Genomic DNA, 54823 nt, shown 5'->3' with positions numbered 1-54823 from the left:
ACGATCTTGCGGGCCAGCGGCTCGATACCGGCGGAGCCCTCGGCCCAGTGCTTGCACAGAATCGCCTCCGCACCGAGGGTCGCGACAAAATCCTTCACCGCCTGGATTTCAAGCTCCGTATCGGACGTAAAATGGTTGATGGCCACGACGACGGGCATGCCGAACTTCTTGACGTTCTGCACATGCCGGCCGAGATTGGCGCAGCCCTTCTTCACAGCTTCGACATTCTCCTTCCCGAGTTCGTCCTTCTTGACACCGCCATTCATCTTCATGGCACGCACGGTGGCGACGATCACGGCCGCATCCGGCTTCAGCCCCGCCTTGCGGCACTTGATGTCGAAGAACTTTTCCGCGCCGAGATCTGCCCCGAAGCCGGCCTCCGTCACCACGTAATCGGCGAGCTTCAGCGCCGTCGTGGTGGCGATGACGGAATTGCAGCCATGGGCGATGTTGGCGAAGGGGCCGCCATGCACGAAGGCTGGATTGTTCTCCAGCGTCTGCACGAGGTTCGGCTGCATGGCGTCTTTCAGCAGAACGGTCATCGCGCCATCGGCCTTGATATCGCGGGCAAAGACCGGAGACTTATCGCGGCGATAGCCGATGATGATGTTGCCGAGGCGCTTTTCGAGATCCTTGAGATCGGTGGAAAGGCAGAGGATCGCCATCACCTCCGAGGCGACCGTGATATCGAAACCCGTCTCGCGCGGATATCCGTTGGCGACGCCGCCGAGAGAGGCGACGATGTGGCGAAGCGCCCGGTCGTTCATGTCCATGACGCGCCGCCAGGCGATGCGCCTGATATCGATGTTCTGCTCGTTGCCCCAGTAGATGTGATTGTCGATCAGCGCCGACAGCAGGTTATGCGCCGAGGTGATGGCGTGGAAATCGCCGGTGAAATGGAGGTTCATGTCCTCCATCGGCACGACCTGCGCATAACCGCCGCCGGCCGCCCCGCCCTTCACGCCGAAGCACGGACCGAGCGACGCCTCGCGGATGCAGGTGATCGCCTTCTTGCCGATGCGGTTGAGGCCGTCACCAAGGCCGACCGTCGTGGTCGTCTTGCCCTCGCCCGCCGGCGTCGGGTTGATCGCGGTGACGAGGATCAGCTTGCCGTTCTTCTTGCCCTTCTGTTCGGCGATGAACTCTGCACTGATCTTCGCCTTGTCATGGCCGTAGGGCAGCAGGTGTTCGGCGGGAATGCCAAGTTTGGCGCCGATTTCCAGGATCGGCTTCTTCTTGGCGGCGCGGGCGATTTCGATATCGGATTTTACGTCGGCCATGCGGTGTTTCCTCCCAAAAACAGCGAATAGCGAATGGCAAATAGCGAACGGGATTTTTCCTATTCGCTATTCGCAACTCCCTCTTATTTACCGCGCCAGCACGTCCCTCATCTCCACCAGGTTCGACCGCACGCGCAGGATATAGAAGCCCATCGTGGCCAGATGCGTCGGCATGATCCAGCCGTCCTCGCGACCGTTCGAGATGATCGCCGGCTGTATTTTCAGCGCCGAGCGCAGCTGCTTGATGCTTTCCGTCCAGAGCGGCTCGATGCCGCGCGCCTTGATGACGGCGTCGAAATCGGCACCGGCAGCGGACAGGATGCCGTAATAGCCGTAGAGCTGGCCATAGGCGAACCAGAAGCGGTCATCCGCGCGCGTATCGAACCAGCCGCCGTTGTGGAACTCCGAGCGCTCACGGATGATGGCGGAGGTGGAGCCGATGTCGTTGGAGATGCGGTCGAGGAATTCGATCAGGTTGTCCGAGCGGCCGTCGAAGATCGCCTCACAGGATTCGAGCGCGGTGTTGAACTTGCGCAGGTCCGCCATCGCCGTGCGATAGTAGTTCGGCGTCGGGGTCTTGGGCAGCAGCGAATCCGAGCCGAAATACCAGGTCTCCTCGTCGAACTGCATGTTGCCACGCGCGCGCTGCAGGTCCGAATTGATGCCGGACGTGCCGCGCACACGGCCGAGCGCGTCCACGAGTTCCACGGCGGTGCGGCGGATCGTCTGGTTCACGCCGCGCTGGAAGGCGGCCTTGTTGTCCATCCAGGGCGTGTCTTCCCAGTCCAGCCCGAAAAGGCCGAGCTTGTAGAGCAGCATGGAGGAGATCCAGGCATTCTGGTTCACGTTGAAATCGATGAGATCGGCCGTGACATCGACGATCGCCGAGCGCACGCAGGTTTTTGGCTCCGGCTCGGCCACTTCACCCGTTACAGGCGTAGTGGCGGCCCCGCCGGATGTGGTGACGCCGGCATCCTGCTTGCGCTGGGCGAGATTGTAGCTGTTGATGTAATCCGGGTTGAAACCGCTCCAGACCTGCGTCTGCCAGATGAAGTAGGCATAGAAGGCGAAGAGCAGGACAAGGCCGATGCCGATCGGCCCCTTAATGATCCAGCTGCGCGCCTTGTACCAGTTCGCAGCCGTGATGAACGGCCAGAGGATCCAGGCGATCACGAGGCCGATGCCCCGGCCGATGGCCGCGAAGATGCGTTGGAAAAACGCGACGATCGGGTCAAGCATTGGCGTCGTCCTCTCTGATGCCGAACAGTTTCCTGCGGAAAGCAGCCTTGTCTTGCAGATAGGTCCGCGTCAACGTCGCCACAACATATTCGCGGAACTTTTCGCTGTAGTGCTCGTAGGCCGCGTAAAACCCCTGCTTGTCGAAGACGAAGCGGGACACGAAGTCATAGGGAACCATCTGTGAAATCAGGCGGTTGACCAGCCATTGATCCGGATGATCGGGGGCCGCGCGCACCAACTGGAAGCGCCGGTCGGGGGCGACCTCCCCCACCTTGATCTCGCCGGTCGACGCCACGGTGCGGATCGCCTCCTGCAGGAAGGGATAGGTGCCGTCGCGGGCGACGAGATCGGCATTGCGATGCATCCAGGTCTGCAGCCAGATGCGGTCGGCCTTTTCGATATCCGTGGTCGGGTCGCTCTGGTTGACGAGATTGACCACCGTCATCTCGGCACGGTGCTGGAAGAGGCCCGACGGCTCGACCCAGGAGGCGCGCGGCAGTTCCAGCCGCTTGGTCGAGGCGAGGAAATCGAAGATGCGCTTGGGATCGTCGAGCGCGATATAGCTCACCTGCCAGGGGCGCGAGCGGCGGAAGCCCGGCACGCTCGGATCGCAGATGACGGTCGTCGTCTTGTCGTCGAGAAAGACATAGACGCCGCCGAAATGGTTTGCCCAAAAGGCCTCGTGGCGGAAGACCAGCTGATCCGGCACCAGCGCGTTCTGGCGGATGTCGCCGGTCTGCTTGGCGAGATCCACCATGCGGTTCAGCATCGCGTCGTCGGACCAGGCATTCGGCACCGTCTTCAGCCGGTCGACCAGCCCGCGCAGCTCCGCCGCCTTGCCGAGCATGTCCTCGGCCGACAGCACCTTGAAACGCACCTCGTTGATCGAGAGCAGGTCGTCGATATCGTTGACGATGGAGACCGAGTCCTCGATCTCGCCATAGAGCGCATCGCGGATGGTGATCGCGTTGATCGCCCGCGCATTGGCCGAGAAGAACTCGTGCATCAGCGCGGCGGTGTTGGAAAAGCTCGTATGCACCACCGGCAGGTTCACCTGCTCCGGCGTCATGATGATGAAACGGCGGTTGACGCGGTTCGGATCGAGATAGTCCCGGTCGCCCAGTTCGTCGGCGATTTCAGGTGAAAAGCCGGTCATGTCGATGCGGAAGCTGGTGAGCGCCGTGCGCCTGATGCCAAACCCGTCGAGCGCCTTGTTGTAACGCTCGACCAGATGCGGCTCTTCCACCGGCAACAGCCGGCCATAGATCAGTTCAGCTTCGAGGAGGAGTTTCATGGGTAAGAGATGCCATCCGAACGTTATCTGTAGACTTCGCGGCGATGCCCGATCTCAACGACGAGGACGATAAGCTCGCCGTCTCGCAACTGGCAGAGAATGCGGTAGTCACCCACCCTGTAGCGCCATAGATGTCCAAACTCGCTTCCTTTCAAGGCCCCGCCGAGCAGACGGGGATTGTCAAGAACCGCCACCCTCTCGTGGAGGTATTCACGAATGCGTTTCGCGTTGGGGCGGCCCATCTTTTGAAGCTGGCGGATCGCATCGTCCGTGAGTTCAATCGTCCAGGCCAAGTTTCCGCGAAACCTCCTCGAGCGTATAGGTTCTCGTCTCGCCGCGCTTCAGCCTTTCAAGCGCACGTTCCGCGAGATAGACGTCCTCTAGGTCATCAAGGTGCTGTTCTATAGCTTCCCGGATGTAATAGGTCGCCGTCCTGCCCGTCCTTTGAGCAAGCGTCTGCAATCTTTCGTACGTTTCATCGGGAAGACGGATCGCGGTCTGCCGGGTCATTGGAAACCTTTCCGGTGTATATGTATCCCACTTCTATCACGCACAGCATAGGATTTCCATGCCTACGCCCCTTACCACCGCCCCTCCGCCTTCATCGTCTCGATCTCCCGCACCGCCTTCTCGCGCTGGCGTTCGCGGCGGATGATGTCGGAGACGGCGGCGTCGTCGGATTTGTCGGTGTAGCGGAATTCCGAGTCGGCGTAGCGGTTGATCTCCTGCAACACCATCTCCATCGAGATCGGGCCGCGCAGCTCCTCGACCATCGCCTTCTTCTCGTCGTAGCTCTTGTGCATGAAGGCGCCGGCATTGGCGAACCAGTCGTCCGGGAGCTCCACATCCATGGCGCGCATCTTGATCGCATCCGTGATGTTCTTGATGGCGCGGCCGGTGAAGCGCGGTTCGGCGAGCTTGATGCGGTGCAGATAGGCGCCGACATCGGTGAGCGACCGGATCGCGCCGTGCTCCTTCTCCTGGCGCTCCCAGACGGCGAGCAGGCCATCCTCCTGCGGCCTAGCGTGCTGCTCGTAGGAGGTCGAGACGGCGCGCTTGATCTCCTGGCCCGCAAACAGCCTGTGATCGCCGAGCGGGATTGCATGGTTCTTGCCGACAAGCATGGCGAAGATGTCGATGTAATCATCCTCGGTCTGCGGCCCGTCCACCAGCCAGCGGGCGCCGGCGCGCTGGCGAAGCGCATCGTCGACATTTTCCGGGTAGTTGGAGAACATGCCGAAGGTGCAATTGCCGCGCACGACTGTCGAGGCGCCGGCGAAGCTTTCCATCAGCACCGCCGTCACCTCGTGCTGGCCGGCCGAGGCGCGATCGTCGGAGCGCTTGGCGGCGACCTGGTCGACATCGTCGATCGTTCCGAAGCCGATCGCCTTGGGATTGATGACGTTGTTGATGAATTCCTTGCAGTTCTGGCCGGATTTGCCCTGGTAGGAGGAAATCTGGTCGACGCCGAAATTCTCGTAGTGGAAGGCGTAGCCGGCGACCCGGCAGTAATCGTTGACGAGGCCGGCGAGCATCTGGATGAGGATCGTCTTGCCCGTGCCGGGCATGCCGTCGCCGATAAAGGTGAAGAGGAAGCCGCCGAGCTCGACGAAAGGATTGAGCTGCCGCTCGAAATCATAGGCGACCAGCATCTTGGCGAGCTTCATCGCCTGGTATTTGGCGATGTGATTGCCGATGATCTCTTCCGGCTTCTTGAAGGTCATGACCAGCGGCTTGCGCTTCTGGCCGGGTGCAACGTCAAAGCCGGAGAGCGTGAAATCATCCTGCTCGATGCGGATATGCGCGTTCTCGAAACCGGCAAGGCCGGTGAACCGCGCACGGCGGGAAATCAGCCCCTCGATGGCGACGCGCGAGAAGGCGCGGGCGCGGCTGACCAGCGCCGCATCGTCGGGCGCACCGGCCAACGTGCGGTCCAGGCCGGAGACCACGCTTTTCAGCGCGTCCTGCGGCGTGTCGAACAGGTAGTCCGGCTCGCCGCCGTCCTCCACCGGCTCGCCCTCGCCCGGCAGCGTCGCGCCGAGATAGGCGGCGAAAGTGAAGGCGGCGATATAGGCGGAGGCCGAGAGCAGCGCCTTGAACTGGTTGGCCTCGTCACCGGCCAGCGGCGACGCGAGATTGCGCGCCTGAAGACCCTCCAGATTGGTCTGGCGGGAAAACACGTCGGAGACCGCCAGCGCCACCTGCAACCCGCGGCGCGAGCGGAACAGCACGGCATGCTGCTGCGGCGTCAGAAGCGGATCGGCCGCGTGCACGGACTGGATGGTCTTCGCCAGTTCCACCTCGCGTGTGCGCCGCGTGCCGGCGGTCGAAACGGTCGAGACGAAGCGCCTGTTGGTGCCCGCCAGCGCCGTGCCGCTCTTGCCGTCGTCGCTTTCGAGGATGACGAGCTTCGTGACGAGGCTCTGTGCCGCTGCCTGATGCTTGGCGATATCGTCTTCGTGGATCGTCGTCAGTCCGGCATTGAGGCTCATGGGAGAGTCCTTTTGAATTCGATGGCGAAGGGCCGCTCACCCCTCGCTGATGACCTGGTTTCCCGAGATGACATGCACCTTGTAAGCGCCGAAAATGCCCTGCGTCTCGCCGGCGGCGTAGAGCGCCTGATAGGCATCGTGCGGCACGAGCGCATGTTTCTCATAGGCGCTGACGCCCATGCGGGTGGCTTCGAGATCGTCGGTCTCGATGTGGAATTCTTCCTGCGCGGGCGTCGAGCTCCAAAAGCCCTTTTGCGCCGGGCGCTCGGCCTTGGAGAAGACCTCCTGCACCGTCCAGGTCAGCAGCCAGGCGTTTTCCGGCTTGCGCACCTTGGAAAGGATGTCGTTGACCCGCTCGTTGTTCTCCGTGATGCCGGCCGAATAGAACGGGCCGAGCACGATGCGGCGCAGCTGCTTGGGGTGTAGTGTCGGAAAATCCTTGTCGAGATTGGTGGCGATGGTCACCGGCGTCAGCGAATAGGCGCTGTTCTTCAGCGTGAAATCGTCGAAGCGGCTGGCGAGTTCCGGATTGAGCAGGCCACCGACCGGCAGCGGAATATTGACCTCGGGATTGAGCTTGCCGTCCTGCCCCACCAGCATCTTCATGACATTGTCGCTCGAATCCTCGATGGTCGCCATGTAGATCATCGGCAAGGTCGCGGTGCCGTCGAAGGCGCCCCAGCAGACGATGTAATAGGGCCGCATGGTCTTCGGATTGACCGCGACGCGGATCGTCTCCGGCAGCACGAAGGGCGAGAAGATATCGCCCTTGCCGATCTGCTCGAGATAGAGCCGCTCGGCCATGCGAGCCTGGAGATCGCCCGGAAAGGCCTTCTGACGGAGGATGAAATCCGCCATTTCGCCGCGCAACTGTTCGGCATTGGGCATGGCGGCGAGACGCTTTTCGGCGCTCTGCCGATCGTTTTCCAGCTCCAGCACGTTTTGGAAGATCGGAAAGCCGCTTTCGGCGCGCGAGACGCGGAACTGCTGGACGAAGCCGATGCGATTCTCCCAGCAGGCGAAGGACGCCTTCAGCCGGGCGAGATAGGGCATAACGACCTCGCCCACCACGGAATTGCGGTAGAGCGGGGAATTGCGGTCGCCGAGAAAGATTTCAAGACCACCCAGCGCGGCGCGGATGGTCGAGAAATATTGCGCAACGGCGCTGTCGGCGGGGATGTTCATGGCAATTTCTCACAAGACGCGCAGTGCAGCCCCTCATCCGGCCTGCCGGCCACCTTCTCCCCGCAGGCGGGGAGAAGGGAAAATGCCGAACCGCCTTGCCAAATCTCCAACGCAACGTGGGGCAAGTTCCCTCTCCCCGCCTGCGGGGAGTGGGTTAAGGTGAGGGGCAACAGCAGGCCTGCAACCATCACTGCTTCACGTAGTTCGCGGTATTGTGCTTGTCCATCACGGCCTGGAAGCGGCGGGCGAAGGCGTCGTCGGCAAGCTTCTTGCGGCGCTGGATGTCCTGCGTCGACAGCATGTTCTTCTCGTGCATTTCGAGAAGGTCGCCGATATGGCGCTGGGCTGCCGAACCGATGCCCGCCATGGTCTCTTCCGCCGCCGTATCGACCTGCGAACCGAGCGTGTTGATCTTGTGCGCCACGTCCTGCTGGGCAGCCGTCTTCAACGAGTCTTCCAGCGCCTTGTAAAGCACGATGCGCTGCTCGGTATCGATAGTCAGCTTGTTGATCAGCGTGTTCTGCGCGGCGATCTGGTTGTTGAGCGAATCCACGAAGGTCTGGAACATCGAGGTGTAACGCTCGAGCGTCTGGCTTTCGGCCAGAAGCTCCTGCTCCTTCGCCTGCATCATGTTGTATTCGGTCGCCAGCGCCGAGCGCTCGCCTTCGAGCTCCGTGCGGCTCTTCTGGTCCGTCGAGGCGGCGATGCGGTTTTCCAGATCCATCAGCAGCGGGTTCAGTTCCTCGATACGCTTCTGGGTCGCTTCCAGATTGGTCATCGTGCCCTTGCGGCGCTCGATCACCTGAATGAGGCTCGCTTCCGAGGTCTTGTAGCGCTGATCGAGGATCGACTTCTGTTCCTTCAGGATGCCGACGATCGTGTCGGATTTGGAAAGCAGTTCCTGAAGATTGCCGGCCAGCGACATGTTGCGCACGCGATCGGTGCGCATGCGCTGCATCTTCTGCTTGGAGAAGATGCCGATGAACTTTTCATAGCCCGTATAGCTCTTCATGCTCTCGAATTCGGTGCCGAAGATGTTCGTCGCGTCCTCCAGCCCGATGATGAGATCGGCGATATTGCCTTCCATCACCTTCTGCTGGTTGATGACGTCGGAGATTCGGGCGTTCTCGATATCGAAATTGACGTCGCCGAGCTTTGTGTCCGCCTTGGCGAACTGGTCGAGCACGGTGCTCGACTGCTCCATCTTGCTGCGCATCTGATTGACGACGCTGCGGGTCTTTTCGATTTCCGCGTCGAAGTTCTGAAGTGTGGCCATGCCTTGTCCCCTTACGTTCTCCACGGCAGACGTCTTCGTCGCCCGATTTATTCCATCGCGGCAACACTATACGAATTCAGACAGATAGGAACCTGCCCCGCGTGAACATGTGGGACACGGCGGGCGCACCGCAAGATGGCGGCGCCAAATTTTCTGCCGAGCGTCAGTAGCCCGTCGGTGCCTTGAGATAGGCGATGAGGTTGGCGATATCCTCCATCTTCTTCAGGCCGGCAAAGGTCATCCGCGTACCCGGCACCATCGCCTTGGGCGACATCAGATATTCGGCGATCTGCGCCTCGCTCCACACCTTGCCGTCCTCGCCGAAGGTCCGCATGGCCGGGGAATAGTTGTAGTCTTCTATGATGGCGACCGGCCGCCCGATGATGCCAGACAGCGTCGGCCCGACGCGATTGACCTTCTCCACCGAATGGCAGGGTGCGCATTTCTTGAACACCGCGTTGCCGGCCACCGCATCGCCCTCGGCAAAAGCCGGGGCGGCAAGACAGAGGAAGATGGCAAATGTCGAAAGCGGTTTCATCCTGCGTCCCCTTGGCCGCCTCGTCTCACTCGGCACTCATGATGTCGTCCCAATGACGGCGGCAGTAGGAAACGTACTTGTCATTGCCACCGATTTCCACCTGCGCACCGGATTTTGCAACCTTGCCGTCGGCGCCGAGGCGCACGACCATCGTCGCCTTGCGGCCGCAATGGCAGATGGTGCGCACCTCGCGCATTTCGTCGGCGATGGCGAGCAGCGCCTTCGAGCCGGGAAACAGCTTGCCCTGGAAATCCGTGCGCAGGCCATAGGCCATGACGGGAATGGAGAGGCGGTCGGCGACGCGGGCGAGCTGCCACACCTGCTCCTCGGAGAGGAACTGCGCCTCGTCGACGAAGACGCAGGCGATCTCGCCGCCACCATCGGCCATCAGCGCTTCGATATGGCGGTAGAGGTCGTCCGTATGATCGAAGGCGATGGCCTCCGATGTCAGTCCGATGCGCGAGGAGATGCGCCCCTGCCCGGCGCGGTCGTCGAACGAGGCGATGAAGATCGCCGTGCGCATGCCGCGTTCCTGATAATTGTAGGACGCCTGCAGGAGCAGCGTCGACTTGCCCGCGTTCATCGTCGCGTAACTGAAATAGAGCTTGGCCATAGTTTTCTCCGTCCCCGCGTCATGGCCCGGCAAAGCGCGATTTTCCAGCCAAAAGGGCCGAAAACCACAGAAATCCATGCGGCCCGTCCTTTGCGACATCCATGTGCGAAATTGCGAACAAGCGCGAAATTAATTGGACGATTCAGGGTGTTCCGGCTACGCCAAGGTGCTTGAAAGCATATCGTTTTGATGATTGGCTAAACCACCAGTTATAAGGGGAGCAAAAATATGAAGACTGCATCACCATTGAAGACCCTGTTTGCCGCCGCCGTTTCCGTGCTCGCGCTGGGTGTCGCCGGTGCATCGGCCGCGGAAGCCGAAAGCTGCGGCAAGGTTCGGTTCTCGGATGTCGGCTGGACGGACGTGACCTCCACGACCGCCACCGCAAGCGTCATCCTCAAGGGCCTCGGCTACGAGACGGAAGTCACCGTTCTCTCGGTTCCGGTCACCTATACCTCGCTCAGCAACAAGGATATCGACGTCTTCCTCGGCAATTGGATGCCGACCCAGGAAGCCGACATCAAGCCGTTCCGCGAAGACGGCTCGGTCGAGACCGTGCGCGAAAACCTCGAGGGCGCGAAGTACACGCTTGCGACCAACGCCAAGGGCGCCGAACTCGGCATCAAGGATTTCGCCGACATTGCCAAGCAGAAGGACGCGCTCGGCTCCAAGATCTACGGCATCGAGCCCGGCAATGACGGCAACCGCCTGATCATCGACATGGTGTCGGCCAACAAGTTCGATCTCACCGGCTTCGAAGTGGTCGAATCCTCCGAACAGGGCATGCTGGCGGAAGTCGCGCGCGCTGAAGGCGACGGCTCGCCGATCGTCTTCCTCGGCTGGGAACCCCACCCGATGAACGCCAACTTCAAGCTGACCTACCTGACCGGCGGCGACGAAATCTTCGGACCCAACTTCGGCGGCGCAACGGTCTATACCAACGTGCGCAAGGGCTACGTCACCGAGTGCCCGAACGTCGGTAAATTCCTGCAGAACCTCAAGTTCTCGCTGGAAATGGAAAACCAGGTGATGGGCAAGATCCTGAACGACGGTCAGGACCCGGAAGCCGCAGCGACCGACTGGATCAAGGCGAACCCGGCCGCCATCGAGCCGTGGCTCGCAGGCGTCACCACCAAGGACGGCAGCGGTGAAGCGCTGCCGGCGGTCAAAACCGCGCTTGGTCTCTAACAGGCAAGAATAGGGCGGGGAGGAAACTTTCCCGCCCTTCTTCTCTCCGGATAGTGCACCTCCAGCAAAACTGCCGGACGGCTTGATGTCCGGAATTGCGAAACGCCTGTTGCATATCGTCGTCAACCTCCAGACTGGGGCTCGCTGCCGTGGATTGGCTCACCGTCTCTAAAATTCCGATCGGTCCGATCGCCAAGGAAGCCGTCAACTGGCTGACGACCAATGGCAAGGGCCTGTTCGATTTCCTGAAAGTCTTTTTGCAGGCGGGCATCGATGCTGTGCTCTTCCTGCTGCAAGGCCCCTTCTCGTCCGCCGGCGGCAAGTTCGGTTACGCCATCGCCCTCATCGTGCTCGTCACGGGCGCCAGCTGGTATTTCCGCCGCTCCATCGGCGTCGCGGTCTTCACCTTTCTCGGCCTGCTGCTCATCGTGAACCAGGGCTACTGGAAGGAGACGACGGAAACGCTGGCGCTCGTGCTTGCGGCAACCGGCGTCAGCATGGTCGTCGGCATCCCGCTCGGCATCGCCGCCGCCCGCCGTCCGTGGTTCTACTCGATCCTCCGGCCCGCGCTCGACTTGATGCAGACGATCCCGACCTTCGTCTACCTGATCCCGGCGCTCATCCTCTTCGGCCTCGGCATGGTGCCGGGCCTGATCGCGACCGTGATCTTCGCGATCCCCGCGCCGATCCGCCTCACCCGCCTCGGCATCATCTCGACGCCGCCGTCGCTCGTCGAAGCCGCCCAGGCGTTTGGCGCGACGCCGAGCCAGGTGCTGCGCAAGGTCGAACTGCCCTTCGCCACGCCGCAGATCATGGCGGGTCTCACCCAGACCATCATGCTCTCGCTGTCGATGGTGGTCATCGCCGCCCTCGTCGGCGCCAAGGGTCTCGGCGTTCCCGTGGTGCGCGCCCTCAACACCGTGAACATCTCCATGGGCTTCGAGGCCGGCCTCTGTATCGTCATCCTGGCGATCATCCTCGACCGCCTCTTCCGCTCTTCCGATGATGGAGACGCATGATGACCGAATCCGTCGTCTTCAAGAACGTTTCCATCATTTTCGGCGACAATCCGCAAAGGGCGCTGGCACTCGCCGATGCCGGCAAATCGCGCGACGAGATCGGTGCGGAGACTGGTCTCGTGCTCGGCGTCGCCGATGCGACGCTGTCGATCACCGAGGGCGAGATCCTCGTGCTGATGGGCCTGTCGGGCTCCGGCAAGTCGACGCTGCTGCGCGCCGTCAACGGGCTTGCCCCTGTTGTCCGCGGCGAGGTGCAGGTCAAAGCCGGCGGCAACTTCGTCAACCCTTATGCCACGACGCCGAAGGCATTGCGCGACTTCCGCATGCACACCGTCTCCATGGTGTTCCAGCAGTTCGCGCTCCTGCCCTGGCGCACCGTCGCCGACAATGTCGGCTTCGGCCTCGAGCTTGCCAATGTGCCGGAGGCCGAGCGCAAGGCGCGCGTCGCCGAACAGCTCGAACTGGTCAACCTGACCAAGTGGGCGAACCGCAAGGTCAACGAACTCTCCGGCGGCATGCAGCAGCGCGTCGGGCTTGCCCGCGCCTTTGCCACAGGCGCGCCGATCCTGCTGATGGACGAACCGTTCTCGGCGCTCGACCCGCTGATCCGTACCCGTCTTCAGGACGAACTCCTGGAGTTCCAGCGCCGGCTGAAGAAGACGATCATCTTCGTCAGCCACGATCTCGACGAGGCGTTCCGCATCGGCAACCGCATCGCCATCATGGAAGGTGGGCGCATCATCCAGTGCGGCACGCCGCAGGAGATCGTGAAGAACCCGGCCAACCAGTATGTCGCGGATTTCGTGCAGAACATGAACCCGATCAACATGCTGACCGCCGCCGACGTCATGCAGCACGGCGCCTCCAGCAATGGCGGCGTGACGGCGACGGCGACTGCCCAGACCCCGCTCGTCGACATCCTCGACGCCATGTCGCGCACGCCGGGCAATGTCGGCGTGGTCGATAACGGCACGGTCATCGGCACGATCAACGCGCAGGATATCGTGAACGGATTGACGCGGCACCGTCGCCGCGGCTGACAGCCCGCTTTGATCGGATTAGATAAGGCAGCGCTTCGAAACGGGCGCTGCCTTTTTCATTGCGGATGACCGGGAGAACGAGATGACCGAGAAGGACAAGCCGAGCGTGCTGCGCGAAACGGACGACGAGGCCCGCCGCCTTGCCCGCATCCTGCTGCGCTCCGCCCGCAGCTGCGCGCTCGCGGTCCTCGAACCGGAAACCGGCACGCCCTTCGCCAGCCGCACGCTGACCGGCACCGATACGGACGGCACGCCCGTCATCCTCGTCTCGGCGCTCTCCGTCCACACCCAGGCGCTGCGCGCCGACCCGCGCGCCTCGCTGCTCGCGGGTGAACCCGGCAAGGGCGACCCACTCGCCCATCCGCGCCTCACGGTCATCTGCGAAGCCCAGGAAGTTGCCCGCGACAGCGATGCACACGCGGCGCTGCGCGAACGCTTCGTGCGCCGCCATCCCAAGGCAAAGCTCTATGTCGATTTTCCCGACTTCGCCTTCTTCCGCCTCGTGCCGCTGCGCGCCCATCTCAACGGCGGCTTCGGCAAGGCATTCGTGCTGACGGCCGAGGACCTCCTGATTCGCTCCGCCGCCCGCGGCGCGCTCGCCGAAATGGAAACCGGCGCCGTCGAGCACATGAACAGCGACCACGCCGAAGCCGCCGGCATCTATGCCCGCCATTATTGCGGCGCCAAGGACGGCGACTGGACCATCGTCGGCCTCGATGCGGCGGGAATTGACCTTTCAAGCGGCGACAAACTGAAGCGTCTGGAATATTCACGCGAACTTGATCAGGCCTCGGAACTGCGCGGCGAGCTTGCGCGTTTGCTTCGCGAAGCAAGGGGAGTCGACTGATAGATCAGGCGTTTGCGTATCCGTCCAACTGGACGCTTTCAGTGACGAAAGTAGCTCCTCTATCGCTATGCGTGCGCCCTACCCCCATTTCTTGCTCTTGATGGGGGAGGTTTTGTTTATATGCTAACAAGCGCATTCACATAAAATCACATGATTTGAAGCGGAAACGCCCAAAGGAGTTTCAGATGGACAAGATTTCAGACGCAGAGCATGCGCAGGCCGAAGTTGCATCCGACTTTCTTTCCGCCATGGCGAACCCCAAACGCCTCCTGATTCTGAAAGTTCTTGTCGAGGGCGAGATCGCCGTCGGCGCACTCGCCGGCCAGGTCGGCCTCAGCCAGTCGGCACTCTCGCAGCACCTGTCGAAGCTGCGTGCGCAGAATCTGGTAACCACCCGCCGTGACGCCCAGACGATCTACTATTCCAGCAAATCGGATGCCGTGTTGACCGTGCTCGCCGCGCTCGACCGCATCTACAAGGCCCCCGGCAACGGCGCTTCGGAAAAGAAGCTTCGCATCGCCTGAACGACCGCGCCTACCGATTGACAACGCCCTGGATCGCCTCCGGGGCGTTTTGTTTTGATCCGCTGGAAACGCCGCGTTGCACGCCCTTCTGAAAGAGCGCTAAGACACCTCACCGTGCCGACCGGCTGCACCCAACCGTTGGAGCAAGACTTTGCGCAAATCCCGCAGCGAGATGGACGCGCTCATCAGCGACATCGTCAACGAACCGAAACGGGACAACAGCGCCTATCTGGCCGCCATTGCTGAGGCACGGGACGCGATCGCCAAGGCGGAAGCGCATTTCGGCGTGCCCGTCAAAATGACGACCAAGTCCAAGGCAAAAGCCAACGGCAAGTTCGTGGTGAAACTGATTTTCGAAAAGGCCGACTGAGCCGAAAAGCGGCCCGACCGGCCGGCGAACATCGCTTGACGCTCTTGGGCGTCTTGATAATTTGACCATCGGGTAAAAATCATCGTCCGGGCCCACATTCCAAACATCATGGAGAGACCGCATGTCCAACCGCCTCAACACACCCAACGATCTGCGCGCCTTCTGGATGCCGTTCACGGCCAACCGGCAGTTCAAGAAGGAACCGCGGCTCTTCGTCGGCGCCAAGGACATGTACTACACGACCCATGACGGCCGTCAGGTGCTGGATGGCACGGCGGGCCTCTGGTGCGTCAACGCCGGTCACTGTCGCCCGAAGATCACCGAGGCGATCCGCGAGCAGGCCGGCGAACTCGACTATGCGCCCGCCTTCCAGCTCGGCCATCCCAAGGCGTTCGAACTGGCCAACCGCCTCGTCGACATCGCGCCCGAGGGCATGAATCACGTGCTCTATACCAATTCCGGCTCGGAATCGGTCGAGACCGCGCTGAAGGTGGCGCTTGCCTATCACCGCGCCAAGGGCGATGGTTCGCGCTTCCGCCTTGTTGGCCGCGAGCGCGGCTATCACGGCGTCAATTTCGGCGGCATCTCCGTCGGCGGCATCGTCTCCAACCGCAAGATGTTCGGCACGCTGCTGACCGGCGTCGATCACATGCCGCACACCCATTTCCCGGACAAGAACGCGTTTTCGCGCGGCGAGCCGGAGCATGGTGGCGATATCGCCAGCGAATTGCAGCGCATCATCACGCTGCATGACGCCTCCACCATCGCCGCCGTCATCGTCGAGCCGGTCGCCGGCTCCACCGGCGTGCTCATCCCGCCGAAGGGCTATCTCCAGAAGCTGCGCGAGATCTGCACGCAGCACGGCATTCTCCTGATCTTCGATGAGGTCATCACCGGCTTCGGTCGTCTCGGCGCCCCCTTCGCCGCGCAGTATTTCGATGTGAAGCCCGATATCATCACCACCGCAAAGGGTCTGACCAACGGCGTGATCCCGATGGGCGCTGTTTTCGTGACGTCGGAAATCCACGACACGTTCATGAACGGCCCGGAACATATGATCGAGTTCTTCCACGGCTATACCTATTCCGGCAACCCGATCGCCTGCGCCGCGGCGCTGGGCACACTCGACACCTACAAGGAAGAAGGCCTGCTCACCCGCGCAGCCGAACTCGCTTCCTATTGGGAAGACGGCCTGCATTCGCTGCGCGATTGCCCCAATGTCATCGACGTCAGAAATGTCGGCCTGATCGGCGCCATCGAACTCTCACCGATTGCCGGCGAGCCGACCAAGCGCGCCTTCAACGCCTTCCTCAAGGCCTATGAGAAGGGCCTGCTGATCCGCACGACGGGCGATATCATCGCGCTCTCGCCGCCGCTCATCATCGAAAAACACCATATCGACGAGCTGTTCGGCAAGCTGCGCGAGGTCCTGCAGAACAACATCTGATACGGCCTATCCGGACGCGGGAAATGGCGGCTTCGGCCGCCATTTTCGTTTGGGCATCAAAGCCGGCGCAGGTGGCCGGAATAGTGCACGACGGTACCGATGCCGGGCAGCACGATCGGCACGTCGAAGCAGAAAGCCTCGCCGTCGGCCCATTCCCGCGCCTCGCTCTTCGGTGCAAGCCGGAGCGGCATGGGAACACCGAAGACGGACCAGCCGCGCATCACCATCGTCAGCCCGTGTTCGTCGCATGGCAGATCGAAGGAAAACCGCATCGGCCCGAAGCGTTCGACAAGGCGGGTGCCGGACTGGCTGAGTTCGCTGGAAAAGGTCTTGCCGGCAAAATCCCGCGTCCAGCGCTCCACCCCATCGCGCTCCTCGAAAGCGACATGCAGATCATGCTCACCCTCCGGCGGAAAGCGCATGACGGCGCAGACCAGCTGGGCCAGCAGCGAGCGGCCACGCCGGACCCGCCCGCGCCCGGCAGCGCCGCCATCCCCGATGATGTCGTGCATAATGCGCACCGGCTCCGGCAGACGATCGTAGGCCGGGCCGATCACCCGCCGGTAGAGCGGCACATAGGGCCTGTCCTCCACAGCATGGGAAATCGCCAGCCGCGAAAAGTGCGGCTCGAAATCCTCCAGCGCAACCGCCCCCGCCGCGTGCCGGGCACCCGGCATAAGCGCGCCCGCCGCGATGGCATTGGCCAGCACATGCGCGGCAATGGTCGGGATTTCCGGCCCGTCCCCCTCTTCGGCAATCAGCGTCCAGCGCTGAACGCGCGCGCCATCGGCGCCCCACCCCTTCACCTCGATTGCCATGGCAGACCGGTCCGATCCGAAGCGAGCGCTCAGGCCCTGCAGCGGCAGCAGCCATCTTGCGAAGGGAGACAGTGAGGCAAAACACCGCCATTTCACCGGCCAGCTGAGCAGCCAGAGCGTGAGAAGCTGGAAGGCGAATTCCGGTCCCGCGCGAAAAATCGTCGCCGGGCGGCCGGGAGTGGTTTCCGGAACGATCGTATGGTCCGGCACATCGGCAAGCGCCACCAGCCGGCGGATCGGCGTGCGGCCCGGCACATCGAACCGTTCCCGCCGCAGCCGATGCCATCCGGTCTCCTCGCGCCAGCGCCCGGCGCGCCACAGACGGAGCGGTTTTCCGACATAGCTCAGGATCGCCGCCGCCACCGAGGCGCCCGCCGTTGCGCGGTTCGAGGCGCTGATCGCCATCTCGACGGACCGCACCTCCGTTAAGTCCTTGCTGAGCGCGGCAATCACGGCACCGGAAAGCGCCGGCACGCTCGATCCGCCGGAGACGGCCACGACACTGGCCGCCCGCGCCGCCGCATCCAGCTTGATAATGCCGCTGACGAAATCGCGCGCATCGGCAAGATCGACGTAGTGCACGCCGCAGACGATACAGGCCTCAACGACGCGATAGCTGCTGCCCTGAAACGGCCCGGCAGCGTCGATCAGGAGAAAGGGACGATGCGCTTCCAGCAGAGGCCGCAGGTCACCATTCCGGTCAGCCACCAGTGCACGGGCATTGGGCAATTCCGCCGCAAGGCGCTCGGCGGATTCCCGATTGCGCCCGGCCACCAGCACCGCCCAGCCATCCGCCGCCAGTCGTCGACAAAGACGAGCACCGAAGCCACCATAACCACCGAGAACGACGACGCTTCTCAAAGCACGCGATCTGCGTCGCCGGGCGACGGGACCCAGCAGGCCTCACGCCGCCCGAAGATGCGGTAGCGATTGCGCGCCAGCCAGCGATAGGCGGGATCGCGCAGAAAGCGCGGAATAAACCGCAGTACGGCAATGGCCTTCCACGGCCAACCGAGGCCGGCATAGATCGCCAGAACCGCGTCGCTGTCCTTCAGCACGGCATCGCCGTCGACGATGATCAGGCTTTCGGGATTGGCGGGATCGATGCCGAAACGGCGATAGAGCGCAGCCCCCGTGGCCTTCTGCATGGACGCGAGGCGGAAGCGGCGGGCGCGGTCGTGCCGCAGCACGAATTGCGCATTGGCCGAGCAGAGAATGCACTCTGCATCGAAAACGATGATCGGCCCCGCCTTGTCGTCCTGTTTCATGCCGTCATCCTATTTCGCCACTCCCATGCTATCAACCGAATTCACCGGCCGCCGGCGCGCAAAACCCGGCAATCCGCGCTAGAGTAAGCCAATGCCCCGTGAAAGGAGATTCGATGCCGAGCCTGACCCGCATTGCCAATGCAGACCTCTCGGTCGACGTCTCACCGCTTGGCGCCGAAATGCAGTCGATCACCACGACGGATGGCAAGGCCTGGCTCTGGAACGGCGACGCCGCCTTCTGGACGGGACGCTCACCCGTGCTCTTCCCCATCGTCGGCAAGGCGCCCGACGATACACTGATGATCGACGGGACGGCCTATGCGATGGCACAGCACGGTTTTGCCCGGCGGCGGGAGTTTGCGCTCGAAAATACGACCGCTACCGCCTGCCGCTACCGGCTCGAAGCCTCCGACGAAACGCGTGCCGTCTATCCCTTCGACTTTGGACTGACGGTCGAGCACAGCCTCGATGGCCGGACGCTGACCGTGGCCTCCACGGTGGAAAACCGCGGCGGCACGCCCGTGCCTTTCGGCTTCGGCTACCACCCCGCCTTTCTCTGGCCGCTGCCCGGCGGAGCGGGAAAACCGCATACGATAATGCTCGACAATGCCGGCAAGCCGAAGCGCCAGCCGCTGGAAAAGGGACTGCTCTCGACCAGCCGAACGCCCTCGCCCTTCGACAAGGGCCGGATCGTGCTGGCGCAGGATCAGTTCCTCGACGATGCGATGGTCTTTCCCGAGGGCGCGGGTGATGGCCTCACCTATGCCGCCGAGGGTGGACCGGCGCTGAAATTCCACTTCGAGAACCTGCCGAACCTCGCGCTCTGGACGAAACCCGGCGCGCCCTTTCTCTGCATCGAGCCCTGGCACGGCACGGCGGCGGAATTCGGCGGGTCGCGCGAATTGCGCGATCGTCCCTTCACGACCGTGCTTCTCCCCGGAGAAAGCCGCCGTTTCGCCTTTTCCGTCACCTTTCCCGGCTAATCGGCCTTTCTTCTCGTCACGACGTCGCTAGAGTCTTTTGAAAAGGATTCGGGAGACATCGCCATGGCCGACTTGGAACGCTACATCGATCAGGGAACCGGCCGAGAGCCCGCCGATATCGTGCTCAAGGGCGGGCAATTCTTCGATCTCGTAACGGGTGAACTTGTCGCCTCCGACATCGCGATTTCGGGCGAGCGCATCGTCGGCACCTGCGGCCCCTACAAGGGGCGCACGGAGATCGACATCACCGGCCGCATCATCGTGCCCGGTTTCATCGATACGCATCTGCACATCGAATCGTCGCTGGTCACGCCGCATGAATTCGACCGCTGCGTGCTGCCCTACGGCGTGACGACCGTCATCTGCGATCCGCACGAGATCGCCAATGTGCTCGGCAGCGAGGGCATCGAATTCTTCCTCGACAGCGCGCTGGAAACCATCATGGACATCCGCGTGCAGCTGTCGAGCTGCGTGCCGGCGACTCATCTGGAAACCTCGGGCGCCGACCTGCCCATCGAACGCCTCTTGCCCTTCCGCCATCACCCGAAGGTCATCGGCCTCGCCGAATTCATGAATTTTCCCGGTGTCATCCACAAGGATCCCGTCTGTCTCGCCAAGCTCGAGGCCTTCCAGGGCGGCCATATCGACGGCCATGCGCCGCTACTGTCCGGCAACGACCTCAACGGTTATCTCTCGGCCGGCATCCGAACCGAGCATGAATGCACGAGTGCGGAGGAAGCGCTGGAAAAGATCCGCAAGGGCATGCACATCCTCGTGCGCGAGGGCTCCGTCTCCAAGGACCTGCATGCCCTGCTGCCCATCCTCACCGAGCGCCTCTCGCCATTCATCGCGCTCTGCACGGATGACCGCAATCCGCTCGACATCGCCGAACAGGGCCATCTCGACTACATGATCCGCACCGCGATCGGCCACGGTCGCGCGCCGCTCGCCGTCTATCGCGCCGCCTCCGTCTCCGCCGCCAAGGCCTTCGGCCTTCGGGATCGCGGCCTTGTCGCGCCGGGCTGGCGGGCCGACCTCGTTGTCATCGACACGCTGGAAAACTGCAAGGCCGAGATGGTGTTCTCCGCCGGCCGCAAGGTGGATGACGCGCTCTTCGCCACCCGCAAGCCCGTCGCCCCCGTCGGTCTCGACAGCGTGAAGGCGCGGCCCGTCAACGCCGCGCATTTCGCCGTGCCGGTCACCGATGGCGAAACACCTGTCATCGGCGTGCTGCCGGGCAAGATCATCACCGAGCACCGCCGCTATCGCCTGCCGGCGCGCGGCAACCAGACATCGGTCGATCTCGCGCAGGATATCATCAAGGTCGCCGTCATCGAGCGCCACGGCAAAAACGGCAATCATGCCAACGGCTTCGTACAGGGCTTCGGCCTGAAGAAAGGGGCCATCGCCTCCACCGTCGGCCATGACAGCCACAATATCTGCGTCGTCGGCGTCGATGAGGACGATATGGCGCTCGCCGCCAACCGACTGGGCGAGATCAAGGGCGGCTTCGTGGTCGTGCAAGACGGCAAGGTCACCGGGGAGATCTCCCTGCCTGTCGCCGGCCTGATGAGCCTCGAACCCTACGAGAGCGTGCGCGACACGCTGCATCACCTGCGCCAAGCCGCCTTCGCACTCGGCGCCACGCTGGAAGAACCCTTCCTCCAGCTCGCCTTCCTGCCGCTACCGGTCATTCCTCACCTGAAGATTTCGGACCGGGGCATGGTGGATGTGGATCGGTTTCAGCTGATCGGGTGAGGCAGTGAATGCCCGTCGTCTTTCGCCAGCAGAATCTCACCTTCTTCTTCTATTCGAACGAAGGCGATCCGCGTGAGCCCGTCCACATCCATGTCCGAAGTAGCGGGGCAACGGCGAAAGTCTGGCTGCATCCACTGATAGGCATCGCCGAAAGTCGCGGCTTCAACAGCAGGGAACTATCTGTTATCCTGCGCCTTGTCATCGACAACAGACATCTCATCGAGAAAACGTGGCATGACTATTTCGGCAACTGATATCCGCTTCGACGATGACACAATGTGGGTGTCACTCGACGACGGACGCACGCTTGGCGTCCCGCTTGCCTGGTTCCCACGCCTTATGACCGCTGACAAGGCTGCACGCCGACGCTACGAACTCAGCCCCGGCGGCATCCATTGGGCTTCTCTCGACGAGGACATCTCGGTTGCCGGCCTGCTGGCCGGCCGTGGCGACCAGACGCTGAAGCGCCCGGCCGCCTGACTCTCATAGCCGCACGCACGCCATATCCAGTCCATCCAGTTCGATCGCGCCGTTCTTCAGCTTCGCGCCAAAGCCGGGCACGGGCAGCGGTTGGCCGAGCTTCAGCGATTTCGCCGGCACGAATTCGGCCTTTTCCCGCGTCAGGTTGAAGACGAAGAGCAGCTTTTCGCCGCCCTTTTCGCGCGTGAAGGCGAGGATGTCCTGGTTGGAGTTCACGAAGGCCATATCGCCGTCATGCAGCGCATCATGCTCCTTCCGGAAGGCGAGCGTCGCGCGGTAGTGGTTGAGCAAGGAGCCGGCGATCTTTTCCTGCGTATCGACTGCGTGGCGGGCGTGGTCTTCCGGCACAGGCAGCCAGGGTTTGCCCGTACTGAAACCGGCATGCGCCTCATTGTGGCTCCAGGGCATCGGCGTTCGGCACCCGTCGCGGCCCTTAAAGGCCGGCCAGAAGCGGATGCCGTAGGGATCGCGAAGGTCTTCGAAGGCAAGCTCCGCCTCCGTCAGTCCCAGTTCCTCGCCTTGGTAGAGGCAGATCGAGCCACGCAGCGTGGAGAGCAGCGTGATGGCGAGCTTGGCGACGCGCTCGCGCTCCTCCGGAACCTGGATGAAACGGCTGACATGGCGGTTCACATCGTGGTTGGAGAACGCCCAGCAGACCCAGCCGTCCGTCACCGCACGCTGGAAACTCTGCACGCATTTGCGCACATGCTCGGCGGTGAAATCCGGCCCCAGCAGATCGAACGTGTAGCACATGTTGAGCTTGTCGCCGCCGCCCGTATAGTCGGCAACCGTCTTCAGCGAGCGTGCGCCGTCGCCCACCTCTCCGACGGTCATGCGTCCCTTGTATTCATCGAGCAGCGCGCGGAAACGCTTGAGAAAGGCGATGTTTTCCGGCTGCGTCTTGTCATAGCGATGCGTCTGCATGCCATAGGGGTTCACGTCGGGTGCATCGAGGCCGATGCCGTCAGGATCCGGCTCGTGCGGCGGGTTGTCGCGCAGTTTTTTGTCGTGGAAATAGAAATTCACCGTATCGAGGCGGAAACCGTCGACGCCGCGATCGAGCCAGAAGCGCACGGTTTTCAAGAGCGCGTCCTGCACATCCGGATTGTGGAAGTTGAGATCCGGCTGCGAAATCAGGAAGTTGTGCATGTAATATTGCTTGCGCACGCCGTCCCATTCCCAGCCCGGCCCGCCGAAGATCGACAGCCAATTGTTCGGCGCCGTGCCATCCGGCTTCGGATCGGCCCAGACATACCAGTCCGCCTTGGCATTGGACCGGCTGGAGCGGCTCTCGACGAACCAGGGATGCTGGTCGGAGGTGTGCGAGATCACTTGGTCGATGATGATCTTGATGCCGAGCTTGTGGGCTTCAGCCAGCATCGCATCGAAATCCGCAAGCGTGCCGAACATCGGATCGACGTCGCAGTAGTCCGAGACGTCATAACCCATGTCGCCCATCGGCGACTTGAAGAAGGGCGAGAGCCAGATCGCATCGACACCCAGCGAGGCGATGTGGCCGAGCCGCTTGGTGATGCCGCGAAGATCCCCCATGCCGTCGCCGGTCGTGTCTTGAAACGAACGCGGATAGACCTGGTAGATGACCGCGCCGCGCCACCAGTCGTCGGCTTTCTTGGGGGACTTCGCCATGTCGTGCTGCTCCGTTTTCAATGCGTCCTGGGAAGATGTAACGCGAGGGCATGGGGGCGTAAACGGCCGATGCCCTGATTTTTCGAAGGTTGACGAAGCAGGCCCGTGCCTAAATGATGCCGGCAAATTCCATAGAGAAGGTTGATCGCATGGCCGATGACGTCACCCTTTCCGTAAGCGAGGCGATCGCGCTGGCAAAGACGGCGCTGATGCGTGTCGGCATGGCCGAACCGGCCGCGACGGCGCTTGCACAGGCAACTGTCGAGGCCGAAACGGCGGGCAAACGGGCCGTCGGTTTTGCCCACCTGACGGACTATCTCAGAAGCCTCGTGGATGGCCGGATCGCCGGAAAGGCCGAACCGCTCCTCACCTCGCCGGTGCCGTCCATCCTGAAATGCGACGCGATGGGCGGTGTGGCACAGCACGGCTTTTCCATTGCGCGGGAAGAACTGGTCTCCAAGGCGAAAACCTTCGGCATCGCGGTCTTCACCGCCTGCAACAGCTATACGACCGGCGAGCTCGGCTGGTATGCCGCAAGCCTCGCAAGCGATGGTCTCGTTGCGATCGCCGCGACCAACAGCCATGCCGTGCTGGCCGGTGCGGGTAGCCGCAGTCCGGTTTACGGCACCAATCCGCTCGCCTTTGCCGCACCGCTCGAGGGGAACGACATCCTGCTGATAGACCAGTCGTCGAGCGCAACGGCCCTGGTCAATGTCCGCGATGCCGCTGCCCGCGGCGCCGGCATCCCGGACAGCTGGGCCATTGATCAGGACGGACAGCCGACGACCGACCCCTTCGCCGCCATGCAGGGCGCGCTCATCGCCTTCGGCGGCAGCCGCGGCGCCAATATCGCGCTCATGGTCGAAGTGCTCGCTGCGGGCCTCACCGGCGGCAACTGGTCGCTCGATGCCGCGGATTTCCAGGCGGGCGAGACGTCGCCGGGTGTCGGGCTCTTCGTGCTGGCACTTTCGCCGCAGCTTTTTGCGGATCATTTTTCGACCCGGCTGTCCGAGCAGGCCGGGCGGCTTTCGGCAGACTACAATGTCCATGTTCCCGGCCTGGACCGCATGAAGCGGCAGCGGGCAGCGGAAAGCGCAGGCATTCGCTTGCCCCGCCAACTCTTTGACAGTATTTCCTCTTTCCGGCGGAATTAGACCATATCAGGCGAACCGCGGTTCGCTTGATATGGTCTAGGTTCTTGTTACGCATTGTCCGACGCGAAGCGATGCCGCTTCGGCTGGAAATGCTCGATCGGGGGGATTTTCGATATGGCAGGACGGTTGCTCTCGATCGGCGAGTGCATGGTGGAACTGATGCAGGCCGAGGGCGGCCTGATGCGCAAGAGCTTCGCCGGCGACACCTTCAACACCGCCTACTACGCCCGCCAATATCTGCCGGCCGATTGGCACGTCGATTATTTCTCCGCCATCGGCGTCGACAGGATTTCGGGGGAGATGCGCGCCTTCATCGCCGGCCATGGCATCGGCACGGAGACCATCGCCGGTATCGAGGGCCGCTCGCCCGGCCTCTACATGATCCATCTAGACAATGGCGAGCGCAGCTTCTCCTACTGGCGCTCCGTTTCCGCCGCAAAGCTTCTGGCACGGGATGGCCACCGGCTGCGCACCGCAATCGAAGCCTCCGATATCATCGTCTTCTCCGGCATCACCCTGGCGATCCTGCCGGCGGAGGATGTGGAGACGCTGCTTGCGGAACTGCGCCGCGCAAAGGCTGCCGGAAAGCGCGTCGTCTTCGACCCGAACATCCGCCCCCGCCTCTGGGACGATGCGGACACGATGCGCGCGACGATCACCGAGGGCGCGCGGGCCGCAACGCTCGTCATGCCGAGCCTCGACGACGAGACTACCCATTTCGGTGATGCGACGCTGGAGGACACGATCGCTCGCTACCGCGCGCTCGGTGTCGACGGGCTGGTGGTGAAGGACGGCAGCAAGGGCGCGACGCTCGTCTTCGGCGACAGGCGCAGCCATGTCCCCTCCGCGGAAGTCAAGACGATCGTCGACACGACCAGCGCCGGCGACAGCTTCAACGGTGCGTTCCTTGCCCGTCTGGCGGTGGAGGACAATCCGGACGCGGCCGCCCGCTTTGCCGCCGATGTTGCCGCCGCCGTCATCCAGCACCACGGCGCGCTGGTTTCGAAGGACAAGCTGCCGAAACGCTGATTGATCGGATCGGCACCAAAATCGATCGGCTCCGCGCCGACGCGGGCAAAAATCCATCCTAGTCTTCCCCTGCCTATCATCGAAGACAGGAAGACCCATGACCTTCTCACGCCTCCTCGCGGCCTTGGCCGCCACCCTCTCCCTTTGCCCGCTCACGGCGCAAGCGGCCGATTTCACCGTCACCAGCGAGGCCTTCGCCTCCGGCACGGTGCAACCGGCACAGTTCTCCGACATCATGGGCTGCACGGGGAAAAACCTCTCGCCCGATATCCGCTGGTCGAATGCGCCCAAGGGCACCAAGAGCTTCGTCGTGACGGTCTACGACAAGGATGCGCCGACGGGTTCCGGTTGGTGGCACTGGGTCGTGATCGATCTGCCGGCCGATGCGAATTCGCTTGCCGCCGGCGCGGGCAGCGGCAAGGCGAAGCTGCCCAGCGGCGCGCGCATGACGCCGACCGACATGGGCATGCCCGGTTATCTCGGCGCCTGCCCGCCGGAAGGGCCGGAGCATGACTATACGATCACCGTGAAGGCGCTCGGCATCGACAAGCTGCCGGTGCCCGACAATGCCACGCCCGCCATGGTCGGCTTCGTCAGCAATATGAACGCGCTCGCCACCGCGACGATCTCGGCAAAGGGCAAGCGCTGAGCGCAAGTCTCTTGTCCGGGCCTGCCCCGAAAGGCTAGGCTCGGACGAGACAGGGATTGGACCGGATGAACATCGCCATACGCCCCGATATCGGCGCTTCGGCCCGCATCGTGCAATATAACCGGCTGCGCTATGCCAATATCCTGATCAACCGCCCGGTTCTCATCCTCGTCGAGCGCGGCACGAAAATCCTGCGCAGCAACGACGAGGAATGGGCCGTCCCCGCAGGCGGCTGTATCGCACTCGCCCAGGGCGAGACCTTCGACGTGATGAATGTCGCCGAAGGGGAGCGGGCCTATGAAGCGCGCTGGATCGCCTTCGAGCCCGACACCGTCACCGCCTTTGCCGGAAAGCCTGGCCAGGGCCAGCCCTTCCCGCGCGCCTTTCCCGTTCTGTCGCCGCATGCGGGATTTTTCGGCGCTTTTGCCGATTGCGCCCAGGCGATCGTCGAGCCCGGCAGCATTCCCGATGCGATCGCCCGCCACCGGCTGGGCGAACTCCTGCTCTGGCTCGATCTCGCCGGCGGGCGCTTCGCGCTGCCCCGGCCGGCCGGCTTCAGCGACCGCGTGCGCGACCTCCTCTCCGCCGATCCCGCCCAGGACTGGACGAGCGCACGCCTGTGCGACGCGCTCGGCGTCAGCGAGGCAACGCTGCGACGCAAGCTTGCGGCAGAGAAATGGTCGTTTCAAACTTTGCTGATCGATGTGCGCATGTCGATTGCCATGCAGCTCCTGCAATCCACCGACCTGTCGATCCTGCGCATCGCGGAGGCGATCGGCTACGAATCGCAATCGCGCTTCGCGGCGCGGTTCCGCGCACGCTTCGGCTTTGCGCCGAGCGCAATCCGCGGACACATCCGGCCCGATTCCTAAAGCATTTCCGGTGAACACCAGTTCACCGGCTTCGCTTCGGCTGGAATGCTCTAGATCAGCGCTTCTTCTTCGCCTTCGAGGCAAACGGATTATCCGTCGCCTTGAAGTGGATGCGGATCGGCACGCCCGGCAGATTGAAGTCGTTGCGCAGGCCGTTGGTGAGATAGCGGATATAGGATTCCGGCAGCGCATCCGGGCGCGTGCACGAGACCATGAAGCCCGGCGGGCGAGCCTTTACCTGCGTCATGTATTTCAGCTTCAGCCGGCGGCCGGAAACGGCCGGTGGCGGATGCTGCGTCTGCTGCGCATCGAGCCAGCGGTTGAGCTTGGCGGTCGAGATGCGGCGGTTCCAGGTGCGGTCTGTTTCGATGACGGCCTGCATCAGCTTGTCGAGGCCCCGCCCCGTCTGGCCGGACACCGGCACGGCGCGGATGCCGCGCGCCTGCGGCAGCAGGCGTTCGGTCTTCTCGCGCAGATCGGCGAGCACCGCCTGCGGATCATCGATCAGGTCCCACTTGTTGAAGGCGAGCACGGCCGCGCGGCCCTCGCGCAACACGAGATCGACGATCTGCAAGTCCTGCTTTTCGAAGGGAATGGTCGCGTCGAAGACGATGACGACCGTTTCGGCAAAGCGGATGGCGCGCAGGCCGTCGGCGACGGAGAGCTTTTCCAGCTTCTCCTGCACCCTGGCCTTGCGGCGCATGCCGGCCGTGTCGAACATTTTTATCGTGCGGCCCTTCCAGTCCCATTCGACGGAAATCGAATCGCGCGTGATGCCCGCTTCCGGGCCGGTCAGCAGACGATCTTCGCCGAGGAAGCGGTTGATCAGCGTGGACTTGCCGGCATTCGGACGGCCGACGATGGCGACGCGCAGCGGCTTCGTCTCGTCATATTCCGGCTCGAAATCCTCATCCTCTTCGGCCGCGTCCGCCAGTTCGGCGCGCACGTCGATATCGGTGACGGCCTCGTCGTCCTCAGGATAGGCGCGCTCCTCGCCGATCGCCGCGACGATGGCGTCGCGCAGGTCGAGCATGCCCTGGCCGTGCTCGGCGGAGATCGGTGTCGGCTCGCCAAGGCCGAGCGTATAGGCGTCATAGAAACCGCCGTCGGAGCCCTTGGCTTCCGACTTGTTGGCGACGAGCACGACGGGCTTGCCCTTGCGGCGCAGCATGTCGGCGAGCGCGGTATCGACCGGCGTCAGGCCCGTCTTGGCATCGACGACGAAAAGCGAGAGGTCAGCCTCTTCGATCGCCGCTTCCGTCTGCGCGCGCATGCGGCCCTGCAGCGTCTCCGGTGCGGCCTCCTCGAGGCCCGCCGTGTCGATGATGTGGAATTTCAGGTCGATGAGCTTGGCTTCACCCGGCCGGCGGTCACGCGTGACGCCGGGCGTGTCGTCGACGAGCGCGAGCTTCTTGCCCACGAGCCTGTTGAACAGGGTGGACTTGCCGACATTCGGGCGTCCGACAATGGCGACGGTGAAGCTCATGGACGTGTTCCGTTTCGTGACCGGCGAAAACCGGCTTTAGGAGGACAGCTTGCCGCTTGCAGCAATCAGGTCAAGCAGCATCTGCGCGCGGTTGGCAACGTTGCGCGGGCTTTCGCTGTCGTTGATGATCGCCTCGAACCATTCCTTGGCGCGGGCATAGTCCTCGTGCTTGTAGGCGGAGAGGCCCAGAACCTCGCGGGCGGAATGGCGAAGCGCGCTCTGCGGCGTGGCGAGTTGTTCGGCTTCCGCCGAGACCTGCTCGTAGGTGCCGGTATCGACCAGCAGATAGGCGGCACGAAGACGAGCGGCATCGCGCAGGGCTTCCGGCACGGAAGCATCCTTGGCAATCGCCGTGAACGCGTTGACGGCACCCTGCGCGTCGGTTGCGGCCAGAAGCGAAGCCGAACGCATGCGGGCCAGCACCGGATAGGAGCCGAAGCCATCCTTTTCGAGCGCGGTCAGCGCTGCGAGCGCCTCGTGGTTCTTGCCTTCGCGGGCCAGCGTCAGCGCGCCGAGGAAGCTGTCGCCGGCGGCGGACGCCTCGCTGTCGCGCCAATATTCGTAGCTCACCTTGCCGATCGTGCCGAGAACGACGAGGACGGCGAGGCCGATGAGGATGCGGCCGAAACGCTTCCAGACCAGACGCATCTGGTCGGAGCGAAGTTCCTCGTTCACCTCGCGGATAAAGCTGTCGTCCTGATTTACCATTCCCTGCCCGGCTCTTGCTGACGATTGGAGTTCGCGCCTTCTACCCCATTTTCACCGCGTTGTAAGGGGGCAGCCGCGAAAACGCACGGGATCAGGGCAGCGGAGCGACGCCGATCACCAATTCGTGCAGCTTGAGCACGATCGCGGCATAGAGCGCGAGGCCTACCACAACGGCGATAAGGTCATATTTCGCCGAAACGAAAACCGGCAGTTTGGTTTCGCCGGCCGCGATGCGTTTCTTCAGCGAGATGCGCAGGATGACGGCCCAGGCGAGGATCGTCACGAACAGCAGCACCGAATAGCTCTCGCCGTTTGCCAGGAGGTGGGCGAGCGCCCAGATCTTGATGGCGACAAGGATCGGGAATTTCAGCTTCGTGCGGATACGACCGGCCGGCAGGAAGCCGGCGACGAGACAGACCGAGGCGATCAGCATCAGCGTCAGCGCGATATGCGCCATGAAGGTCGGCGGCGAATAGAGCATCGTGCCGCCGTTTTCCCGCGCATCGACGAAACCGTAGGCAATGAGCGCGAGGCTGAGCAACGACAGAATGCCATGCACCGCCATCCAGCCCGGCTGGCCGAGCGCGGCGATGGCGGCATTGCGCAGGCCGGGCGCGAAGGGGCGCAGAAGATGCGAGGCGATGAAGAGAACGAGACCGGCGATGAGCAACGTCATGGAAATATCCCTTGAATAAAGGCCGGCCCGATAGCCGTTTCCATTGGAATAGCCGTCACGGCGCGACAATTCCAGCCCGATCAAAGGCCCATCAAAGGATTGCCGCATTCCGAACCGATGACAGACCCTTTGCAAATTGTCGCGGGTAGCCATGTTGTCTCGATTTTTCCTCCTCCCCCTCGCCGCCGTGCTTGCCGCAAGCCCGGTTCTCGCCAAGGACGACGCGATCGAGCCGGCCAAACGCAAGCAGCTGATCATCGTCTCCTTCGATGGCGCGCATGACAATCTGCTGTGGGAAAAGAGCCGGGCGATGGCAAAGCGCACCGGCGCGCATTTCACCTATTTCCTGTCCTGCACTTTCCTCTTCCCCAAATCGGAACGCGCGCAATACCAGGCGCCGCACGAGAAGCGCGGCCGCTCCAATGTCGGCTTTGCGCCCGACAAGGAGGACACTGTCCTGCGGCTTGGCGAAATCTGGCTGGCTAAGCTGGAAGGCCACGACATCGGCAGCCATGCCTGCGGCCATTTCGACGGCGGCAAGTGGAGCGCCGAGGACTGGAAGGCCGAGTTCACCTTTTTCCGGCAGGCGCTGAAGACGGCGTGGCAAAGCGCCGGCGTCGGCGAGCGTGAACCCGCAGGCTGGCAGGATTTTGCCGAAAAGGGGATCAAGGGATTTCGCGCGCCCTACCTTTCGGCCGGCAACGGCCTCGTCAAGGCCCTGGAGGCAGACGGCTTCATCTATGATGCCAGCCTCGTAACCAAGGGGCCGGCCATGCCGGTCGCGAGCGGCGAGATCCAGCGCTTCGGCCTGCCGCTGATCCCGGAGGGCACCGCCCAGCGCCCGGTCATCGCCATGGACTACAATCTCTATGTGCGCCATTCCAAGGGCAAGGAGGCCCCGGAAAAGAGCGCCGTTTTCGAGGAAAGCACGCTTGCCGCCTATCGCGCCGCTTTCGCCAAGCAATATGCCGGTGACCGCGTGCCCCTTCAGCTCGGTTTCCATTTCGTGGAAATGAATGCCGGCGCCTATTGGCGCGCGCTCGATACGTTCCTCACGGAAACCTGCGGCAAGAGCGATGTGGCCTGCGTGAGCTACGCCGAAGCCCTCGACATCCTCGCCAGAGAGAAAAGGGCGGCCGAAGCCGCCCTTTAGGATCGTTACGGCTCGTTCGCCGCAAGCTCGCCTTCATCTGCCACCCGCTGCAGATAGCGCTCATCGATATCCGGCAGCGGCTTGTCGTCGATCGCCGCTTCGAAGGCCTTCAGACGCTTGTGGATCGATAGCAGCTCAATGATCGTCGACCAGTAGTTCACGAGATACTGGAACGAATTGCTGACTTCGCCGAAGGCGGTGGCGATCTGCTGCCAGGTGCCCATGGTGATACGGCCAGCCACGATGGTCGGGATCAGGATGAAGTTCAGGAAGATCGCGTCGAGCTGGCCGTAGCCGAAGCGCGCGACGTTGAAGTAGCAGTAATGCCAATACATGCGGAAATAGTTGCGCCGCACATTGGCGAACAGCTCCTTCACCGTGACGGGGTCCGCACGATCCGCATGGTCTTCGCCATAGACGAGTTCCTTACGATAGGCCGCCTCGACGCGCTGGTTGCGGAATTGCAGGCCGGGCAGTTTGATACCGGCAATCGCGAGCAGCGCCGTACCGAACAGCGACCAGACGATGGCAAGCCAGAACAGCGCGTGGGGAACCGCGCCGATGACCGGCAGATCGCCGACATATTCCGACATGCGGAACAAGAGCGGCAGGAACACCACCAGCGTCATGATGGAATTGATGAAGGTGACGCCGAGGCCTTCGAGGATGTTGGCAAAGCGCATCGTGTCTTCCTGCACACGCTGCGAGGCGCCTTCGATATGGCGCAGCTTCGACCACTTCGACATGTAGTAGTCGTTCATGGCGGTGCGCCAACGGAAGACATAGTGGTTGGTAAAGAAGGCCGTGATCACATTGAGCACCACACCGACCATGCCGATTTCCAGGAAGCGCAGCTGCAAGGTGAACAGCTGATCGGTCGTTACGTTGCCCTGCTTGGAGAGCGCCGCCTGGAAGAGATCGAAGAACGGGCCGCGCCAGTTGTTGAGCGCGACCGACACCTGCACCGAGAAATAGGCGATGAAGATGATGAAGGCCGAACCCCAGATGGCCCAGTTCGCCCAGGGATGGTTGCGTGCGATGGCCTTCCAGACGAAGCCGAATATCAGCACGAAGATCGTGAAATAGAGGTAGAACCAGAGATTATCCGGCGAAAAGAAGTATGCAAGGCCGATCGGCGCCTTCTCGTCGGGCCCGAGCGGCGGCAGGCCGATGGCCGCGCCCATTTGCGGCCCCACCGTGTACCACACGGCGATGCAGATGACGGCCCAAATGGCACCGGAGGTGAAGAACAGCTTCGGCTGGGGAAAGAAGGAATGGAACAAGGCGCGAAACTTTCGTTTTCTGGTGGCAGCAGCGCCGCCGGTTCGCGCCGAACCTAGAGGAGTTTGCCCATCGCAACAATCGCCAAGTGCCCGGATTACCGAGATTTAATGGAAAGCGCTCGGCCCAGCACGACGATGACGGCGGCCAGCAGCAGGATGGCGGCGGCGGCGAGGCTGGGCAGGACATAATTGCCGGTGCGCGCGGCAAGGAAACCCGCCCCGAGCGGCCCGAGGATCTGCCCGACGCCGAAGGCCGCCGTCATCAACGCCAGGACCTGACGGGGGCTTTCGCTTGCCAGAACCCGGCCGAGCTGCAGGCCATAGGCGGTGATGACGATGAAGGTGAGGCCGAGCAGCACGCCGCCGATCAGTGCGGAGGCCGGAAACGGCAGCGTTACGGTGACGGCCACGCCGACCATCTCGACGAGCAGCGCCGCAAGATAGGCCGCCGCCACGCCAAAGCGGCGCTCCACCGGTTTCCAGGCGAGGACGGAGACAGCGGCGGAAGCACCCGTCACCAGCCAGGTCAGGCATTCGAGCAAAGGACTGTGGGCGCCTTCGCGGGCGATCGCGACGATGAACGTGGCGGTCACGACATAGCCGATGCCGAACAGGCCATAGCTCAGCGTCAACGCTACGAGCGGCCGTGTCCAGACGATGGCCGGTTCCCGCCGCGCGCCCGCATGGCTTTCCGGGTGTGGCAGAAACCCCATCACGACGATCAGGCCGACGGCCGCGAGCGCGGCTCCGGCGAGCCAGTCGATGCGCCAGGTCGGGAGTGGCGCCGTATCGGCGAGCGAGAGCACATAGACCAGCAGCGCCGAAACCGCGATGCCGAAACCGACCCCGGAAAAATGCGCCATCTGCACGCGCGGATCGCCATGGCGCAGGCCGATGGACAACACAATGCCGGACGTGAAGATCATGGCGAAGGCGCTGGCAAGGCCGGCGAGAAACCGCACGACCGACAGCGCCGCAACACTGGAAAGCAGCCCCATGGCGACGAGCAGCACGACGGTGGACACCAGTGCGCCAATCGCAAGACGCCGCTCGAGCCCGGCCGCCCAGCCATAGGCCGCGAGCACCGCGCCGAGCAGATAGCCCGCGAAATTGGCGGCAGCAATGATACCGGCATCGGCGGCGTTCAGCCCGAGACCTGCCATCATGCCCGGCAAGACAGGCGTATAGAAAAAGCGGCCGAGGCCCATGGCGACCGCCATCGCGACCGCACCGGCAAGGGCTGCCCGGACGGGCTCATGCGACAGAATGGACGTGCGCTGCATCATGCCGCGACCATCGCACTGCAACATGGCCGCGACAAACGAGATTAATTGATCGACGGATCAGCGCCGGTGAAGGCTCGGGCCGCAGGTTGCTCAGCCTGGCAGCGTCACGACCAGCGGCCCGTTGCGCGTGGCAACGACCGTGTGCTCGAACTGCACCGTCGGCGCATTCGGCTCGCTGTAGAGCGTCCATTCGTCCCGGTCGCCACCTTCGGCCCAGTTGGCGCCGAGCGACAGGAAGGGCTCGACCGTGAAGACGAGACCGTCGGTCATGCGGCGCTTTTCCTGCGGATCGGGCCAGGTGGCGATTTCCGTCGGCTCCTCGTGCAACGAGCGGCCGACGCCGTGGCTGGCGAGGTTGGCGATCAGCGTGTAGCGGTTCTTGCGGGCGAATTCGCCGATGGCATTGCCGACCTGCGCCAGCGGCTTGCCGGCCTTCACTTCCTTGAGACCGACCCACAGCGCGCGCTTGCCATCCCGGCAGAGCCGCTCCACCGCCGGTGTCGAACGCCCGACAACGAAGGACGCCCCCGTATCGGCAAAATAGCCGTCGAGCACCGCCGAGACATCGATGTTGACGAGATCGCCGTCCTGGATCACCCGGTCGCCCGGAATGCCATGTGCGACTTCCTCGTTGACGGAAATGCAGGTCGCGCCCGGAAACTTGTAGCAGCTCTCCGGCGCCGAGACGGCCCCTGCCGCTTCCAGCATGCGCCGGCCGATCAGATCGAGTTCGGCCGTCGTCATGCCCGGGCGCACCGCCGTCTGCATGTGCTGCAGCACATTGGCGCAAATCCGGCCGATGGCCTTCAGGCCGTTGAGGTCGTCGTCGTTTTCCAGGGTCATCGTCTCTCTCTTTCGCGGGCGTCCTATCACGCCCGCGCGCCGCTGTCAGGCGGAAGCGGGCTCCTGATTGGCCGATTGCTCCGCCAGCATCTCGCGCACCAAGGGTGCAACGCGGGTGCCGTACAACTCGATTCCGCGCAAAATTTGATCATGCGGCATCAGCCCGATCGCCATCTGCAACAGGAAGCGGTCGTTCCTGAAGATCTTCTGGTGCGCGACGATCTTCTTCGCCACCGTCTCAGGATCGCCGAGGAAAAGATGGCCGGTAGGACCGGTCGACTGGTCGAACTGCGCCCGGCTCGTCGGCCCCCAGCCGCGTTCGCCGCCGATGCGGTTCATCACCGCTGCCTGCGGACCGTAAAAGGCGTCGGCCGCGGCTTGCGACGTATCGGCGATGAAGCCGTGCACATTGATGCTGGTCTTCAGCTTCGCCTCGTCCTGCCCGGCACGGCGCGCGGCCTCGCGGTAAAGATCGAAGAGCGGCGCATAACGCGACGGCGTGCCGCCGATGATGGCAAGCGCCAGCGGCAACCCATAGGCACCGGCCCGCGCCACCGATTGCGGCGTGCCGCCGACGGCGATCCAGATCGGCATTCTGCCATGCGCCGGACGCGGATAGACGCCAAGCCCTGGCAACGGCGCCCGCATGGTGCCGTTCCAGGAGACTTTTTCGCTCTCGTTGAGCGCCAGCAGCAGATCGAGCTTTTCCTCGAACAGCGCGTCGTAGTCATCAAGCGCATAGCCGAAAAGCGGGAAGGATTCGATGAAGGAGCCACGCCCCGCCATGATTTCCGCCCGGCCGCCGGAAATGAGATCGACCGTCGAAAACTGCTGGAAGACGCGCACCGGATCGTCCGACGAAAGCACCGTCACTGCACTGGATAACCGGATATTCTTCGTGCGCGCGGCGGCCGCCGCCAGCACGACCGCAGGGGCCGAAGCGGCATAATCCGGCCGGTGATGCTCGCCGAGCCCGAAGACATCGAGCCCAACCTGATCGGCAAGCTCGATTTCCTCAAGCAGGTTCTTCAACCGCCGCTCCCCCTCCCGCCCCTTGTCGGCGGCATTGGGATCGATATCGGCGAATGTGTAGAGGCCAAGTTCCATGGACATGTTCCAGATGAGAGGATTTTACCCCCACATATGGCGGACAACGGCCGGTTGAAAGGGCGGATCGGGAAACAGTGTGTTTACTCCGACACGTCCTCTTCCGATGAAAATTGCCGCCCGCCATATAGGATGCGATCGAAAACCACGGTGTCGGCGGCGATGTGAAAGGCAAGCGTTATGCGCTTTTCAAACCCCACTAAGCGCAAGCCCGGCAGAATGTCGTTACGCGCAACGCCCCTTTGCGGGAAACGTGCGAAGCCGAGGCAAAACGCCTCGATGCGCTCGATATAAACTATGGCCCGCGCAGCGCCGGATTGCGCGGCGATAAAATCGTAGAGCTTCAAGAGATCGTCCCGCGCCTCGGGCGCAAAGCGGATCTGGTAGCGCACGTCTTAAGTCCCGCGCTAGGCTTGATGATGTCGGCGTATCTCATCGAAGACGTCCTTCAACGGAAGGGCACGCTGCGGATCCGCCTGCGTCGCCAGCACAACGGGTACAACATCCTGTTCCAGCCATCGTTCGACAGCCTGATCCCGTTCGCGAAGTGCTCGCAGCCCGGCGCGAACCACTTCGCTGCCGCTAGCAAATGCACCACTTGCGACCAGCGCGTCGATATAGGCGGATTGTTCCTGCGGCAGACTGAATGTTCGTTTTTCAGCGGGCATCATTTGACCTCGTCATAAACAGTATGAATTCTTCATACCATATTTGCTGGACCATCGCCAACGTGCGGATGCCACGGCACCCGCCTCGCAACGGATCAAAGCTTCGAAGCCACCTCTTCCAACTGCGTCGCCACCTGTCCCCAGCCCTCGTGGAAGCCCATCTTCTCATGCGTTTCGCAATCCTCCACGGTCCAGTGGCGGGCGATGGCGGTGTAGCGCGTCTGGCCGTTGCCAAGATCGTCGAACAGGATTTCGGCACTGAAAAAGGCCTTTTCGGTCGGCTTCCAATCCGGGCCGAAGGCATCGGTCGTGATGATGCGCCTGTCCTTCTCGACTTTCAGGAAGATACCGGTCGAATCCATGTGGAAACCATCCGGGCCGGTCATGACGGTGCGGAACTTGCCGCCGTCGTGCGGCTCCATGTCGACAAGCGCCAGCTCATAGGGCCTGGGCATGAACCACTCCTTCAGAATGTCCGGCGTCGTCCAGGCCTTGAAGAGCTGGGCGGGCGTGGCGTTCAGCACGCGGGTCAGCACGAGTTCGCGGTTGTTGGCAGGTTTGATGTCGGCGTTGACGTTCATGGTGTCCTCCTCGTTGGGTGTGTTTGGTCGGTTGTATCAAGGACGCATGACGGAGGAACGATCCGACATCGAACACGGATTATTTTTCAGCCGTCGCCATTTCCCGCTGCACGCAATCGAGATGCTGGCGGATATGGGCAGCCTCGGCGGGCGTGGTGGCAAGCGCAATGGCGCGGTCGAAGGCCTCGTACGCCTCGCGGTAGCGGCCGAGCTGTTTGAGCAGGCCGCCGCGCAGGCCGTGAAAATAGAAATAGCCGGAGAGCTTTTCCGAAAGCGGCTCGACCAGCGCCAGCGCCGCCTCCGGCCCTTCCCGCTTCGACACCGCGACGGCGCGGTTGAGCCGCACCACCGGCGACGGCTGCAGGCGCTCCAGCGTCTGGTAGAGCAGATCGATCTGCAGCCAGTCCGTCTCGGCCGCCGTCGCAGCGCGGGCGTGCAGGGCGGCAATCGCCGCCTGGATTTGGAACGCACCGGGCGCGCGGTGGCGGATCGCCTTGTCGATCAGCACCAGCGCCTCGTCGATCAGCGCACGGTCCCACAGCGACCGATCCTGATCCTCCAGAAGCACGATCTGGCCGTCCGCATCGAAACGGGCGTCGAGCCGCGAATGCTGGAGGAGCAGCAGCGCCGTCAGCCCCATGATCTCGGGCTCGGACGGGAACAGTTTCAAGAGAAGTCGCGCCAGCCGGATCGCCTCCGCGCAGAACGGCGTATCGGCACGCTCCGGCACGCCGGCCGAATAGCCCTCGTTGAAGACGAGATAAATCATCGCCGCGACGAGCCCCAGCCGTTCGGCGCGCGCCACGGCATCAGGCGTCTCGAAGGGAATGCCGGCGGCGGCCACCTTCGTCTTGGCGCGCGTGATGCGCTGCTCCATCGCCGCTTCGGACACGAGGAAGGCGCGGGCGATCTGCTTGACCGAAAGGCCGGAGACGATGCGCAGCGCCAGCGCGATCTGCTGGGTCGCCGGCAGGTCGGGGTGGCAGCAGACGAAGAGCAGGCGCAGGATGTCGTCGCGGTAATGCGCACCGTCCAGCCGGTCGGCGAGATCGCTTTCCGTGTCCTCCAGATCGGACAGAACCTCTTCGGGCGGAAGCGGCTGGTGTTTGGCGCGTTTCCTCACCTGGTCGATGCCGCTGTTGCGGCCGACGAAGATGAGCCAGGCTGCCGGATCGCGTGGTGGGCCCTTTTCGGGCCAGGTCTTCAGCGCGCGAAGGCAGGCCTCCTGAAAGGCCTCCTCCGCCAGGTCGAGGTTGCGGAAGTAGCGCAACAGCGCCCCCATGGCCTGCGGCCGTGCCGATGTCAGCGCCAGATCGATCCAGGCAAGGTCTGTCATGTTATGGGCACTCCCGGATTGAAGAACTGCAACGGCCGGATTTCATAGGTGCCGTTGGCCGGATTGGCGGCGGAAAGCTCGCGCGCGAAGGTGATCGCCTCCTCCAGCGTCGCCGCCTCCAAAACGAAGAAGCCGAGAAACTGCTCCTTGGTTTCCGCGAAGGGGCCATCCATGATGATGTCGTCCGTCGCCCCCTTGCGCACCGTGACGGCCGCCGTCGTCGGCATCAGCCGGGCGACGGGACCAAGCTTGCCGGCCTCGGCGTAACGCTGGTTGACGGCGCCGAGATCGGCCATGACCTTGTCGTCCAGCTCCTTCGACCAGGCGGAGACTTCGCTTTCGGAATCGTAACAAAGAACGGCATACAGCATGGTGAACTCCCGTTGACTGAAAGACGTAGGAGTAGCGTCTCAGCCGACAGGGCGCACCGGATTATTTTCGATTTTTGACAGAAGATCCGGCCGGATCAGATCTTGAACACGTCGTCCCGCCAGAACACGATGACGTAGCCGCCGTTGGGCGCATCCGCCCAGGCCCGCAATTGCGCATGATACGGCTCGCGCCGCCAGATATCGGGATGGTCGGGATCGACAAGAACCGTAATCTGCGGCCCCTGCCGGTAGATCATCATATGCGAGCGGGCTGGCTCCCAGGCCTCCCCGAGCGCCTCATCGGTCATCCATAGACAGAGAAAATCCCGGCAGACCGAGGGCCGGTCCACATAGATCGAGCAGCCTTTGCCCTCGATGCAATGCCGGCACCAGACATTGGCCGGCTTGTCGAACAGGTCTATGTCCGGCAACCGGCAACAGAGCGTGCAGGTGCCGCAGGATCGGCCGGGGACGATGGTCGGGGATGGATGCATGGGCGACGCATAGCATCCGCCTGCGCCGCCATGAAGAGGGAACGGAACGTTACCCCGCGCTCAAGGTGCGGCGCACCGCATCCTTCCAACCCTTGATCTTCACCGAGCGGGTCTTCTCGTCCATCTCCGGTTCAAAGCGCGTATCGCGAGCCCAGGATTTCGCAAAACCCTTGCGATCCGGCCAGACGCGGGCGCGCTGGCCGGCAAGCCAGGCGGCGCCGAGCGCGGTCGTCTCTAGAATGGTCGGGCGGTCGACGGGCGCGTCGAGGATGTCGGAGAGGCGCTGCATGGTCCAGTCGGAGGCGACCATGCCGCCGTCGACGCGCAGCACGGTTTCCTTGCCGTCGGCCTTCCAGTCCTTGTGCATGGCGTCGAGCAGGTCGCGCGTCTGGTAGCAGACGGCCTCCAGCGCCGCGCGGGCGAATTCCGCCGGCCCCGTATTGCGCGTCATGCCATAGATGGCGGCGCGTGCTTCCGGGTCCCAGTGCGGCGCACCGAGACCTGTGAAGGCCGGTACGAGATAGACGTTCTGCGTCGGATCGGCTTGTGCCGCGAGATCACCCGTATCGGGCGCGGCCTTGATGACCTTCAGCCCGTCGCGCAGCCATTGCACGGCAGCGCCGGCGATGAAGATCGAGCCTTCCAGCGCATAGGTCGTCTCGCCGTCGAGCCGGTAGGCAATGGTGGTGAGGAGGCGGTTCTTCGAGCGCACCATGTCGGCGCCGGTGTTGAGCAGCGCAAAGCAGCCGGTCCCATAGGTGGATTTCATCATGCCCGGTTCGAAGCAGGCCTGGCCGATGGTCGCCGCCTGCTGGTCGCCGGCCACGCCGAGGATCGGGATTTCCGCGCCGAACAAGCTCTTTTCCGTGATGCCGAAATCGGCGGCACAATCCAGAACCTTCGGCAGCATGGCCTTCGGCACGCGTAGGATGTCCAGGAGTTCGTTGTCCCAGTCATTTGCCGCGATGTTGTACATCAGCGTGCGGCTGGCATTGGTGGCATCCGTCACATGCGATTTGCCGCCGGTGAGGCGCCAGATTAGGAACGTGTCGATCGTGCCGAAGCAGAGATCGCCCTTGGCGCCCCGCGCCCGCGCGCCCTTCACGTTGGAGAGCATCCAGGAGAGTTTCGTGCCGGAGAAATAGGGGTCGAGCAGCAGGCCGGTCTTCTTGGTGAAGGTCTTTTCGAGGTCCTGCTTCTTCAGCTTGTCGCAATAGGAGGCGGTGCGGCGGTCCTGCCAGACGATAGCGTTATGGATCGGCTTGCCGCTCTCGCGTTCCCAGACGACAACCGTCTCGCGCTGGTTGGTGATGCCGATGGCGGAAATGTCGGAGGCCTTGACGTCGGCTTTCTTCAGCGCCGCCTTGACGGACCAGAGCACGCTCTCCCAAATCTCTTCCGGATCATGCTCGACCCAGCCGGACTGCGGAAAGATCTGCGTGAATTCCTTCTGGCCGGAACCGACGACCTTCTGTTTGCCGTCGAAAACGATCGCCCGGCTCGACGTCGTGCCCTGATCGATCGCGAGAACATATCCGCTCATGCAGTCCTCCCCTTGGAAAGCCTCTCCCAGGCCATTCGGAATCTTCAATACGAGACTAAAACGAATGTCAAAGGAAAATAAAACGCAAGTCCCGCTTCGCTTCCAGCGGGACTGTAGCGTGCGGAAAACACAATTGTCATCGCTTGAGTTTTCGGCGTAGGCTATCGCAACCCACATCACCTGGGCAGCATGACCTGGAGAGTACAAGCATGAAAAGTGTCGTCGTCACCGGCTCCACCAGCGGCATCGGCCTCGCCATTGCCGAGGCTTTTTCGGAAACCGGCGCAAACGTCATCATCAACGGCTTCGGCAATGCCGATGAGATTGAGGCGATCAGGGCCAGGCTCGACGGTCTCGGCAACGGCCGCGTGCTCTACCACCCCGCCGACATGACGAAGCCGCACGAAATCTCCCACCTGATCCAGACCGCCGTGGAGGAATTCGACGGCGTCGATATCCTCGTCAACAATGCCGGCATCCAGCATGTCGAGAAGATCGAGAATTTTCCGCCGGAAAAGTGGGACCAGATCATCGCGATCAATCTCTCCTCCTCGTTCCACACCATCCGCAATGCCGTCCCGCATATGAAGCGCAAGGGCTGGGGCCGCATCATCAATATCGCCTCCGCCCACGGCCTCGTCGCCTCGCCGTTCAAGGCGGCCTATGTGGCGGCGAAACACGGCGTCATGGGGCTGACGAAGACCGTTGCGCTCGAAGTGGCCGAAAACCGCATCACCGCCAACACGATCTGCCCCGGCTATGTGCTGACGCCGTTGGTCGAAAAGCAGATCCCCGACACGGCCAAGGCGCGCGGCATCAGCGAGGCGCAGGTGAAGTCCGATGTCATGCTGAAATTCCAGCCGACCAAGGAATTCGTCGGCACCGACGAAGTGGCGGCCATCGCGCTTTTCCTCGCGTCTGATGCGGCAAAATCGATCAACGGCACCCATATCTCCGTCGATGGCGGCTGGACCGCCCAATAAAATAGGTGCGCGCTCAGCCCGATCCGGCTTCATGCGCGAAGAAGGACGAAATGAACTTTCTGCAGGACAGTCTCGCGGGCTTTCTCGCCCGCGAATATCGCGTCGTCATCGTCGATATCACCGCTACCAAGGGCTCGGCACCGCGCGATGAGGGCACCTTCATGCTGGTCGCGCCGACGGAGATCCATGGCACGATCGGTGGCGGACAGCTGGAATATGCGGCCATCGAGAATGCGCGCAAGCTGCTGGCGGATAGCGGTGGCGAGGCGACACTCGATATTCCGCTCGGCCCGGAAGACGGCGACTGTTGCGGCGGCCGCGTCGCCCTGCGCTTCACATTCGCCGACGAGGAGGCCCGCCGCGCGCTCGACCGGCGCCTTGCGGAAGACGAGCGGTTAAAGCCGCAGGTCTGGATTTTCGGCGCCGGCCATGTCGGCCGGGCGCTCGCCGACGCGCTGACCATGCTGCCGATCAAGGTCTTCGTGGTGGAGGCGCGCGAAACGGCGCTCGACCAGCTGACGTCGGAGGTGCATCACCGCTTCGCCGCCCTGCCGGAAGCGTTGGTCGCCGATATTCCCGCCGGCTCCGCCGTCGTCATCGTGACCCACGACCATGCGCTCGATTTCCGCATCGGCAGCCAGGCACTTCAACGGACCGACCTCGCCTATATCGGCATGGTCGGCTCGCAGTCGAAGCGCGGCACATTCCTGCATCATCTCGACGAACAGGGGGTGCCGCGCAGCGCGGCCGACCGGCTGGTTCTGCCGATCGGCGGCAGTGCGGTGGACGACAAACGCCCCGAGGTCATCGCCGCGATGACCGCCTCCGAAGTGCTGCTCGCCTTCGCCGAATGGCGCCGCAGCAACGGCTAACCTCGGCCATCCAGAAAACCGAGATCCCGCTTCAGATGATCGGACAGTTCGTCCGGGTGCAGGCGCGGCATGCGGTTACGCTTGCGGACGATAAAGGCGAGAGAGAGCTTATGCCAAAGGTCGGCAAGCGGCCTCCGCTTTTGCCTTACCGGCATTGTTTCGATAGTGCATGTCATGGTAAAACCTCGTGAATTCCATCCATTGCGTGCAGAATGCGCCCGCTGAGGATGGAATTCCAATCGAACCTTCGTCTGCATGCATGAAGAGAACTTGGCCATGAAGATGTCGCGCAACTTTCCGCTGAACGCGCTTCGGGTCTTCGAGGCGGCCGCCAGGCACGCGAGTTTCACCCGCGCCGGTGACGAACTCGGCATGACGCAGACGGCCGTCAGCTACCAGATCAAGCTCCTTGAAGAGACGCTCGGCGAAACCCTGTTCCTGCGCCAGCCGCGCCAGGTGCTGTTGAGCGAGGCCGGCGAGCGTCTGGCGCCGAAGGTGGGCGAAGGCCTGGCAAAACTCGCCGAGGCCGTGGCCGATCTAAAGGGCGCGACGGAAGACAAGCTGCACATCCACTCGACGCCGACCTTCGCCACGCAATGGCTGAGCCGCACGCTCGGTGATTTCCAGCTCAAGCATCCGAACATCGCCGTCCGGCTCTCCACCTCGCAGGATCTGATCGATTTCTCGCGGGAGGAAGCCGATATCTCGATCCGCTGGGGCAAGGGCGACTGGCCGGGACTGGAGTGCCACCACATCATGAGCATGGATTTCGCGCCGCTGCTCAACCCGGCTTTGGCGGAGACGATCGGCGGCGTGCACGAGCCGGCCGATCTCCTGAAGCTGCCGATCATCAGCCCGCCGGATATCTGGTGGCGCACTTGGTTTTCCGCCGCCGGCATCGACAATCCCGGGCTCGAGCGCTATCCGCCCAACGAACTCGGCGTCCAGACCATCGACGCGCAGGTCGCGATGGCCGGCCAGGGGGTGGCGATCCTCAATCCCGGTCATTTCCGCATGGAGATTGCCGCCGGCCTGCTCTACCAGCCTTTCGAACTCACCTGTAACGACGGGCGCGATTATTGGCTCGCTTATCCGGAAAACCGGCGCAACATTTTGAAAATCCGCGCGTTTCGCGATTGGATTCTGGCGACGATGCCGCAGCGGGCGTAAAGTGCCGGGAAGCAACAGGGAGTCTTGATTGTGAGCGTCGCCTTCATGAAGGAAGAGAGTGCCGAAACCGCAGCGGAAACCCTGCTGCCTGAACGGCCGATTTCGCCTCACCCGAACCTCGTCACCGAAACGGGCCTGAAGGCGCTCGAGACGCAGCTTGCGGAGGCGCGCGCGGCCTTCGAGGCAGCCAATGCGATCGAGGACATCAACGAAAAACGCCGCCAGCTCGCCGGCCCCTCACGCGACATCCGCTATCTCGTCGAGCGGCTGCGCACCGCACAGGTCATGGCCGACCCGTCCTCGTCCGAAACCGTCGCCTTCGGCAACACGGTGAAATTCAGCCGCGACGACGGCCGCGTCCAGACCTACCGCATCGTCGGCGAGGACGAGGCCGATCCCAAGGCCGGCACGATCTCCTATGTCTCGCCCGTCGCACGCCTGCTGCTCGGCAAGGGCGTCGGCGACCTCGTGACGCTGAATGGGCAGGAACTGGAGATCGTCGCGATTTCCTGAGCAGCCCGCAGAAGGCTCTACGGCCGGCCATCCAGTTCGGGATAATGACGAAACAGATCACTTTCGTTGCTCGGTAGGCGGCGGTCGCTTGCGAGATAGGCGGCAATCTTCGGGTGTTGCGAGACGGAGCGGCAAAGCTCCGTGATATAGGGATAACGCTGCTCGACACCCGCCATCAGCTTCGGAAAGGCATAGGTCAGGCCGTCCATGGCCTGAAACAGCGACAGGTCGGCATAGCTCAGCCGGCTGCCCACCAGATGGGCCGGGCCTTCCGGGTTGCGGGCGAGAATGCCTTCGAACCAGTCGAGGAACTTTGGGACGCGCTCCTCGCGGAATTCGCGGGCGCGGCGCAGGGATTCCGGTTTCTGGTTCTCGTAATATTCACCGGCGCCGATCGGGTGGTGCACGTCGTGGCCTTCGAGAATGAAGTCGGCGATGGTGAGTTGGATCTGGTGCGTCCAGAGCCTCTGGCTCGGCTCCTTGGGCGCGAGATCGAGCTTGTCGCCAAGATAAAGCAGGATGGCGGCCACCTGACCGACCATCACGTCGCCATCCCTCAGAAAGGGTGGCGCGAAGGAAGGCGTCGCCGCTTCCTTGCTTACCCGCGCGATGACGCCGTCACCTTCCTCGCGTGCGACATCGCGATAGGGCACGCCAATTGCTTCGAGAGCGAGGCGAACATATTCACCGCGCCCCTGAATGCCGGTCCAGTAATAGAGTTCGTAAGCCATGGCCCAAAATACACCGGACAGGGCTTCGGTTCCACCCGGCAATTGCCCTCCTCGCCCGCACGCTCTATCTGGAAGGACGAATTCTTGCCGCAGTAAAGGACACGGACCGCCATGACCAGAACCCTTATCCGCGGGCGCCTGCTCTCCTTCCTGCGCCGTCCCGAAACGATCGACGATACGGCAAGCTATCGCTACGAGGAGGATGGTGGCCTGGTGGTCGAGGATGGCAGGATCGTTGCCATCGGTGCCTATATGACGGTGCGTGCGGAAGCATCCGAGGATGTGGAGGAGATCGACCACCGGCCGCATCTCATCTTGCCGGGCCTGATCGACACGCACCTGCATTTCCCGCAGATGCAGGTGATCGGCTCCTATGCCGCCAACCTGCTCGAATGGCTGAACACCTACACCTTCCCCGAGGAATGCCGCTTCGTCGAAAGCGAACACGCCGCCCGCATCTCCCGGCATTTCTACGACGAGATGATCCGCCAGGGCACGACGACCGCGGTCGCCTATTGCTCGGTGCACAAAACCTCGGCCGACGCCTATTTCGCCGAGGCGCTGAAGCGCGGCATGCGCATGATCGGCGGCAAGGTGATGATGGACCGCAACGCGCCGCAGGGCCTGCTTGATACGCCCGAGATGGGCTACGACGAGACCCGTGCGGTCATTGCCGAATGGCATGGCAAGGGCCGCAACCACGTCGCCATCACCCCGCGCTTCGCCATCACCTCGACGCCGGCGCAGATGGAGATGGCGGCGGCGCTGGCCCGCGAGTTCCCCGACCTGCACATCCAGACGCATCTCTCGGAAAATCACGACGAGATCCGCTTCACCAGCGAACTCTATGCCGATGCCATCGACTATACGGATGTCTATGCGAAATATGGTCTGCTCGGCCGCAAAAGCCTGTTCGGCCACTGCATCCATCTGTCGGAGCGCGAGGCGGATGCGATGAGCGAGGCGGGTGCGGTGGCAGTGCACTGCCCCACGTCCAACCTCTTCCTCGGCTCCGGCCTCTTTCCGTTGAAGGCACTGTCGCGGCGGGAAAAGCCCGTGCGCATCGGCGTCGCCACCGATATCGGCGGCGGCACCAGCTATTCCATGCTGAAAACGATGGACGAGGCCTACAAGATCCAGCAATTGCTCGGCGAGCGGCTGAACCCGTTCGAGAGTTTCTATCACATGACGCTCGGCAATGCCGAGGCGCTTTCGCTTTCGGATCATATCGGCACGCTGGAAGCCGGCACGGATGCCGACTTCGTGGTGCTCGACGCGGCCGCAACGCCCGCCATGGCGCTGAAGATGGAAGTGGTGCGCTCGCTGACGGACGAACTCTTCCTGCTCCAGACGCTGGGCGACGACCGCGCAGTGCGCGAGACCTATGTGGCGGGCAGGCCGATGAAGGCCACCCTTTAGCTCCCGCGATAGGTCGCGTAGCTATAGGCCGAGAGCAGCAGCGGCACGTGATAATGGCTCGACGGATCGGCGACGCCGAAACGCAGCGGGATGCGGTCGAGGAAGGCGGGCTCGGTGACGGCGGCACCGGAGGCGCGCAGGTAATCGCCGGCATAGAACAGCAGTTCATAGGTGCCGGCCGCAAAGCCGGCACCTTCCATAAGCGGAGCATCGACGCGGCCGTCGTCATTGGTGACGGCGCTCGTTAAGCGCTGGCGCTCCTCGTTCACAATCCGGAAGAGATCGATCTTCAGGCCCGCGGCGGGCTTGCCCAGCGCGGTGTCGAGAACGTGGGTGGTCAGGCGGCCGGTCTTGCTCATAAGTCCTCTCAGGGTGCTTCTATGACGAAGGGTTCTTCGAGGAAGAACTCTTCCAGGTTGACGCCGCCTCCCAGACGGTCGACGACGAGGAAATCGCTGACGGCGCCCACCGCGATCAGCGGATGGTGCCAGACATTGCGGCGATAGTTCACCCCCTGCCGGCCACCGGCGCGAAACACCTTCGGCTTGCCGGGCTTTCCGCCCTCGTCTTCCGCCACCACCACCAGCCAGGGCCGGTCGTCGAGCGGCGAGAAGCTCTGGCTGCCGAACGGATGGCGCTCCATCATGTCGATGACATAGGGAAACGCACGCGGGGTCCCGCGGAAGAGGTTGATGATGACCCTGGCATCCTCGCCCACCGCCTCGGCCTCGGCGAGCGCGTGATAGCGCTCGGTCGTGCCGCCGTTGATGTAGCGCATCGAAGCAGGATCGGCTTCGATGACGGTGCCGAAGGGCGCAAAGGCCTCTTGCGTCAGGGGTTGTATTTCAAGCTTCTCAGCCATCGGACAGCCCTCCCGGGGAGAGGAAGGGCGGTCGTAGGTCATCAGGCATCGTCAATCTCCGGGGAGCAGAGCATTCAACCGGAGGAGCGCGATGCGCTCCACCTGGCTTTTCGCGGTTTCGAATTCTTCTTCGGCCGTATTGCCGATCCGCTTTTCGAAGGCGGCAAGGATGTCGTCCTTGTCAAGGCCTTTGACGGCGATGATGAAGGGGAAGCCGAATTTTTCGACATAGCCGGTGTTGAGTTCGGTGAAGCGGGCGTGTTCGGCCGGGTTCAGCCGGTCGAGGCCGGCGCCGGCCTGCTCCTTGCGGCTGTCCTCCGTCAGCCCGCCGGCGATCGCCAGCTTGCCGGCGAGATCCGGGTGGGCGACGAGCACGCCGAGCTGCTCCTCGCGGCTCGCCTTGCGGAAGACCTCGGTGAGCGCGGCATGCACACCGCCGGCCGTCAACGGCTCGGCGACCGAATTGGCATCCAGCGCCCGCTCGGCGATGAAGGGGGAATGTTCGAAGACGCCGCCGAAGCGGTCGAGGAAGTCGGCCCGGTCGATCATGCGCCCTTCACCTTAGACGGATGATGGTTCTCGATCCAGTGGCGCGCGATGTCGATGCGGCGCGGGATCCAGACCTTCTCGTGACCGAGCACGTAATCGACGAAGCGGGCAAGTGCCGCCGCACGGCCCGGACGGCCGACGAGGCGACAATGCAGGCCGATATTCAACATCTTCGGGCTGCCTTCGGCACCTTCCTGATAGAGCACGTCGAAAGCGTCCTTCAGATAGGTGAAGAACTGGTCGCCCGTGTTGAAGCCCTGCGGCGTGGCAAAGCGCATGTCGTTGGTTTCGAGCGTGTAGGGAATGATCAGGAAGGGCTCGCCATCGAGGCCCGGCACCCAGAACGGCAGGTCGTCGGCATAGGAATCGGAGGAATAGACGAAACCGCCCTCCTCCATGACGAGACGCAGCGTGTTGTCCGAGGGCTTGCCCTGATACATGCCGAGCGGGTGCGAGCCGGTCAGCTCCTTGTGCAGGCGCACCGCCTCGCGGATGTGCTCGCGTTCCTTTTCCTCGGAGAAATCCTTGTATTCCAGCCAGCGATAGCCGTGGCTGGCGATTTCCCAGCCGGCTTCCTTCATGGCGGCGACGGCTTCCGGGTTGCGCGCCATGGCGAGCGTCACGCCATAAACGGTGGTGGTAACGTTGCGGCTGGTGAACAGGCGGTGCAGGCGCCAGAAACCGGCGCGCGAGCCATATTCGTAGATCGATTCCATGTTGAGGTTGCGCTGGCCCGGCCAGACGGCGGCACCGACGATTTCCGACAGAAGGTTTTCCGAATTCGGGTCGCCGTCGAGAATGCAACTCTCGCCGCCCTCCTCATAGTTGATGACGAACTGGACGGCGATGTTGGCATCGCCGGGCCAGCGCACCTGCGGCGGGTTGCGGCCGTAGCCGATCAGGTCGCGCGGATAAATCTTGTCAGTCATGCGGTCACCTTCGGAAGGGGGACAGTCGGTTTTGAAACGGGCATTCGACCCTTCAAAAGGAACCATTACCGCCTTGCGCCGTTTTCTGTCCATCATGCGCAAGGAGAAACACTTATGGTCATGCAGGATGCAAACATTCGTGAAACTCAGGATCTCATTGCCAGCGACAAGGTCGAGGGGACGAGTGTCTATGGCGCCGACGGCAAGCATATCGGTTCAGTGGAGCGTCTGATCCTCGACAAGCGCAGCGGTCACGTCTCCTATGCCGTGCTCAGCTTCGGCGGTTTCCTCGGCATTGGCCACGATCACTATCCGCTGCCATGGAGCAAGCTGCGCTATGACGAGGGCCTCGGTGGCTATCGTGTCGATGTGACGAAGGAACAGGTGGAGGCCGCGCCGCACTACGAAAGTGATGCGGAATACGACTGGAACCGCCGCAACGGCAAGCTGATCCACGATTATTACGGCGTTCCGCCCTACTGGATGTAAGGTGGAGTCAAATCCGACCGGCTTCCTCGAAGTGTGCCGGGACGGTGAATGAGGGCGGCACGTCGAGCGTGCCGCCCTCGATTTCGTTCAGCACCGCGCGGGCGAGCGCATGCGCCAATCCGAAACTCACCTTGAAGCCACCCGTCATCAGGCTGAGATTGCCGTGATCCGGATGTTTCCCGATCATCGGCTCGCGGCCGACCGCCTTGGGGCGCACACCTGCCCAGCGCTCGACGACCGGTGCCTCGGCAAGCACAGGCGCCATCAGCCGCGCCTTTTCGATCAACGCGTAGAGCAGACCATCCGTGCTGTGCGCATCCGCAAATGTGTTTTCGCTCGTGCTGCCGATGGCGACGACGCCGTTTTCATGCGGCACGATATAGAGACCATCGGCAAAGATCACCGGCAGGCCGGGATCGACGGAGGCCCGAAGCAATGCCGCCTGCCCCTTGACGCCCATGCCCACCGGTTTGGCGAACGGGGCCAGGGATTGCAGAAGCGGGAACGTGTCGACACCGGCGGCGAGCACGCAATGGCCGAAGGACAGGAGCGTGCCGTCATCGAGACGGGCAAGGCCGGCGGCGGGCTCGATTGCCGACAGGCCGACGCCTTGCGTAATAGTCACCTTCGCCTGCCGTTCGAGTGCGGCCTTCAAGACAGCAAGGAGACCGCGCGGGGAAAGACGGGCGGCGAGATGGTCGTGCACCAGTCCGTGCGGCATAGCCTCGGCCCCTGGCCAGCCGGCAATCGGCGCGGCGTCCAGCACCTCGAAGGCGAATCTGCGGTCGGCCATCGACCAGACGGATTGCGCATCCCGCGCATGTCCCATCGCCGTATCGCGGTTTTGCGGTTTCGTCACCGGAATGAGGCGGCCGGACCGGCGGTAGCCGGCGGAAAGGCCGGTTTCGACCTCCAGCGCGGCAATCTCCATTTCGATCGATACCAAGGCTGCAAATTGAAACGCCTTCTTGGCATTCCAGCGATCCGGCAGATGCGGCATCAGAGCGCCGAGCACGCCGCCGCTGGCGCCGGCGCCGATATGCCGGCGATCGACGAGATGAACGGAAAGGCCCCTTCGGGCGGCAAAAAGCGCTGTCCAGAGGCCCATGACCCCGCCGCCGGCCACGAGCAGGTCCACGGCCGGTTGACCGGCGGGCTTCACGCGACTATCGGCATTCGGCATGGCTGAAAACGATCCCTACACTGCGCCCGAAACCCTTGGTGTCCTCGACTGGCACGAGGGCGATATGCCCTATTCCAGTGCCTTTGACGATCACTTTTATTGCCGCAACGACGGCCGGCTGGAATGCGGCCACGTCTTCCTGTCCGGCAACGGCCTGCCTGCCCGCTGGCAGCGACCAGAACCGTTCCGCATCGCCGAACTCGGCTTCGGGACCGGCCTCAATTTTTGCGAAACCTGGCTGCAGTGGCGGGAGACGGCGCCGGAAGGGGCAAGCCTGCACTTCACCTCCTTCGAGCGCTTTCCGATGGCGCGCGCAGATATCGACCGGGCGCTCGCCCACTGGCCGGAGCTCGATGCACAGCGCGCGCGCCTCACCGAAAAATGGCCTGATGAACCTGCGGGACGCGTCGAGGTCGAACTGGAACCGCGCGTCCGCTTGACGGTCGTCTGCGGCACGGCGCTGGAAAGCCTTCACCGGGAACAGACACCCTTCGACGCCTGGTTTCTCGATGGCTTCGCGCCCTCGCGCAATCCCGACATGTGGTCGGCGGAGCTGATGGCTGAGGTTTTCCGGCTGACGGTTCCCGGCGGCCGGTTCGGCACCTATGCGGCGGCCGGGTTCGTGCGGCGCAATCTCGCGGCGGCGGGCTTCGTGGTGGAGCGCCGGCCGGGCTTTGCGGGCAAGCGGGAAATGCTCTGCGGGGAAAAGCCGGCGGCCTGATCGCTCAGTGCAGCGTGCCGGTGGCCGCCTGCATCTTGCCGCGCTTCAGCCAGCGGTCGAGCTGCTCCTCCAGCTTCTCGATGCTGATGGGCTTGGCGAGATAATCGTCCATGCCGGCGGCGAGGCACTCTTCGCGATCACCATCAAGCACGTGGGCGGTGACGGCGACAATCGGCACGCGATGGCCCGTGCCGCTTTCGATCTCGCGGATCGCCCGGCTCGCCTGCAGGCCGTTCATCACGGGCATGGAAATATCCATCAGGATCATGCCCGGCCGGCTGGCGCGGAAAAGCGCCACCGCCTCCTCGCCATTGCCGACGATCCGGAAGCGCAGGCCCGCCGCCATCAGCATCTGGGTGAAGAGGATCTGGTTCACTTCATTGTCCTCGGCCACCAGCACATCGAGAACTTCGCCCTCCGGTTCGGCCGTACCCGCCGCATGCGGGCGGAGCGCCAGAACCTTGCCTTCGGCCACAGGTGCGGCGACCGGCTGCGGCCTGCTGCCACGTGTCGCGCGCAGGACCTCGCTCACCGTTTCACGCAGGAGATCGGCCCGCACGGGCTTCATCAGATGCGCCTGAACATGCTGCGAGGACAGAAGCTTGTCGTCGGCCGGAAGGTTCATCGAGGTCAGTACGACGAGCGCGCTTCCGGCCGTTTCCGCATTCTCCCGCAGGGTGCGAACGAAGGCGGGCGAATGATCCGGCTGATAATCGAGAAGGATCGCATCGACATGCACGCTCATATCGGCCGCCGCCGTGAGCACGGCCAGCGCCTCGGCTTCCGAGGCCACCGCCGTCGCATCGAAACCCCAGCCGAGCAAAAGTTCGTGCGAAGCCTTGCGTGAGAGGTCATGCGCATCGACGACGAGAATGCGGGCGCTCGACATCTTGGACGGCATGATGCGGGCCGGCAGCGCCGCGACGGCGAGCGTCATCGGCAGACGCACGGTGAAGATGGAGCCGGCGCCGACGGCACTTTCGGCGACAAGCGTCCCGCCGAAAAGCCGCGTCAGTCCGTCGGTGATGGCAAGGCCGAGGCCGGTGCCCTCGTGGCGGCGCGTCGAGGAGGCATCGACCTGCGAGAATTTTTCGAAGATCGACACCATCTTCTCGGTCGGGATGCCGGCACCCGTATCCTCGACGCGGATTTCGATTTCCACCGCACCGTCGGGTCCGGGCGTTGAAGCCAGATCGATCAGCACGTGACCGCGATCGGTGAATTTCACCGCATTGCCGACGAGGTTGGTGACGATCTGCCGGAAGCGGCCCGCATCGCCCATCACGGCTGCCGGCATCTGAGCGGCACCGCGAACGACAAGCTCGATATCCTTCTCCGCGGCCTTGGCAGACAGCAGCGTCGCGACGTCCTCGATAGCTTCGACCGGGTTGAACGCGACGTCGCGCAGCGTCATCTGGCCGGCATCGATCTTCGAGAAGTCGAGGATGTCGTTGATGATCGTCAACAGCGCATTGCCCGATTTCACCATGATGTCGATGAAGGTCTTCTGGCGCGTGTCGAGATTGGATTTGGCGAGCAACTCCGCCATGCCGAGCACGCCGTTCATCGGTGTGCGGATCTCATGGCTCATATTGGCCAGGAATTCCGACTTCGCCTTGTCGGCCGTCTCGGCGCGCGACACGAGGCGACGCAGCTCGTCTTCGCGGCTCTTGAGGTCGGTGATGTCGGAGAAGACGATGACGTTGCGGCCGCGGCTCGTCGGCGTCACATCGAGGCGCAGCCAACGCTGGTACCCACTGAAGACCGTCAGCGATGCCGGCTTGCCTGTAAGGAGAATGGCGCCGAATTCCCGCGCATCCACCGGTTCCTCGCCGATGAAGCCGGGGATCTTACGATCGATGCAGCTTTGCAGCACCTCCCTCATCGAGGCCCCCGGCTCCAACAGGTGCGCCGGCATGGCGATCATGGTGGACAGCGCCTCGTTGGACAGCACCACTCTGTCGCCTTCGATGATCAGCAGGCCCTGTGCCATCGAGGAGACGGCATCCTCCATGAGGGTGCCGACCTCTTCAAGGGCGCTGCGCGTCTCCAGCACCTCGCGCTCACGCTCGCGCCGCTCGGTGATGTCGATAAAGGTGAGCAGGCACCGGCCGCCGGAAATGGCGCAGCCGGCCTCGATCAGCGTGCGGCCGTTCGCATAGGAGACTTCGCGTACCGGCATTTCACCGGCACGGATGCCGTAGAGGCGGTGTTCGTACCCCTCGGCGCAAGGCGTACCATCCTCGCATGTCGCCCCCTGCACATGCTGGAAATGCAGGAGGTCGCCGAGCGGCCGATCCTTCATCGGCGGCAGCGCACCGTTCCACAGGCCGGCGAAAGCGCCGTTGATCAGCTCGATCGTGCCGGTCTCGTCGACGACCACGATGCCGACGGGCAGCGATTCCACGACGCTCGCAAGGTCCGCGCGCGCCGCTTCGGCCTCACGCTGCGCCTCGATCAGCTGCTCCTCGCGTTTTTTGAGGACTGTCGTGTCCGTTAGGGAACCGATGAGGTAGCTCTTGTCGTCCAGCGTCGTGACGCGATGGAGCCGTGTGATCGTCGGCAGGACGAAACCGTCCGCACGTATATATTCGATCTCGGTTTCGAGCAGCTCGCCAGTGTCGAGCACCTGCTGGTTCTGCGCATGGAACTCGTCGCCCTGTTCGGGATACATGTCGAGCGTGGTGAGGCCGAGCAGTTCCTCCGGCTGCTTGCCCGTCAGCTCGACATAGGCCCGGTTGGCGAAGATCATGCGCTGGTTGTCGTCGCGCATGAAGCTTGCGACGGGCAGCTCGTCGAGCAGCGCGCGATAGAGGCTGATTTCCTGGGAATGCTGGACGAGCCGCGCCTCGCTGTCCTTCAGCGCCGTCACGTCAAGCCGGAAGGCGACCAACCGCCCATCCGGGCGGCGCTGCGTGACGAGGCGCATCCATCCGCCGGCCAGCCGGGCGACCGTCTCGTAGAGCGGCAGGTCGTAGTTGGCGAGGCGGGCGGCAACCCAGCGGTCCCGCTCGGCCGGCGTGGTGCGGCCGACCTCGAAATCGTGCAGGGCCTCGGTGAGGCTCGCAAGGGTAATCGCCCCGTCCGCGAGATCGCCGACCAGCGTGCGGTAGAATTCCCGCATGCAGCTGTTGGCATAGCTCAACCGATTGTCCGCGCCGAAGATCGCGATACCGGCGCCAAAGGCATCCAGCGCGCTCTGGACCGGATCGACATCACATTCGGAATGTCCCCTGCGGGGTGCTTCGAGCGGCTTGCCATTCGTATTGGCAACCGCGCGGACCGACGAGGCCAGTGCCTCGACCGAGGGTGTGAAGAGGGCGACGAGAATGGAGAGCGTCGCCGACAGCCGCTCGCGCTTCAACGCGATATCGAAACTGCCGCCGCCGAAGGGGTGCACGAAGCGGGCGCGTTCGGGATTTCCGAAGATCAGGCAGCGGCGCTCCGGGTCGTCCCGCTCGCCATGGCCGGGCAGTTCGCCGATCTCGTCGCTGCGCAGGCCGATCATCTCCGCCGGGCTATGATCGAACAGGCGGGCATAGGCATCGTTGACGGCAAGATAGCGCAGTTCGCTGCTCTTGACGTAAGCCGGATGCGGGTGCGCGCGAACGCGCTCCATGGCCGTCACCAGCAATTCGTCAAGAGATTCAGTCACGCCATGCGCTCCCCGAAGCGGGACGGAAGAGAGATTTGTACCCCTTGCGGAGTATCATCAATCCTTGAACGGATGGTTAACCGATCGTTGCCAAAGGCGGCCCTTATCCAAGACGGCATTTCCCTGTCGCAAATGACGGGCCATCGCGTCGCAGGATGTGCGACAACGAAAAGAGGCAAACCAGACCGGGGCTGTGCTGCAT

The 54823-nt window shown here is 63.2% G+C and carries 58 protein-coding genes (1 of these 58 cut by a window edge); 23 read left to right on the top strand and 35 right to left on the bottom strand.

Going from position 1 to position 54823, the window contains the following annotated elements; translation table 11 throughout:
* From ACOZKU_RS26655 to ACOZKU_RS26610, 10 genes are all read right to left on the bottom strand, one after another.
* A protein-coding gene (locus ACOZKU_RS26655; RefSeq protein ID WP_421581445.1) for a formate--tetrahydrofolate ligase crosses the window boundary here: on the bottom strand, positions 1 to 1280 show its 5' portion. 400 nt of this gene lie to the left of the window's left edge; only the first 1280 of its 1680 coding nucleotides appear in the window; the start codon lies at positions 1278 to 1280; its stop codon lies beyond the left edge, outside the window.
* Between the two features lie 87 nt (positions 1281 to 1367).
* Positions 1368 to 2519, bottom strand: coding sequence for a DUF2333 family protein (locus ACOZKU_RS26650; RefSeq protein WP_421581444.1), 1152 nt, complete (start codon positions 2517 to 2519; stop codon positions 1368 to 1370).
* Positions 2512 to 3813 carry a DUF6638 family protein gene (locus ACOZKU_RS26645; RefSeq protein ID WP_421581443.1) on the bottom strand — a complete coding sequence of 434 codons (1302 nt, stop codon included), beginning with the start codon at positions 3811 to 3813 and terminating at the stop codon, positions 2512 to 2514. Before ACOZKU_RS26645 ends, ACOZKU_RS26650 begins: the two co-directional genes overlap by 8 nt.
* 23 nt (positions 3814 to 3836) lie before the next feature.
* Positions 3837 to 4106 (bottom strand): type II toxin-antitoxin system RelE family toxin, encoded by a 270-nt coding sequence (locus tag ACOZKU_RS26640; RefSeq protein WP_421581442.1) that lies wholly within the window; start codon positions 4104 to 4106, stop codon positions 3837 to 3839.
* The gene (gene relB, locus ACOZKU_RS26635; protein ID WP_421581441.1) at positions 4090 to 4323 is read right to left on the bottom strand and encodes a type II toxin-antitoxin system RelB family antitoxin; all 234 of its coding nucleotides are present in this window, start codon (positions 4321 to 4323) and stop codon (positions 4090 to 4092) included. The genes ACOZKU_RS26640 and relB overlap by 17 nt, the downstream gene beginning before the upstream one ends.
* A 71-nt stretch (positions 4324 to 4394) precedes the next feature.
* On the bottom strand, positions 4395 to 6305 hold the full coding sequence (locus ACOZKU_RS26630) for an AAA family ATPase (protein WP_421581440.1): 1911 nt from the start codon (positions 6303 to 6305) through the stop codon (positions 4395 to 4397).
* A 36-nt stretch (positions 6306 to 6341) separates the two neighbouring features.
* Positions 6342 to 7490 (bottom strand): hypothetical protein, encoded by a 1149-nt coding sequence (locus ACOZKU_RS26625; protein ID WP_421581439.1) that lies wholly within the window; start codon positions 7488 to 7490, stop codon positions 6342 to 6344.
* A gap of 187 nt (positions 7491 to 7677) precedes the next feature.
* On the bottom strand, positions 7678 to 8766 hold the full coding sequence (locus ACOZKU_RS26620; RefSeq protein WP_314085524.1) for a hypothetical protein: 1089 nt from the start codon (positions 8764 to 8766) through the stop codon (positions 7678 to 7680).
* Between the two features lie 163 nt (positions 8767 to 8929).
* Positions 8930 to 9304: a c-type cytochrome gene (locus tag ACOZKU_RS26615; RefSeq protein WP_421581438.1), complete on the bottom strand. Its 375-nt coding sequence runs from the start codon at positions 9302 to 9304 to the stop codon at positions 8930 to 8932.
* Positions 9305 to 9329: 25 nt separating this feature from the next.
* The gene (locus ACOZKU_RS26610; RefSeq protein ID WP_421581437.1) at positions 9330 to 9917 is read right to left on the bottom strand and encodes a thymidine kinase; all 588 of its coding nucleotides are present in this window, start codon (positions 9915 to 9917) and stop codon (positions 9330 to 9332) included.
* A gap of 228 nt (positions 9918 to 10145) precedes the next feature.
* On the opposite strand from ACOZKU_RS26610, the gene ACOZKU_RS26605 reads away from it, so the two are divergent.
* From ACOZKU_RS26605 to ACOZKU_RS26575, 7 genes are all read left to right on the top strand, one after another.
* Entirely contained in the window at positions 10146 to 11105 is a 960-nt protein-coding gene (locus tag ACOZKU_RS26605) for a choline ABC transporter substrate-binding protein (RefSeq protein ID WP_314085530.1), read from the top strand.
* 149 nt (positions 11106 to 11254) lie between these two features.
* Positions 11255 to 12124: a choline ABC transporter permease subunit gene (gene choW, locus ACOZKU_RS26600; protein ID WP_313529137.1), complete on the top strand. Its 870-nt coding sequence runs from the start codon at positions 11255 to 11257 to the stop codon at positions 12122 to 12124.
* Complete coding sequence (choV, locus tag ACOZKU_RS26595; RefSeq protein ID WP_421581436.1) at positions 12124 to 13164, top strand: choline ABC transporter ATP-binding protein; 1041 nt, start codon at positions 12124 to 12126, stop codon at positions 13162 to 13164. The genes choW and choV overlap by 1 nt, the downstream gene beginning before the upstream one ends.
* An 82-nt stretch (positions 13165 to 13246) precedes the next feature.
* Positions 13247 to 14011, top strand: coding sequence for a HugZ family protein (locus ACOZKU_RS26590; RefSeq protein WP_421581435.1), 765 nt, complete (start codon positions 13247 to 13249; stop codon positions 14009 to 14011).
* A 185-nt stretch (positions 14012 to 14196) separates the two neighbouring features.
* A complete protein-coding gene (locus ACOZKU_RS26585; RefSeq protein ID WP_117366878.1) occupies positions 14197 to 14535 on the top strand; it encodes an ArsR/SmtB family transcription factor in 339 nt (112 codons plus the stop codon).
* 151 nt (positions 14536 to 14686) lie between these two features.
* Entirely contained in the window at positions 14687 to 14905 is a 219-nt protein-coding gene (locus ACOZKU_RS26580; protein ID WP_314085538.1) for a hypothetical protein, read from the top strand.
* A 121-nt stretch (positions 14906 to 15026) separates the two neighbouring features.
* On the top strand, positions 15027 to 16352 hold the full coding sequence (locus tag ACOZKU_RS26575; protein WP_421581434.1) for an aspartate aminotransferase family protein: 1326 nt from the start codon (positions 15027 to 15029) through the stop codon (positions 16350 to 16352).
* A 56-nt stretch (positions 16353 to 16408) separates the two neighbouring features.
* On the opposite strand, the gene ACOZKU_RS26570 is transcribed toward ACOZKU_RS26575, so the two are convergent.
* Both ACOZKU_RS26570 and ACOZKU_RS26565 read right to left on the bottom strand, forming a co-directional pair.
* Positions 16409 to 18031 carry an SDR family oxidoreductase gene (locus tag ACOZKU_RS26570; RefSeq protein WP_421581433.1) on the bottom strand — a complete coding sequence of 541 codons (1623 nt, stop codon included), beginning with the start codon at positions 18029 to 18031 and terminating at the stop codon, positions 16409 to 16411.
* Positions 18028 to 18438, bottom strand: coding sequence for a thiol-disulfide oxidoreductase DCC family protein (locus ACOZKU_RS26565; protein WP_421581432.1), 411 nt, complete (start codon positions 18436 to 18438; stop codon positions 18028 to 18030). Before ACOZKU_RS26565 ends, ACOZKU_RS26570 begins: the two co-directional genes overlap by 4 nt.
* 113 nt (positions 18439 to 18551) lie before the next feature.
* Here ACOZKU_RS26565 and ACOZKU_RS26560 point away from each other — a divergent pair, with 113 nt between their 5' ends.
* From ACOZKU_RS26560 to ACOZKU_RS26545, 4 genes are all read left to right on the top strand, one after another.
* Positions 18552 to 19421 (top strand): aldose 1-epimerase family protein, encoded by an 870-nt coding sequence (locus ACOZKU_RS26560; RefSeq protein ID WP_421581431.1) that lies wholly within the window; start codon positions 18552 to 18554, stop codon positions 19419 to 19421.
* Between the two features lie 63 nt (positions 19422 to 19484).
* Positions 19485 to 21179 carry an adenine deaminase gene (gene ade, locus ACOZKU_RS26555; protein WP_421581430.1) on the top strand — a complete coding sequence of 565 codons (1695 nt, stop codon included), beginning with the start codon at positions 19485 to 19487 and terminating at the stop codon, positions 21177 to 21179.
* Between the two features lie 8 nt (positions 21180 to 21187).
* The gene (locus tag ACOZKU_RS26550; RefSeq protein ID WP_421581429.1) at positions 21188 to 21433 is read left to right on the top strand and encodes a DUF4160 domain-containing protein; all 246 of its coding nucleotides are present in this window, start codon (positions 21188 to 21190) and stop codon (positions 21431 to 21433) included.
* Entirely contained in the window at positions 21414 to 21659 is a 246-nt protein-coding gene (locus ACOZKU_RS26545; protein ID WP_421581428.1) for a DUF2442 domain-containing protein, read from the top strand. The genes ACOZKU_RS26550 and ACOZKU_RS26545 overlap by 20 nt, the downstream gene beginning before the upstream one ends.
* Positions 21660 to 21662: 3 nt before the next feature.
* On the opposite strand, the gene ACOZKU_RS26540 is transcribed toward ACOZKU_RS26545, so the two are convergent.
* On the bottom strand, positions 21663 to 23306 hold the full coding sequence (locus ACOZKU_RS26540; RefSeq protein ID WP_421581427.1) for an alpha-glucosidase: 1644 nt from the start codon (positions 23304 to 23306) through the stop codon (positions 21663 to 21665).
* Between the two features lie 149 nt (positions 23307 to 23455).
* On the opposite strand from ACOZKU_RS26540, the gene ACOZKU_RS26535 reads away from it, so the two are divergent.
* The 4 genes from ACOZKU_RS26535 to ACOZKU_RS26520 all read left to right on the top strand — a co-directional run bounded on the left by ACOZKU_RS26535 (position 23456) and on the right by ACOZKU_RS26520 (position 27010).
* On the top strand, positions 23456 to 24460 hold the full coding sequence (locus ACOZKU_RS26535) for an Ldh family oxidoreductase (protein ID WP_421581426.1): 1005 nt from the start codon (positions 23456 to 23458) through the stop codon (positions 24458 to 24460).
* 114 nt (positions 24461 to 24574) lie between these two features.
* Positions 24575 to 25489 (top strand): sugar kinase, encoded by a 915-nt coding sequence (locus ACOZKU_RS26530; protein WP_421581425.1) that lies wholly within the window; start codon positions 24575 to 24577, stop codon positions 25487 to 25489.
* A gap of 97 nt (positions 25490 to 25586) precedes the next feature.
* The gene (locus tag ACOZKU_RS26525) at positions 25587 to 26138 is read left to right on the top strand and encodes a YbhB/YbcL family Raf kinase inhibitor-like protein (RefSeq protein WP_421581424.1); all 552 of its coding nucleotides are present in this window, start codon (positions 25587 to 25589) and stop codon (positions 26136 to 26138) included.
* A 65-nt stretch (positions 26139 to 26203) separates the two neighbouring features.
* Positions 26204 to 27010, top strand: coding sequence for an AraC family transcriptional regulator (locus ACOZKU_RS26520; RefSeq protein WP_421581423.1), 807 nt, complete (start codon positions 26204 to 26206; stop codon positions 27008 to 27010).
* A 55-nt stretch (positions 27011 to 27065) separates the two neighbouring features.
* Here the strand turns inward: ACOZKU_RS26520 and der are convergent, their stop codons facing one another.
* From der to ACOZKU_RS26505, 3 genes are all read right to left on the bottom strand, one after another.
* Positions 27066 to 28496, bottom strand: a complete 1431-nt coding sequence (der, locus tag ACOZKU_RS26515) for a ribosome biogenesis GTPase Der (protein WP_421581422.1) — start codon at positions 28494 to 28496, stop codon at positions 27066 to 27068.
* Positions 28497 to 28532: 36 nt separating this feature from the next.
* The gene (locus tag ACOZKU_RS26510) at positions 28533 to 29204 is read right to left on the bottom strand and encodes a tetratricopeptide repeat protein (RefSeq protein ID WP_421581421.1); all 672 of its coding nucleotides are present in this window, start codon (positions 29202 to 29204) and stop codon (positions 28533 to 28535) included.
* Between the two features lie 91 nt (positions 29205 to 29295).
* Positions 29296 to 29880, bottom strand: coding sequence for an NnrU family protein (locus ACOZKU_RS26505; RefSeq protein ID WP_421581420.1), 585 nt, complete (start codon positions 29878 to 29880; stop codon positions 29296 to 29298).
* 151 nt (positions 29881 to 30031) lie between these two features.
* Here ACOZKU_RS26505 and ACOZKU_RS26500 point away from each other — a divergent pair, with 151 nt between their 5' ends.
* Positions 30032 to 31033 carry a polysaccharide deacetylase gene (locus ACOZKU_RS26500; RefSeq protein WP_421581419.1) on the top strand — a complete coding sequence of 334 codons (1002 nt, stop codon included), beginning with the start codon at positions 30032 to 30034 and terminating at the stop codon, positions 31031 to 31033.
* A 5-nt stretch (positions 31034 to 31038) separates the two neighbouring features.
* Here ACOZKU_RS26500 and sbmA read toward each other — a convergent pair whose 3' ends face one another.
* The 11 genes from sbmA to glpK form a co-directional block, all read right to left on the bottom strand.
* Positions 31039 to 32316: a peptide antibiotic transporter SbmA gene (gene sbmA, locus ACOZKU_RS26495; protein ID WP_421581418.1), complete on the bottom strand. Its 1278-nt coding sequence runs from the start codon at positions 32314 to 32316 to the stop codon at positions 31039 to 31041.
* Positions 32317 to 32411: 95 nt separating this feature from the next.
* Positions 32412 to 33602, bottom strand: coding sequence for a YbfB/YjiJ family MFS transporter (locus tag ACOZKU_RS26490; RefSeq protein WP_421581417.1), 1191 nt, complete (start codon positions 33600 to 33602; stop codon positions 32412 to 32414).
* A 90-nt stretch (positions 33603 to 33692) separates the two neighbouring features.
* On the bottom strand, positions 33693 to 34445 hold the full coding sequence (map, locus tag ACOZKU_RS26485; protein WP_314085571.1) for a type I methionyl aminopeptidase: 753 nt from the start codon (positions 34443 to 34445) through the stop codon (positions 33693 to 33695).
* Positions 34446 to 34490: 45 nt separating this feature from the next.
* Positions 34491 to 35552 (bottom strand): LLM class flavin-dependent oxidoreductase, encoded by a 1062-nt coding sequence (locus ACOZKU_RS26480; RefSeq protein WP_421581416.1) that lies wholly within the window; start codon positions 35550 to 35552, stop codon positions 34491 to 34493.
* Positions 35553 to 35635: 83 nt separating this feature from the next.
* A complete protein-coding gene (locus ACOZKU_RS26475) occupies positions 35636 to 35944 on the bottom strand; it encodes a type II toxin-antitoxin system RelE/ParE family toxin (protein ID WP_421581415.1) in 309 nt (102 codons plus the stop codon).
* A 15-nt stretch (positions 35945 to 35959) separates the two neighbouring features.
* Positions 35960 to 36223 carry a ribbon-helix-helix domain-containing protein gene (locus ACOZKU_RS26470; RefSeq protein WP_421581414.1) on the bottom strand — a complete coding sequence of 88 codons (264 nt, stop codon included), beginning with the start codon at positions 36221 to 36223 and terminating at the stop codon, positions 35960 to 35962.
* Between the two features lie 92 nt (positions 36224 to 36315).
* Positions 36316 to 36801 (bottom strand): SRPBCC family protein, encoded by a 486-nt coding sequence (locus ACOZKU_RS26465; protein WP_421581413.1) that lies wholly within the window; start codon positions 36799 to 36801, stop codon positions 36316 to 36318.
* Between the two features lie 79 nt (positions 36802 to 36880).
* The gene (locus ACOZKU_RS26460; RefSeq protein WP_421581412.1) at positions 36881 to 38137 is read right to left on the bottom strand and encodes an RNA polymerase sigma factor; all 1257 of its coding nucleotides are present in this window, start codon (positions 38135 to 38137) and stop codon (positions 36881 to 36883) included.
* Entirely contained in the window at positions 38134 to 38508 is a 375-nt protein-coding gene (locus ACOZKU_RS26455; protein WP_421581411.1) for a YciI family protein, read from the bottom strand. Before ACOZKU_RS26455 ends, ACOZKU_RS26460 begins: the two co-directional genes overlap by 4 nt.
* Positions 38509 to 38603: 95 nt before the next feature.
* Entirely contained in the window at positions 38604 to 39002 is a 399-nt protein-coding gene (locus tag ACOZKU_RS26450; protein WP_421581410.1) for a hypothetical protein, read from the bottom strand.
* A gap of 49 nt (positions 39003 to 39051) precedes the next feature.
* On the bottom strand, positions 39052 to 40545 hold the full coding sequence (gene glpK / locus ACOZKU_RS26445; RefSeq protein WP_421581409.1) for a glycerol kinase GlpK: 1494 nt from the start codon (positions 40543 to 40545) through the stop codon (positions 39052 to 39054).
* A 209-nt stretch (positions 40546 to 40754) separates the two neighbouring features.
* Here glpK and ACOZKU_RS26440 point away from each other — a divergent pair, with 209 nt between their 5' ends.
* On the top strand, positions 40755 to 41528 hold the full coding sequence (locus ACOZKU_RS26440) for a 3-hydroxybutyrate dehydrogenase (protein ID WP_421581408.1): 774 nt from the start codon (positions 40755 to 40757) through the stop codon (positions 41526 to 41528).
* Positions 41529 to 41578: 50 nt separating this feature from the next.
* Positions 41579 to 42400, top strand: a complete 822-nt coding sequence (gene xdhC / locus ACOZKU_RS26435; protein WP_421581407.1) for a xanthine dehydrogenase accessory protein XdhC — start codon at positions 41579 to 41581, stop codon at positions 42398 to 42400.
* Here xdhC and ACOZKU_RS26430 read toward each other — a convergent pair.
* Positions 42397 to 42678, bottom strand: a complete 282-nt coding sequence (locus tag ACOZKU_RS26430) for a hypothetical protein (protein ID WP_421581406.1) — start codon at positions 42676 to 42678, stop codon at positions 42397 to 42399. The genes xdhC and ACOZKU_RS26430 overlap by 4 nt on opposite strands.
* Here ACOZKU_RS26430 and ACOZKU_RS26425 point away from each other — a divergent pair.
* The gene (locus tag ACOZKU_RS26425) at positions 42677 to 43570 is read left to right on the top strand and encodes a LysR substrate-binding domain-containing protein (RefSeq protein WP_314085592.1); all 894 of its coding nucleotides are present in this window, start codon (positions 42677 to 42679) and stop codon (positions 43568 to 43570) included. The two genes, ACOZKU_RS26430 and ACOZKU_RS26425, sit on opposite strands and share 2 nt — an antisense overlap.
* A gap of 30 nt (positions 43571 to 43600) precedes the next feature.
* Positions 43601 to 44083 (top strand): transcription elongation factor GreA, encoded by a 483-nt coding sequence (greA, locus tag ACOZKU_RS26420; RefSeq protein ID WP_421581405.1) that lies wholly within the window; start codon positions 43601 to 43603, stop codon positions 44081 to 44083.
* A gap of 17 nt (positions 44084 to 44100) precedes the next feature.
* Here greA and ACOZKU_RS26415 read toward each other — a convergent pair whose 3' ends face one another.
* Positions 44101 to 44814, bottom strand: coding sequence for a glutathione S-transferase (locus tag ACOZKU_RS26415; protein WP_421581404.1), 714 nt, complete (start codon positions 44812 to 44814; stop codon positions 44101 to 44103).
* A 111-nt stretch (positions 44815 to 44925) separates the two neighbouring features.
* On the opposite strand from ACOZKU_RS26415, the gene guaD reads away from it, so the two are divergent.
* Complete coding sequence (gene guaD / locus ACOZKU_RS26410; protein WP_421581403.1) at positions 44926 to 46233, top strand: guanine deaminase; 1308 nt, start codon at positions 44926 to 44928, stop codon at positions 46231 to 46233.
* Here the strand turns inward: guaD and uraH are convergent.
* From uraH to puuE, 4 genes are read right to left on the bottom strand one after another with little or no spacing between them, the layout of a single operon-like run.
* Positions 46230 to 46592: a hydroxyisourate hydrolase gene (gene uraH, locus ACOZKU_RS26405; RefSeq protein WP_421581402.1), complete on the bottom strand. Its 363-nt coding sequence runs from the start codon at positions 46590 to 46592 to the stop codon at positions 46230 to 46232. The two genes, guaD and uraH, sit on opposite strands and share 4 nt — an antisense overlap.
* Positions 46593 to 46600: 8 nt before the next feature.
* A complete protein-coding gene (locus tag ACOZKU_RS26400; protein WP_421581401.1) occupies positions 46601 to 47095 on the bottom strand; it encodes an ureidoglycolate lyase in 495 nt (164 codons plus the stop codon).
* Positions 47096 to 47146: 51 nt separating this feature from the next.
* Positions 47147 to 47644 (bottom strand): 2-oxo-4-hydroxy-4-carboxy-5-ureidoimidazoline decarboxylase, encoded by a 498-nt coding sequence (gene uraD / locus ACOZKU_RS26395; RefSeq protein ID WP_421581400.1) that lies wholly within the window; start codon positions 47642 to 47644, stop codon positions 47147 to 47149.
* Positions 47641 to 48573 carry an allantoinase PuuE gene (puuE, locus tag ACOZKU_RS26390; RefSeq protein WP_314085608.1) on the bottom strand — a complete coding sequence of 311 codons (933 nt, stop codon included), beginning with the start codon at positions 48571 to 48573 and terminating at the stop codon, positions 47641 to 47643. The genes uraD and puuE overlap by 4 nt, the downstream gene beginning before the upstream one ends.
* Positions 48574 to 48693: 120 nt before the next feature.
* Between puuE and ACOZKU_RS26385 the strand changes: the two genes are divergently transcribed.
* Positions 48694 to 49062, top strand: coding sequence for a PRC-barrel domain-containing protein (locus ACOZKU_RS26385; protein ID WP_117367098.1), 369 nt, complete (start codon positions 48694 to 48696; stop codon positions 49060 to 49062).
* Positions 49063 to 49069: 7 nt separating this feature from the next.
* Here ACOZKU_RS26385 and ACOZKU_RS26380 read toward each other — a convergent pair whose 3' ends face one another.
* On the bottom strand, positions 49070 to 50245 hold the full coding sequence (locus ACOZKU_RS26380) for an NAD(P)/FAD-dependent oxidoreductase (protein WP_421581399.1): 1176 nt from the start codon (positions 50243 to 50245) through the stop codon (positions 49070 to 49072).
* Between ACOZKU_RS26380 and mnmD the strand changes: the two genes are divergently transcribed.
* On the top strand, positions 50244 to 50966 hold the full coding sequence (mnmD, locus tag ACOZKU_RS26375) for a tRNA (5-methylaminomethyl-2-thiouridine)(34)-methyltransferase MnmD (RefSeq protein ID WP_421581398.1): 723 nt from the start codon (positions 50244 to 50246) through the stop codon (positions 50964 to 50966). The genes ACOZKU_RS26380 and mnmD overlap by 2 nt on opposite strands.
* A 4-nt stretch (positions 50967 to 50970) precedes the next feature.
* Here mnmD and ACOZKU_RS26370 read toward each other — a convergent pair whose 3' ends face one another.
* Positions 50971 to 54621, bottom strand: coding sequence for a response regulator (locus tag ACOZKU_RS26370; protein WP_421581397.1), 3651 nt, complete (start codon positions 54619 to 54621; stop codon positions 50971 to 50973).
* Positions 54622 to 54823 lie beyond the last annotated feature (202 nt).

This window comes from Shinella sp. M31, from assembly GCF_049199205.1.
GTDB lineage: Bacteria > Pseudomonadota > Alphaproteobacteria > Rhizobiales > Rhizobiaceae > Shinella.
Note: the sequence above shows the minus strand (reverse complement) of the source record. Positions and strands in the feature narration are given on the sequence as shown.

Bases quoted from the DNA above. Each gene is read 5' to 3' on its own strand.
- ade (WP_421581430.1), top strand. From the start codon at position 19,485: ATGGCCGACTTGGAACGCTACATCGATCAGGGAACCGGCCGAGAGCCC.
- ACOZKU_RS26490 (WP_421581417.1), bottom strand. From the start codon at position 33,602: ATGATGCAGCGCACGTCCATTCTGTCGCATGAGCCCGTCCGGGCAGCC.
- ACOZKU_RS26510 (WP_421581421.1), bottom strand. From the start codon at position 29,204: ATGGTAAATCAGGACGACAGCTTTATCCGCGAGGTGAACGAGGAACTT.
- ACOZKU_RS26585 (WP_117366878.1), top strand. From the start codon at position 14,197: ATGGACAAGATTTCAGACGCAGAGCATGCGCAGGCCGAAGTTGCATCC.
- ACOZKU_RS26465 (WP_421581413.1), bottom strand. From the start codon at position 36,801: ATGAACGTCAACGCCGACATCAAACCTGCCAACAACCGCGAACTCGTG.
- ACOZKU_RS26430 (WP_421581406.1), bottom strand. From the start codon at position 42,678: ATGGCCAAGTTCTCTTCATGCATGCAGACGAAGGTTCGATTGGAATTC.
- ACOZKU_RS26440 (WP_421581408.1), top strand. From the start codon at position 40,755: ATGAAAAGTGTCGTCGTCACCGGCTCCACCAGCGGCATCGGCCTCGCC.
- ACOZKU_RS26530 (WP_421581425.1), top strand. From the start codon at position 24,575: ATGGCAGGACGGTTGCTCTCGATCGGCGAGTGCATGGTGGAACTGATG.
- ACOZKU_RS26470 (WP_421581414.1), bottom strand. From the start codon at position 36,223: ATGATGCCCGCTGAAAAACGAACATTCAGTCTGCCGCAGGAACAATCC.
- ACOZKU_RS26450 (WP_421581410.1), bottom strand. From the start codon at position 39,002: ATGCATCCATCCCCGACCATCGTCCCCGGCCGATCCTGCGGCACCTGC.
- ACOZKU_RS26380 (WP_421581399.1), bottom strand. From the start codon at position 50,245: ATGCCGAATGCCGATAGTCGCGTGAAGCCCGCCGGTCAACCGGCCGTG.
- ACOZKU_RS26645 (WP_421581443.1), bottom strand. From the start codon at position 3,813: ATGAAACTCCTCCTCGAAGCTGAACTGATCTATGGCCGGCTGTTGCCG.
- puuE (WP_314085608.1), bottom strand. From the start codon at position 48,573: ATGACTGACAAGATTTATCCGCGCGACCTGATCGGCTACGGCCGCAAC.
- ACOZKU_RS26625 (WP_421581439.1), bottom strand. From the start codon at position 7,490: ATGAACATCCCCGCCGACAGCGCCGTTGCGCAATATTTCTCGACCATC.
- der (WP_421581422.1), bottom strand. From the start codon at position 28,496: ATGAGCTTCACCGTCGCCATTGTCGGACGCCCGAATGTCGGCAAGTCC.
- ACOZKU_RS26575 (WP_421581434.1), top strand. From the start codon at position 15,027: ATGTCCAACCGCCTCAACACACCCAACGATCTGCGCGCCTTCTGGATG.
- ACOZKU_RS26415 (WP_421581404.1), bottom strand. From the start codon at position 44,814: ATGGCTTACGAACTCTATTACTGGACCGGCATTCAGGGGCGCGGTGAA.
- ACOZKU_RS26480 (WP_421581416.1), bottom strand. From the start codon at position 35,552: ATGGAACTTGGCCTCTACACATTCGCCGATATCGATCCCAATGCCGCC.
- ACOZKU_RS26425 (WP_314085592.1), top strand. From the start codon at position 42,677: ATGAAGATGTCGCGCAACTTTCCGCTGAACGCGCTTCGGGTCTTCGAG.
- uraD (WP_421581400.1), bottom strand. From the start codon at position 47,644: ATGATCGACCGGGCCGACTTCCTCGACCGCTTCGGCGGCGTCTTCGAA.
- ACOZKU_RS26550 (WP_421581429.1), top strand. From the start codon at position 21,188: ATGCCCGTCGTCTTTCGCCAGCAGAATCTCACCTTCTTCTTCTATTCG.
- map (WP_314085571.1), bottom strand. From the start codon at position 34,445: ATGACCCTGGAAAACGACGACGACCTCAACGGCCTGAAGGCCATCGGC.
- ACOZKU_RS26455 (WP_421581411.1), bottom strand. From the start codon at position 38,508: ATGCTGTATGCCGTTCTTTGTTACGATTCCGAAAGCGAAGTCTCCGCC.
- xdhC (WP_421581407.1), top strand. From the start codon at position 41,579: ATGAACTTTCTGCAGGACAGTCTCGCGGGCTTTCTCGCCCGCGAATAT.
- ACOZKU_RS26620 (WP_314085524.1), bottom strand. From the start codon at position 8,766: ATGGCCACACTTCAGAACTTCGACGCGGAAATCGAAAAGACCCGCAGC.
- ACOZKU_RS26520 (WP_421581423.1), top strand. From the start codon at position 26,204: ATGAACATCGCCATACGCCCCGATATCGGCGCTTCGGCCCGCATCGTG.
- ACOZKU_RS26385 (WP_117367098.1), top strand. From the start codon at position 48,694: ATGCAGGATGCAAACATTCGTGAAACTCAGGATCTCATTGCCAGCGAC.
- ACOZKU_RS26590 (WP_421581435.1), top strand. From the start codon at position 13,247: ATGACCGAGAAGGACAAGCCGAGCGTGCTGCGCGAAACGGACGACGAG.
- ACOZKU_RS26650 (WP_421581444.1), bottom strand. From the start codon at position 2,519: ATGCTTGACCCGATCGTCGCGTTTTTCCAACGCATCTTCGCGGCCATC.
- uraH (WP_421581402.1), bottom strand. From the start codon at position 46,592: ATGAGCAAGACCGGCCGCCTGACCACCCACGTTCTCGACACCGCGCTG.
- mnmD (WP_421581398.1), top strand. From the start codon at position 50,244: ATGGCTGAAAACGATCCCTACACTGCGCCCGAAACCCTTGGTGTCCTC.
- ACOZKU_RS26505 (WP_421581420.1), bottom strand. From the start codon at position 29,880: ATGACGTTGCTCATCGCCGGTCTCGTTCTCTTCATCGCCTCGCATCTT.
- ACOZKU_RS26460 (WP_421581412.1), bottom strand. From the start codon at position 38,137: ATGACAGACCTTGCCTGGATCGATCTGGCGCTGACATCGGCACGGCCG.
- guaD (WP_421581403.1), top strand. From the start codon at position 44,926: ATGACCAGAACCCTTATCCGCGGGCGCCTGCTCTCCTTCCTGCGCCGT.
- ACOZKU_RS26525 (WP_421581424.1), top strand. From the start codon at position 25,587: ATGACCTTCTCACGCCTCCTCGCGGCCTTGGCCGCCACCCTCTCCCTT.
- ACOZKU_RS26605 (WP_314085530.1), top strand. From the start codon at position 10,146: ATGAAGACTGCATCACCATTGAAGACCCTGTTTGCCGCCGCCGTTTCC.
- ACOZKU_RS26535 (WP_421581426.1), top strand. From the start codon at position 23,456: ATGGCCGATGACGTCACCCTTTCCGTAAGCGAGGCGATCGCGCTGGCA.
- relB (WP_421581441.1), bottom strand. From the start codon at position 4,323: ATGACCCGGCAGACCGCGATCCGTCTTCCCGATGAAACGTACGAAAGA.
- ACOZKU_RS26560 (WP_421581431.1), top strand. From the start codon at position 18,552: ATGCCGAGCCTGACCCGCATTGCCAATGCAGACCTCTCGGTCGACGTC.
- ACOZKU_RS26565 (WP_421581432.1), bottom strand. From the start codon at position 18,438: ATGAAACAGGACGACAAGGCGGGGCCGATCATCGTTTTCGATGCAGAG.
- ACOZKU_RS26500 (WP_421581419.1), top strand. From the start codon at position 30,032: ATGTTGTCTCGATTTTTCCTCCTCCCCCTCGCCGCCGTGCTTGCCGCA.
- ACOZKU_RS26545 (WP_421581428.1), top strand. From the start codon at position 21,414: ATGACTATTTCGGCAACTGATATCCGCTTCGACGATGACACAATGTGG.
- ACOZKU_RS26630 (WP_421581440.1), bottom strand. From the start codon at position 6,305: ATGAGCCTCAATGCCGGACTGACGACGATCCACGAAGACGATATCGCC.
- ACOZKU_RS26610 (WP_421581437.1), bottom strand. From the start codon at position 9,917: ATGGCCAAGCTCTATTTCAGTTACGCGACGATGAACGCGGGCAAGTCG.
- ACOZKU_RS26400 (WP_421581401.1), bottom strand. From the start codon at position 47,095: ATGGCTGAGAAGCTTGAAATACAACCCCTGACGCAAGAGGCCTTTGCG.
- ACOZKU_RS26615 (WP_421581438.1), bottom strand. From the start codon at position 9,304: ATGAAACCGCTTTCGACATTTGCCATCTTCCTCTGTCTTGCCGCCCCG.
- ACOZKU_RS26540 (WP_421581427.1), bottom strand. From the start codon at position 23,306: ATGGCGAAGTCCCCCAAGAAAGCCGACGACTGGTGGCGCGGCGCGGTC.
- choV (WP_421581436.1), top strand. From the start codon at position 12,124: ATGACCGAATCCGTCGTCTTCAAGAACGTTTCCATCATTTTCGGCGAC.
- glpK (WP_421581409.1), bottom strand. From the start codon at position 40,545: ATGAGCGGATATGTTCTCGCGATCGATCAGGGCACGACGTCGAGCCGG.